General features: G+C 63.6%; 56 protein-coding genes (1 of these 56 only partly in view). 25 read left to right on the top strand and 31 right to left on the bottom strand.

What is annotated here, in order from left to right; translation table 11 throughout:
* Window positions 1-68: 68 nt before the first annotated feature.
* The 3 genes from CK227_RS36650 to CK227_RS06820 form a co-directional block, all read right to left on the bottom strand.
* On the bottom strand, window positions 69-242 hold the full coding sequence (locus CK227_RS36650) for a hypothetical protein (protein ID WP_179295874.1): 174 nt from the start codon (window positions 240-242) through the stop codon (window positions 69-71).
* 112 nt (window positions 243-354) lie between these two features.
* On the bottom strand, window positions 355-1,389 hold the full coding sequence (locus tag CK227_RS06825; protein WP_095772157.1) for a sensor histidine kinase: 1,035 nt from the start codon (window positions 1,387-1,389) through the stop codon (window positions 355-357).
* Window positions 1,390-1,578: 189 nt separating this feature from the next.
* Window positions 1,579-1,743 carry a DUF1328 domain-containing protein gene (locus CK227_RS06820; RefSeq protein ID WP_010911886.1) on the bottom strand — a complete coding sequence of 55 codons (165 nt, stop codon included), beginning with the start codon at window positions 1,741-1,743 and terminating at the stop codon, window positions 1,579-1,581.
* 41 nt (window positions 1,744-1,784) lie between these two features.
* Here CK227_RS06820 and CK227_RS36110 point away from each other — a divergent pair, with 41 nt between their 5' ends.
* Complete coding sequence (locus CK227_RS36110) at window positions 1,785-2,066, top strand: hypothetical protein (protein WP_143750487.1); 282 nt, start codon at window positions 1,785-1,787, stop codon at window positions 2,064-2,066.
* Here CK227_RS36110 and CK227_RS06815 read toward each other — a convergent pair.
* Entirely contained in the window at window positions 2,045-2,839 is a 795-nt protein-coding gene (locus CK227_RS06815; protein ID WP_064990804.1) for a response regulator, read from the bottom strand. The two genes, CK227_RS36110 and CK227_RS06815, sit on opposite strands and share 22 nt — an antisense overlap.
* 219 nt (window positions 2,840-3,058) lie before the next feature.
* On the opposite strand from CK227_RS06815, the gene CK227_RS06810 reads away from it, so the two are divergent.
* A complete protein-coding gene (locus CK227_RS06810; RefSeq protein ID WP_010911884.1) occupies window positions 3,059-3,262 on the top strand; it encodes a NepR family anti-sigma factor in 204 nt (67 codons plus the stop codon).
* 3 nt (window positions 3,263-3,265) lie between these two features.
* A complete protein-coding gene (locus CK227_RS06805) occupies window positions 3,266-3,817 on the top strand; it encodes an RNA polymerase sigma factor (RefSeq protein WP_095772158.1) in 552 nt (183 codons plus the stop codon).
* 32 nt (window positions 3,818-3,849) lie between these two features.
* On the opposite strand, the gene CK227_RS06800 is transcribed toward CK227_RS06805, so the two are convergent.
* Complete coding sequence (locus CK227_RS06800; protein WP_245318090.1) at window positions 3,850-4,230, bottom strand: response regulator; 381 nt, start codon at window positions 4,228-4,230, stop codon at window positions 3,850-3,852.
* Between the two features lie 148 nt (window positions 4,231-4,378).
* Here CK227_RS06800 and CK227_RS06795 point away from each other — a divergent pair, with 148 nt between their 5' ends.
* The 3 genes from CK227_RS06795 to CK227_RS06785 all read left to right on the top strand — a co-directional run bounded on the left by CK227_RS06795 (window position 4,379) and on the right by CK227_RS06785 (window position 6,057).
* Complete coding sequence (locus tag CK227_RS06795; RefSeq protein ID WP_095772159.1) at window positions 4,379-5,140, top strand: Crp/Fnr family transcriptional regulator; 762 nt, start codon at window positions 4,379-4,381, stop codon at window positions 5,138-5,140.
* Window positions 5,141-5,263: 123 nt separating this feature from the next.
* Window positions 5,264-5,590, top strand: a complete 327-nt coding sequence (locus CK227_RS06790) for a DUF883 family protein (RefSeq protein WP_069090305.1) — start codon at window positions 5,264-5,266, stop codon at window positions 5,588-5,590.
* Window positions 5,591-5,598: 8 nt separating this feature from the next.
* Window positions 5,599-6,057, top strand: a complete 459-nt coding sequence (locus CK227_RS06785) for a hypothetical protein (RefSeq protein WP_095772160.1) — start codon at window positions 5,599-5,601, stop codon at window positions 6,055-6,057.
* A gap of 32 nt (window positions 6,058-6,089) precedes the next feature.
* On the opposite strand, the gene CK227_RS06780 is transcribed toward CK227_RS06785, so the two are convergent.
* Window positions 6,090-7,622, bottom strand: coding sequence for an HWE histidine kinase domain-containing protein (locus CK227_RS06780; RefSeq protein ID WP_095772161.1), 1,533 nt, complete (start codon window positions 7,620-7,622; stop codon window positions 6,090-6,092).
* A gap of 154 nt (window positions 7,623-7,776) precedes the next feature.
* On the opposite strand from CK227_RS06780, the gene CK227_RS36645 reads away from it, so the two are divergent.
* Window positions 7,777-7,950 (top strand): hypothetical protein, encoded by a 174-nt coding sequence (locus CK227_RS36645; RefSeq protein ID WP_095772162.1) that lies wholly within the window; start codon window positions 7,777-7,779, stop codon window positions 7,948-7,950.
* Window positions 7,951-7,979: 29 nt separating this feature from the next.
* Here the strand turns inward: CK227_RS36645 and CK227_RS06770 are convergent, their stop codons facing one another.
* Complete coding sequence (locus CK227_RS06770) at window positions 7,980-8,900, bottom strand: diacylglycerol kinase family protein (protein ID WP_095772163.1); 921 nt, start codon at window positions 8,898-8,900, stop codon at window positions 7,980-7,982.
* Window positions 8,901-9,181: 281 nt separating this feature from the next.
* Here CK227_RS06770 and CK227_RS06765 point away from each other — a divergent pair, with 281 nt between their 5' ends.
* A complete protein-coding gene (locus tag CK227_RS06765) occupies window positions 9,182-10,501 on the top strand; it encodes a PRC-barrel domain-containing protein (RefSeq protein ID WP_095772164.1) in 1,320 nt (439 codons plus the stop codon).
* A 44-nt stretch (window positions 10,502-10,545) separates the two neighbouring features.
* Here the strand turns inward: CK227_RS06765 and CK227_RS06760 are convergent, their stop codons facing one another.
* Complete coding sequence (locus tag CK227_RS06760) at window positions 10,546-12,114, bottom strand: alkaline phosphatase family protein (protein WP_095772165.1); 1,569 nt, start codon at window positions 12,112-12,114, stop codon at window positions 10,546-10,548.
* A 226-nt stretch (window positions 12,115-12,340) separates the two neighbouring features.
* Here CK227_RS06760 and CK227_RS06755 point away from each other — a divergent pair, with 226 nt between their 5' ends.
* The 4 genes from CK227_RS06755 (at window position 12,341) to CK227_RS06740 (ending at window position 15,402) form a co-directional block, all read left to right on the top strand.
* A complete protein-coding gene (locus tag CK227_RS06755) occupies window positions 12,341-13,273 on the top strand; it encodes a VOC family protein (protein ID WP_095772352.1) in 933 nt (310 codons plus the stop codon).
* Window positions 13,274-13,276: 3 nt separating this feature from the next.
* Window positions 13,277-13,897 (top strand): alpha/beta hydrolase, encoded by a 621-nt coding sequence (locus CK227_RS06750; RefSeq protein WP_095772166.1) that lies wholly within the window; start codon window positions 13,277-13,279, stop codon window positions 13,895-13,897.
* Between the two features lie 2 nt (window positions 13,898-13,899).
* Window positions 13,900-14,199: a GNAT family N-acetyltransferase gene (locus tag CK227_RS06745; RefSeq protein ID WP_095772167.1), complete on the top strand. Its 300-nt coding sequence runs from the start codon at window positions 13,900-13,902 to the stop codon at window positions 14,197-14,199.
* A gap of 144 nt (window positions 14,200-14,343) precedes the next feature.
* Complete coding sequence (locus CK227_RS06740; protein WP_095772168.1) at window positions 14,344-15,402, top strand: dipeptidase; 1,059 nt, start codon at window positions 14,344-14,346, stop codon at window positions 15,400-15,402.
* 10 nt (window positions 15,403-15,412) lie between these two features.
* On the opposite strand, the gene CK227_RS06735 is transcribed toward CK227_RS06740, so the two are convergent.
* From CK227_RS06735 to CK227_RS06720, 4 genes are read right to left on the bottom strand one after another with little or no spacing between them, the layout of a single operon-like run.
* Entirely contained in the window at window positions 15,413-15,658 is a 246-nt protein-coding gene (locus CK227_RS06735) for a hypothetical protein (protein WP_095772169.1), read from the bottom strand.
* 2 nt (window positions 15,659-15,660) lie between these two features.
* Window positions 15,661-16,920 (bottom strand): aminomethyltransferase family protein, encoded by a 1,260-nt coding sequence (locus CK227_RS06730; protein ID WP_095772170.1) that lies wholly within the window; start codon window positions 16,918-16,920, stop codon window positions 15,661-15,663.
* A gap of 3 nt (window positions 16,921-16,923) precedes the next feature.
* Window positions 16,924-18,579 carry an NAD(P)/FAD-dependent oxidoreductase gene (locus tag CK227_RS06725; protein WP_095772171.1) on the bottom strand — a complete coding sequence of 552 codons (1,656 nt, stop codon included), beginning with the start codon at window positions 18,577-18,579 and terminating at the stop codon, window positions 16,924-16,926.
* On the bottom strand, window positions 18,566-20,185 hold the full coding sequence (locus CK227_RS06720; RefSeq protein ID WP_095772172.1) for an NAD(P)/FAD-dependent oxidoreductase: 1,620 nt from the start codon (window positions 20,183-20,185) through the stop codon (window positions 18,566-18,568). Before CK227_RS06720 ends, CK227_RS06725 begins: the two co-directional genes overlap by 14 nt.
* A 278-nt stretch (window positions 20,186-20,463) precedes the next feature.
* Between CK227_RS06720 and CK227_RS06715 the strand changes: the two genes are divergently transcribed.
* The 5 genes from CK227_RS06715 to CK227_RS06695 all read left to right on the top strand — a co-directional run bounded on the left by CK227_RS06715 (window position 20,464) and on the right by CK227_RS06695 (window position 25,633).
* Entirely contained in the window at window positions 20,464-21,255 is a 792-nt protein-coding gene (locus CK227_RS06715; protein ID WP_095772173.1) for a methyltransferase domain-containing protein, read from the top strand.
* Window positions 21,256-21,282: 27 nt separating this feature from the next.
* Entirely contained in the window at window positions 21,283-21,948 is a 666-nt protein-coding gene (gene betI, locus CK227_RS06710; protein ID WP_245318091.1) for a transcriptional regulator BetI, read from the top strand.
* A gap of 48 nt (window positions 21,949-21,996) precedes the next feature.
* Complete coding sequence (locus tag CK227_RS06705; protein ID WP_095772175.1) at window positions 21,997-23,079, top strand: ABC transporter substrate-binding protein; 1,083 nt, start codon at window positions 21,997-21,999, stop codon at window positions 23,077-23,079.
* Window positions 23,080-23,276: 197 nt separating this feature from the next.
* Complete coding sequence (locus CK227_RS06700) at window positions 23,277-24,353, top strand: extracellular solute-binding protein (protein WP_095772353.1); 1,077 nt, start codon at window positions 23,277-23,279, stop codon at window positions 24,351-24,353.
* A complete protein-coding gene (locus CK227_RS06695; protein ID WP_095772176.1) occupies window positions 24,350-25,633 on the top strand; it encodes a flavin monoamine oxidase family protein in 1,284 nt (427 codons plus the stop codon). The genes CK227_RS06700 and CK227_RS06695 overlap by 4 nt, the downstream gene beginning before the upstream one ends.
* Before the next feature lie 46 nt (window positions 25,634-25,679).
* Here the strand turns inward: CK227_RS06695 and CK227_RS06690 are convergent, their stop codons facing one another.
* From CK227_RS06690 to CK227_RS06680, 3 genes are read right to left on the bottom strand one after another with little or no spacing between them, the layout of a single operon-like run.
* Complete coding sequence (locus CK227_RS06690; RefSeq protein ID WP_095772177.1) at window positions 25,680-26,753, bottom strand: ABC transporter ATP-binding protein; 1,074 nt, start codon at window positions 26,751-26,753, stop codon at window positions 25,680-25,682.
* A 52-nt stretch (window positions 26,754-26,805) separates the two neighbouring features.
* Entirely contained in the window at window positions 26,806-27,627 is an 822-nt protein-coding gene (locus tag CK227_RS06685; RefSeq protein ID WP_095772178.1) for an ABC transporter permease, read from the bottom strand.
* On the bottom strand, window positions 27,624-28,541 hold the full coding sequence (locus CK227_RS06680; protein ID WP_095772179.1) for an ABC transporter permease: 918 nt from the start codon (window positions 28,539-28,541) through the stop codon (window positions 27,624-27,626). The genes CK227_RS06685 and CK227_RS06680 overlap by 4 nt, the downstream gene beginning before the upstream one ends.
* A 334-nt stretch (window positions 28,542-28,875) precedes the next feature.
* Here CK227_RS06680 and CK227_RS06675 point away from each other — a divergent pair, with 334 nt between their 5' ends.
* Window positions 28,876-30,294 (top strand): aminotransferase, encoded by a 1,419-nt coding sequence (locus tag CK227_RS06675; RefSeq protein ID WP_095772180.1) that lies wholly within the window; start codon window positions 28,876-28,878, stop codon window positions 30,292-30,294.
* 37 nt (window positions 30,295-30,331) lie between these two features.
* Here CK227_RS06675 and CK227_RS06670 read toward each other — a convergent pair whose 3' ends face one another.
* Both CK227_RS06670 and CK227_RS36100 read right to left on the bottom strand, forming a co-directional pair.
* The gene (locus CK227_RS06670) at window positions 30,332-31,534 is read right to left on the bottom strand and encodes an aromatic ring-hydroxylating dioxygenase subunit alpha (RefSeq protein WP_095772181.1); all 1,203 of its coding nucleotides are present in this window, start codon (window positions 31,532-31,534) and stop codon (window positions 30,332-30,334) included.
* A 27-nt stretch (window positions 31,535-31,561) separates the two neighbouring features.
* Complete coding sequence (locus CK227_RS36100) at window positions 31,562-32,020, bottom strand: hypothetical protein (RefSeq protein WP_142885682.1); 459 nt, start codon at window positions 32,018-32,020, stop codon at window positions 31,562-31,564.
* Here CK227_RS36100 and CK227_RS06665 point away from each other — a divergent pair.
* On the top strand, window positions 31,995-32,405 hold the full coding sequence (locus CK227_RS06665; RefSeq protein WP_095772182.1) for a hypothetical protein: 411 nt from the start codon (window positions 31,995-31,997) through the stop codon (window positions 32,403-32,405). The two genes, CK227_RS36100 and CK227_RS06665, sit on opposite strands and share 26 nt — an antisense overlap.
* Window positions 32,406-32,646: 241 nt before the next feature.
* Here the strand turns inward: CK227_RS06665 and CK227_RS06660 are convergent, their stop codons facing one another.
* On the bottom strand, window positions 32,647-34,734 hold the full coding sequence (locus tag CK227_RS06660; RefSeq protein WP_179296393.1) for a PAS domain S-box protein: 2,088 nt from the start codon (window positions 34,732-34,734) through the stop codon (window positions 32,647-32,649).
* A 90-nt stretch (window positions 34,735-34,824) separates the two neighbouring features.
* On the bottom strand, window positions 34,825-35,598 hold the full coding sequence (locus CK227_RS06655; protein ID WP_171880411.1) for a response regulator transcription factor: 774 nt from the start codon (window positions 35,596-35,598) through the stop codon (window positions 34,825-34,827).
* A gap of 45 nt (window positions 35,599-35,643) precedes the next feature.
* Here CK227_RS06655 and CK227_RS06650 point away from each other — a divergent pair, with 45 nt between their 5' ends.
* Window positions 35,644-36,345: a response regulator transcription factor gene (locus tag CK227_RS06650; RefSeq protein WP_095772355.1), complete on the top strand. Its 702-nt coding sequence runs from the start codon at window positions 35,644-35,646 to the stop codon at window positions 36,343-36,345.
* 67 nt (window positions 36,346-36,412) lie between these two features.
* Here CK227_RS06650 and CK227_RS06645 read toward each other — a convergent pair whose 3' ends face one another.
* A complete protein-coding gene (locus CK227_RS06645) occupies window positions 36,413-36,580 on the bottom strand; it encodes a hypothetical protein (RefSeq protein ID WP_019861555.1) in 168 nt (55 codons plus the stop codon).
* Window positions 36,581-36,780: 200 nt separating this feature from the next.
* Here CK227_RS06645 and CK227_RS36640 point away from each other — a divergent pair, with 200 nt between their 5' ends.
* Together CK227_RS36640 and CK227_RS06635 are read left to right on the top strand one after the other, a co-directional pair.
* The gene (locus CK227_RS36640) at window positions 36,781-37,089 is read left to right on the top strand and encodes a hypothetical protein (RefSeq protein WP_179296394.1); all 309 of its coding nucleotides are present in this window, start codon (window positions 36,781-36,783) and stop codon (window positions 37,087-37,089) included.
* Window positions 37,090-37,309: 220 nt separating this feature from the next.
* The gene (locus tag CK227_RS06635) at window positions 37,310-37,765 is read left to right on the top strand and encodes a L,D-transpeptidase (RefSeq protein ID WP_069090292.1); all 456 of its coding nucleotides are present in this window, start codon (window positions 37,310-37,312) and stop codon (window positions 37,763-37,765) included.
* 129 nt (window positions 37,766-37,894) lie between these two features.
* On the opposite strand, the gene CK227_RS06630 is transcribed toward CK227_RS06635, so the two are convergent.
* Both CK227_RS06630 and CK227_RS06625 read right to left on the bottom strand, forming a co-directional pair.
* Window positions 37,895-40,978 carry an efflux RND transporter permease subunit gene (locus CK227_RS06630; RefSeq protein WP_095772183.1) on the bottom strand — a complete coding sequence of 1,028 codons (3,084 nt, stop codon included), beginning with the start codon at window positions 40,976-40,978 and terminating at the stop codon, window positions 37,895-37,897.
* Window positions 40,975-42,300 (bottom strand): efflux RND transporter periplasmic adaptor subunit, encoded by a 1,326-nt coding sequence (locus CK227_RS06625; RefSeq protein WP_095772184.1) that lies wholly within the window; start codon window positions 42,298-42,300, stop codon window positions 40,975-40,977. Before CK227_RS06625 ends, CK227_RS06630 begins: the two co-directional genes overlap by 4 nt.
* A 144-nt stretch (window positions 42,301-42,444) precedes the next feature.
* On the opposite strand from CK227_RS06625, the gene CK227_RS06620 reads away from it, so the two are divergent.
* Complete coding sequence (locus tag CK227_RS06620) at window positions 42,445-43,014, top strand: TetR/AcrR family transcriptional regulator (protein WP_095772185.1); 570 nt, start codon at window positions 42,445-42,447, stop codon at window positions 43,012-43,014.
* A 39-nt stretch (window positions 43,015-43,053) separates the two neighbouring features.
* On the opposite strand, the gene ugpC is transcribed toward CK227_RS06620, so the two are convergent.
* From ugpC to CK227_RS06590, 6 genes are all read right to left on the bottom strand, one after another.
* Window positions 43,054-44,127: a sn-glycerol-3-phosphate ABC transporter ATP-binding protein UgpC gene (gene ugpC, locus CK227_RS06615; protein ID WP_095772186.1), complete on the bottom strand. Its 1,074-nt coding sequence runs from the start codon at window positions 44,125-44,127 to the stop codon at window positions 43,054-43,056.
* Window positions 44,114-45,052, bottom strand: a complete 939-nt coding sequence (locus CK227_RS06610; protein ID WP_095772187.1) for a PfkB family carbohydrate kinase — start codon at window positions 45,050-45,052, stop codon at window positions 44,114-44,116. Before CK227_RS06610 ends, ugpC begins: the two co-directional genes overlap by 14 nt.
* The gene (locus CK227_RS06605; RefSeq protein ID WP_095772188.1) at window positions 45,052-46,074 is read right to left on the bottom strand and encodes an SIS domain-containing protein; all 1,023 of its coding nucleotides are present in this window, start codon (window positions 46,072-46,074) and stop codon (window positions 45,052-45,054) included. Before CK227_RS06605 ends, CK227_RS06610 begins: the two co-directional genes overlap by 1 nt.
* Entirely contained in the window at window positions 46,071-46,916 is an 846-nt protein-coding gene (locus CK227_RS06600; RefSeq protein WP_095772189.1) for a carbohydrate ABC transporter permease, read from the bottom strand. Before CK227_RS06600 ends, CK227_RS06605 begins: the two co-directional genes overlap by 4 nt.
* Complete coding sequence (locus CK227_RS06595; protein ID WP_095772190.1) at window positions 46,916-47,800, bottom strand: sugar ABC transporter permease; 885 nt, start codon at window positions 47,798-47,800, stop codon at window positions 46,916-46,918. Before CK227_RS06595 ends, CK227_RS06600 begins: the two co-directional genes overlap by 1 nt.
* Before the next feature lie 185 nt (window positions 47,801-47,985).
* The gene (locus CK227_RS06590) at window positions 47,986-49,224 is read right to left on the bottom strand and encodes an extracellular solute-binding protein (RefSeq protein WP_095772357.1); all 1,239 of its coding nucleotides are present in this window, start codon (window positions 49,222-49,224) and stop codon (window positions 47,986-47,988) included.
* Window positions 49,225-49,444: 220 nt separating this feature from the next.
* Here CK227_RS06590 and CK227_RS06585 point away from each other — a divergent pair, with 220 nt between their 5' ends.
* Together CK227_RS06585 and CK227_RS06580 are read left to right on the top strand one after the other, a co-directional pair.
* On the top strand, window positions 49,445-50,659 hold the full coding sequence (locus tag CK227_RS06585) for an ROK family transcriptional regulator (RefSeq protein WP_095772191.1): 1,215 nt from the start codon (window positions 49,445-49,447) through the stop codon (window positions 50,657-50,659).
* 102 nt (window positions 50,660-50,761) lie between these two features.
* Window positions 50,762-52,372, top strand: coding sequence for an inorganic phosphate transporter (locus CK227_RS06580; RefSeq protein WP_095772192.1), 1,611 nt, complete (start codon window positions 50,762-50,764; stop codon window positions 52,370-52,372).
* A gap of 163 nt (window positions 52,373-52,535) precedes the next feature.
* Here the strand turns inward: CK227_RS06580 and CK227_RS06575 are convergent, their stop codons facing one another.
* The 3 genes from CK227_RS06575 to CK227_RS06565 all read right to left on the bottom strand — a co-directional run.
* Window positions 52,536-53,381 (bottom strand): MFS transporter, encoded by an 846-nt coding sequence (locus tag CK227_RS06575; RefSeq protein ID WP_095772193.1) that lies wholly within the window; start codon window positions 53,379-53,381, stop codon window positions 52,536-52,538.
* 414 nt (window positions 53,382-53,795) lie between these two features.
* A complete protein-coding gene (locus CK227_RS06570; RefSeq protein ID WP_095772194.1) occupies window positions 53,796-54,956 on the bottom strand; it encodes a patatin-like phospholipase family protein in 1,161 nt (386 codons plus the stop codon).
* Window positions 54,949-55,141, bottom strand: partial view of an acetoacetate decarboxylase gene (locus CK227_RS06565; RefSeq protein ID WP_095772195.1) — the 3' end only. It continues 596 nt past the right edge of the window; the window shows 193 of its 789 coding nt (coding positions 597-789); its start codon lies off the right edge, out of view; the stop codon is at window positions 54,949-54,951. The genes CK227_RS06570 and CK227_RS06565 overlap by 8 nt, the downstream gene beginning before the upstream one ends.

Raw genomic sequence — 55,141 nt, 5'->3', positions numbered from 1 at the left:
TGACATGCGAATAGTGCCCGGCGCTGCAAACGGTTAACAGCGCGCACTGTTGCCAGCAGGGGATTCGGTCAGGTCAGCTGGAACATAGCGATGAGGAGAATTGTCGAGGCTGCCGCCAGGACGATGCCCCACAGCAATGTGTGATGCGGCGTAAGCGGCTCCGCGGACGCTTCGGGATCCTGGAATTCGCCCATCGAAACACGGGCAGCCTGTTCCAGTCTGTTCATGTCGGTGACCGTCAAGCATTCCTCCCATACCGTGCCGCAACCCAGCGGATTGCAGCGGCATCTGGGTAAAACAGCATCCGCCCTTATGGTGAACAGCCGGTTAAGGATCGTTGATTGCGCCGGCCGTTCAGTGCGTCTCGAAATTGCTGTGTGGGACGACAAGACGGTATTCAAGGCGGCCGTCCGCGATGTCGAGCCTTGCGGTTCCGCTCAGGGATGCCGGCACCACCCGCTCCAGCGCGATGCTGCCGAATCGCTTTTGACTCCCCCGGCCGCCATTGGTTCCGATGGCTTCGGCCCATGTCAGCGAGAGTGTAACCTCGCCAGGGGTGATGATGTCGAGATTGGCGGTCACTTCGACGAATCCATCCGGCCGGGAGAGAGCGCCGTAGCTGACCGAGTTTACGGCAAGCTCATGCATCGCCAGGCCGATATGCAGCGCGGCATTGGGATTGAGATAGGGGTTGGCACCCCGGAGGCGAAGGCTGTGCGATGTGTTCGTCCCATAGCGCCCGACCTGGCTCGTCACCAGTTCATGAAGGGCCGCGCCTCGCCAGTTGGAGGATGTCACCAGATCCTGGGAGGAGGAGAGCGACTGCAGCCGGCCGCGAAAGCGCGTGAGGAAGTCGCCGATGCCGTCGGAATAGCGACCGGTCTGCGTCGCGATGCTCTGGATAATCGCCAGCAGGTTCTTCGAGCGATGGCTGACCTCGCGCAGCAGCGTCGTCAGCGTCTGTTCACGCCGCTTCTGCTCGGTCGTCTCGACCATGGTGGTGACGACACCTTGCACGTCGCCGACGTCGCCCCGGTCGGCATCGACCCAAACCTGAAACCAGCGTACGCCGTTTTCGACCGGGACACTGATCTCAAGGCGCTCCGGGTTGCCGGTGGCGACCACGTCGCGCTTGGCGGTGCTGATGCGGTCGGCCTGCGCCATCGGCAGGATGCCATTGCCGTCGGAGCTGTCCGAAATCCAGGGCGCGCGCATATTGCGAGCCCAGACGGTTTTCATGTCGCGGTCCTGATAGAGGACGGAAATGCCGGCATTGTGTAGCGCGTGGAGAAGCGCCCGGCCAAGCTGCATGCCACTTTCGGCCGGATGCATGGCGATGACTTCGTCGCTCCGTGCGCCTTCCGTCTTATCTTCACTCCTGGAACGCATCGGCCGATCTGTCCACTCAACTCACGCTGAACGGCTCACTATGAAATGGGTTCCCAAATGAAGTTTCCGAGAAACCATCCCCCTAAAAACGGTCCGCCGGACGGTCTCCTTTGAAGGATACCGCCCGGCGGTGGCTGGAAACCGTTTGAGGGGTGCGGCTTCCAGTGTTCGCTCGGAGAAGCGTTCGCCTCACGCCCGTCTGAACAGGCCGGCCAGGAGCGAGATGACCAAGAAGGCGAGAAAGATGAAGAACAATATCTGCGCTATGCCGGCGGATGTACCGGCGATGCCGCCGAAACCAAGCGCGCCGGCGATAATCGCCACAACGAGAAATACGAGCGCCCAGTAAAGCATGGTTCATCTCCTTCCGAATGCTGCATGGAAAACGTGGGTGGGTGCGGTTTGTTCCACCCTTTGCCGAAAAAGGCGATGCTTGCAAACCGTTAGAGCAATTCCAGGAAAAATGTGAGCGCTTTCCCTTGGGAATTGCGCCAAAACAACAACTTAGAGCAGCTCGCCGTTTCCGTGAAACGGGTGAACCGCTCGAGGCAAAGCGCCGCGAAATTCGCGACGGATGGGTCCGGTTTGCCAAAAAAGGCCGCCCGACGTATCGCATCGGGCGGCCTTTGGGTTTGGCTTCCCGGCTGGAAGCGACCTATGCGGCGGCCTTCGCCTGACGGTCGAAGAACAGCGCCTGGCTGATCAGTGCCTTGACCATGTCGGGATTGAACGGCTTGGTCACCAGGAAGGCCGGTTCGGGGCGCTCGCCGGTCAGGAGGCGTTCGGGAAAGGCAGTGATGAAGATCACCGGCACAGAGGTTGACGACAGGATCTCGTTGACCGCCTCGATGCCCGAACTGCCGTCGGCGAGCTGGATGTCGGCCAGCACCATTTTCGGCCGCGTCTTGCCGAACATCGTCACCGCTTCGGCGTGCGTGCGCGCGGTTCCGACAACACGATGACCGAGGCTCTCGACCATCTCCTCTATGTCCATGGCGATCAGCGGTTCGTCCTCGATGATGAGCACATCGGTCGCCACCTGGCGGGAAATCTCGTTGCTTGCCTGGGCAAGCAACTCGGAGAATTGCTGGTCGCCGACGTCAAGGATCTCGGCTGCCTCGTCCTCGCTGAAACCCTCAACGGCAACCAGCAGGAAGGCCTGGCGCGGAAGGGGCGCGATGGCGTTGAGATTGGCGGCGGCGCGCTGTTCCCACGCTGATTGGGCCTGCTCCTGCGGCACGCGGATGGCGACGGACGTGAAAAGTTTTGCGAAGACCTTGTAAAGAGCAATACGGTCGCTCGATGCTTCGGGGAAGATGTCGACATCGGCGATGATGGCCTCAAGCATCGCAGCGACCAGCGCGTCGCCGCTCTCTTGCGATCCCGAGACGGCGCGCGAGAAGCGGCGCAGGAACGGCAGGTGCGGTGCGATGGTGGCGGATAAACTCATGATAAGACGTCTCCCTCAGTATGACGCGATTGCCCGAAATGCAGGCCAAGCTGATCGCAAGCCCCACTAATACAACGCGGGCTTTCTCAAAAAGTTCCGGCCGGTATGGAACGAAAAGCCGGGAACGGCGTTTGGGGTCGGGATGGGCAACCAGACGAGGGTGCCGCTTGTGTTGAGTTTGAGTATGGGGCGGCCTAGTGCTGGGAATATAAGGGCGAAATGAAGGATATGACGAAAGATATTTTGGCTGGCGCCGAGGGCAGGCGCCGGAACGGTGTCGGCGACCCGCTCGGGCCCAACTCCGAAATCGGACGCAAACTCAAACAATATTATGACGAGCTGGTCTCCGACGATGTGCCGGATCGCTTTGCCCAGTTGCTCAGCCAGCTGGAACAAGCCGAACCCGCACAGAAGAAGGACTGAGGCATGGCAGCGGTCTCCCAAGGCTTCAAGACCGATCTGCTTGGGGCAATCCCGAGCTTGCGGGCCTTTGCCGTGTCGCTGACGCAGAATGCGGACAAGGCCGACGACCTCGTTCAGGAAACGCTGGTCAAGGCCTGGGACAAGCATGAGAGCTTCCAGCCCGGCACCAACCTCAAGGCATGGCTTTTCACCATCCTGCGCAATGAATTCTATTCGCAGATGCGCAAACGCGGCCGCGAAGTGCAGGACAGCGACGGCATCATGACGGCCAGGCTCGCGGTGCATCCGGCCCAGCACGGCCAACTCGATCTCAAGGATTTTCGCAGCGCTCTGGAGCAGTTGCCGGAGGACCAGCGCGAGGCCATCATTCTCATTGGCGCATCCGGCTTTTCCTATGAGGAGGCCGCTGAAATCTGCGGTTGCGCGGTCGGAACGATCAAGAGCCGGGTCAGCAGGGCGCGCACGCGCCTGCAGGAGATTCTCAAGATTTCCGGCGAGGACGAATACGGTCCCGATGCGATCTCGGCCCAGGTCACGGGGACTGCGGCGCATTGAGGTGGATCCGGGTCGCGGAACCCGGATCTATCTCACCCTGGAGAGCCGCGCCCATAGGCCAGCGCCACCGCTTCGACGAGATCTTCGCCTGAATAGGGCTTGGTGACCAGCTTCACCCCTGGAAAGGATGCCTTGACCTCGTCCGCATCGGAATAGCCGGTGGCAAACACGAAAGGCACGCCTGTTTCACGCAGGCCGGCGGCGAATTCGAGCGTCGATGTGCCGCCCAGCATCAGATCGACGATGGCCGCGTCGAATTGCGTCGCGACCTTTCGGCCATTGAGCTCGGCCAGGTCGCGGGCAACCACCACCTCGCCGGCGCCGTGGTCGCGGCAGAGCTGCTCGACATCCATGGCGATGAGGAATTCATCCTCCAGGACAAGAATTCGCAATCCGTCAAGCAAGTGGGGCACGGGTAATTCGCTCCTTGAAACGCTGGGGAGTCATGATCGCAATTCGGCGCGCTGTCATTTAAAAAAGACATGCCCTTTCGCGGAACTCCGATTCAGGCAAAACGTTTAGGCACACCTGCTGACCGGCAGGCTTTCGAAGAGGGTCGAAATGCCAGGCCAGAATGGGCGTAACTTATCCAGTCGGCAGTATCCTTGCGAGAATTGTCCTTTGCGGCCATTGCCGGTTTTCCGCGAGTTCGAAAAGCAGGAACTGGCCTTCATCAGCAGCTTCAAGAAGGGCGAACTGGCGGTCGACAAGGGCGCCACGGTCCTCGTGGAAGGAAGCCACAGCGCCCATCTCTACACGGTGCTGTCCGGCTGGGCGTTCCGCTACAAGCTGTTGCCGGACGGTCGCCGACAGATCCTCAACTATCTCATGCCCGGCGATCTCATCGGCCTGCAAGGCAGCGTCATGGGGGAAATGCAGCATTCCGTCGAGGCCCTGTCGCCAATGCTGCTTTGCGTCTTCGAGCGCGACAGCCTGCATGAACTCTACCGCAACCATCCGGGTCTCGCCTACGACATCACCTGGATCGCGTCGCGCGAAGAACGCATGCTGGACGAGAACCTGCTCAGTGTCGGCCGCCGCAGCGCGATCGAGCGCGCCGCCTATCTGATTGCCTTCATCGGCAGCCGTGCCAAGGTCGTGGGGCTGAACGGCAAGCAATCCATCCAGATTCCGATCACCCAACAACATATCGCCGACACGCTTGGCCTTTCGCTGGTTCATACCAACAAGACGATCCGAAAACTGATGGATCGCAAGCTGATCCTCTGGCGCGATGGCGGTTGCGAGGTGGTCGATGCGGAAAGGCTCAAGCAGCTCGCCGGCTGGGAAGGGCTGGGCGAGGGGCGTCGCCCCCTGATCTGAGACGCTTCTGGCCATGGATCGACGATTGGTGCGTATGCGCGTGTTTTCGGCTAGTTTGCCACGATGCCGGAACCATGAGACGCAAGGCGCGTTTGAAATCGAGCAATCACAAGGAGTTAAGCAATGGCAACCGCCGCAGGGAAGACCGCCAACGAGGCGCGGGCGAATTCGGACCTCGAAGCCGACATCAGGCAGTTGAAGGCCGATATCGACAAGCTCACCAAGCAGTTGGCCAAGACTGGCGAACACGGCTATGGCACTGCCCGCCGCGCGGCCACCGAGGGCGTCGAGCAATTGCGCGCGCAGGGCGAAGCCGCCTTCGACAGCCTGCGCGGCAGTGCCAAGGACATCGAGGCGCAGTTGCTGGCAAATGTCCGCGAAAAGCCGGTGACGTCGCTGGCGATCGCCGCCGGTGTCGGCTTCCTTTTCGCGCTGCTCGCACGTCGCTAGCTCCCCAAATGGGACTTCTGGCATCCCTGCTCTCGGGTTTCGCCTCGGGCGAAACCGTGGCCGCCATGCGTCGCGTACGTACGGCGGCCATCGTCTATGCGCTCGCCGCTTTGGCGGCTTTGTGCGGTCTCGGCTTTCTGATCGGGGCAGCCTATATCTGGGCCGCCGCCCGCTATGGATCGTTCGCCGCGGCGCTTGACTTCGGTGTCGGCTTTCTGGTGATCGCCGGTCTCGTTCTCCTGGTCCATCGTTTGACGTCGGGCGCCCGTGCCCGCCGCGAGGCAAGGCGGCGCAGCGCCGACATGAAGGCGATCGGCATCACCGCCGCACTCGCCGTGCTGCCGACCTTGCTCAAGGGAAAAGGCGGCTTCGGGGTCATTCTAGGCCCGGCCTTGGCGCTCGCCGCCTATGCCATCTACCGCGAGAATGTGACGCCCGACGATCCGGATGCCGGCGAGGGGAAATAGCGCCGGCACCCCGGCCTGAGATCAAAGATCCCTCACTTGGACAGATCCTCCAGCGGCATCGATATTTCGGCGAATACACCTTCCGGCCGGAATTCATGGGTCACTTCGCTTGAGATGACCTTGGCCAGGCTGCGGCGGATGAGGATCGAGCCGAAGCCGTGGCGCTCGGGCGGGGCGACTTCAGGGCCGCCGCTTTCGCGCCAGGTCAGCACAAGGCGGCGCTTGCCCTTCCTGCCTTGCGTCTTCCAGTCGAGGGCGACCTTGCCCGATGCAATCGACAGCGATCCATGTTGCAGCGCGTTGCTGGCCAGTTCATGCAGGATAAGCCCGAGCCCGACGGCCTGGTCCGGCGACAGCAAGAGATCGGCGCCGGAGATCGCGATGCGCGGCTGGTCGGCGGTGTCAAACGGCCTGATCTCGATCTGGACGAGTTCGCGGATGCCGATGCCGCGCCACTCGCGGTCGGACAAAAGGTTGTGGGCGATGCCCAGCGCCTGAAGCCGGGCGCCGAAGGCTTCGAGGAATTCGCTTGGCTGGCGGGCATGACGCACGGTCTGCGTCGCCAGCGCCTGGACGGTCGCCAGCGTGTTCTTGACGCGGTGGTTGAGCTCGCGCAGCAGAAGCCGCTGCCGCTCGTCGCCGAGCTTGCGTTCGGAGATGTCGTAGTTGACGCCGAAGATCAGCGTCGGCTTGCCGTCGCCGTCGCGCTCGATGACGCGGCCGCGCGTGGCCACCCAGCGCGGCGGATGAAAGCCTTTCACCCGGTATTCGCCGAAATAGTCATCGCTGCCGGACAGGGCATCGCGAAAGCGGGTTTCGGTCTGGTAGACATCGCGCGGATCGATGGCGGTCAGGATGTCGCGCGCCCGCAGCCGGGTGGAGCGCGGCAGGTTGAACAGTTCCGACAGCCGGACATCGCATTCGATCATGTCGGTGCGGATATCCCATGCCCAGCTGGCGAGCGAAGCGGCATCGAGCGCGATGGCGCGCCGCTTTTCCTCGCGCGCCAGGGCTGCCTCGGCTATGGCGCCGCTGCGGGTGGCGTCCTTCAAGGTGAACAGGCTGGCGGCGAGGCCGGCCAGCGCCTTCAACTGGTCGAGCTTGGCCCGGGAGGGATAGGCATGGGGTTTGCGGTCGAGCACGCACAGCGTGCCGATCCTGGCGCCTGCCACCACCATCGGCGCGCCGGCATAGAAGCGCACATGATGTTTGCCGGTGACCAGCGGGCTGGTTCTGAAACGCGGGTCCGTCGCTGCGTCCGTCACCACCATGGGCTCGTCGCCGGCGGCGATGGTATGGGCGCAGAAAGAGATGCCGGTCGCGCTTTCGGTTTCGTCGAGACCAAAGCACGACTTGAACCATTGCCGCTCGACATCGACGAGCGTGACAAGGGCGGTGGGCGCCCGCATCACGGCCGCGGCAAGGCCGGTGATGCGGTCGAAATCCGGGTCAGCCGCCGTATCGAGCATGTCCAGCCCGTGCAGCACGTCCAGCCGGTCTTCGGCATTGACCGCGAGCGCCACCTCAGCCGGCAGGCTCGCTCGTATTTCTACCTGGTTATCCACCCCAAACCCCAAATGCCCATGCCGGTCTTCGCCGTCCTGCCGACGCACCGGCCCGTGACAAGCTAGCCTCCCGGAACCATCCTAGCGAGGAACCGTTACCCGACCGTGATTTGCCGAGTGCGCCAACGGGCGCAAAACGAAACAAGGACCGGCCATGCCCAAGATCATTCCCGAGGACAAAGCGCGGCAGGGGCGGTGGGGCTGGCACGGCCTGCGCATCCTGATCGCCGCGTTGCTTCTGGCCTTTGCGGCCTGGGGCATCGCCGAAATCTATGGCGAGGTGGCCAAGACACCGGCGACGCAGCAAGGAAGTGCGCCGAGCGGCTAGATTTTCGGCCGTCACGGTTGGAGATTTCATCAGGCGGCCTTTGCCGCGGCAATGCTGGCCGGCACCAGGACATTCAGCGCGCCGGGCTGGATTTCGATCGTCGTCTCAGGCTCGAGCCTGACCAGTTCGCCATCCATGACGGCGCGGAACTTTCTGCTGCCGGAATGGATTTTCAGGACGGCGCGGTCAGCCTGGTGGATCTCGACATGTTCATTGTCGCGCCATTTTCCGCGCGCCACGTTGAATAGGAATTTCATCAGTTCGGCGCGCTGTTGCGCCACCGTGACGTAGATGCCGAGCACGCCGCCCGAAGGATTGTCCGCATAGGGCAGATGGCCTTCACCGAACAGATTGTTGGTGACGCCGATGCCTGAGATGCGCGCCGTCATCTCGGCCTTGCCGATAGCGAGCGTGACGTTCATCGCCGGCGGGTTCTTGATTGTCGCCCATGCCGCCTTGGCCGAAGCGCCGATCTTGCCCAGGCGCGAGCCGAATTCCATTCCCTGACGCAGTTGCACCATCTTCGCATGCATGCCGATCGAGAATTGATGAACGAAGGGACGGCCATTGGCGGTGGCCATGTCGACGGCGATGATCTCACCGTCGGCGAAGGATTTCAGCGCGGCATCGAGCGACTGTGGAATGCCGAGGCCACGCGCGAACAGGTTCATGGTGCCGGCCGGCAAGATGGCGAGCGCCTTTTTCTTGCCCATCAGCCTCGCGGCCGCCGCTGAAATGGTTCCGTCACCGCCACCCGCCAGCACGACATCGACGGTGCCGCGCGAGGCGGCGCTGTCGAGGCTCTCCACGACGTCCTTGCCGGCAACCACGTCGATGCTCAGCGAATGGCCTGCCGTTTCCAGCGTCTGGCGCATCCGGTCGGAGAAGGCGGCGAGGTCGGTGGCGCGCAAGGTGCCGCCATCCCGGTTCAGCACCGCTGCAAATTTCATGCCCCGCTCCGTTATGTCAAAACGGGCCAGGACGAACCCAGCCGCAGGCTGAAACGTGGCGATACCGGAAAGGTTCCGCTGGAAACGGCGCAATTCAGCGCGTGTTCATCAGCGCCCGCGCAACTGCTGCGTGTTTTTCCGGCGCGAAATCCACGCCAGTTTTGTCGGAACAACGGCATGGTCACGACGTTGTGAACCCGTGGAGATGCCGCGCCCGATCTTCCCAGCGACGGTTCAATCGGGCGCGGCGTGCATGAAGTCAGGCACCAGGAGAGACTACCATGATACGCACCCTTTTTACCACGACCGCACTCGCAACGTTGATCGCGACCGGCGCGTTCGCGCAGAGCACGACGACCCCCGCACCTGCCGCACCGTCCGTTCAGGAGCCGGCCGCGGCCGCTCCGGTGGCGCGCGCCGAAGGCAGCATCGTCACCAACATCATTGGAGAATCCGTCTATAACGGCACCAGCGACGACGCCGAGAACATCGGCAAGGTCACCGATGTCGTCTTCGACAAAGACGGCATGGCCAAATCCGTCGTCATCGGCGTCGGCGGCTTTCTGGGCGTCGGGGCGAAGAATGTCGCCTTCGACTATGACAAGCTGCAATGGGCCGAAAAGAACGGCGACCGCTGGCTGGTGGCCCAGACAAGCAAGGACGAACTGAAGGCGCATGCGGAGTTCGACAGCAAGCCCTACGGGCCTGCGCCGGCTCCTGCCACTTCCACCGACGCGGCAGCACCGAAAGCGCCTGCGACGACGGATACCGCACAGGCTCCCGCAGCCGCTCCGGCCGAGCCGGTGAAGCGCGCCGACGGCAACCTAGCCACCAACATCATTGGTGAGACTGTCTACAACGGCACCGGCGACGACGCGCAGAAGATTGGCAGCGTCAACGACATCGTGCTGTCCAAGGAAGGCAAGGCCGAATCGCTGGTGATCGGCGTGGGCGGCTTCCTTGGCCTCGGCGCCAAGAATGTCACCTATGATTTCAACAAGGCCCAGTGGGCGGAGAAGAACGGCGACCGCTGGCTGGTGGCGCAGACCACCAAGGAAGAGCTGCAGGCGCAGCCGGATTTCAACCGCAAGGCCTATGATCCGGCACCGGCAACGACGGCATCGAATGAGCCGGCGCCAACAGCTCCGGCCGCGACCACCGCTCCCGCCGCCGCCCCAGCGGACAAGACGGCCGCAGCACCGGCGGCTACGACCCCTGATGCCACCGCTCCTGACCAGACGCAGACCGCCGCCATCGACAAGTCCAAACTGACCGCGATGCCGGTCGGCGAAATCAAGGCCGACGATCTGAAGGGCACCACGGTCTACGGCGCCAATGACGCCAAGGTCGGCGAGATCGGCGATGTTGTGCTGACGCCCGACAAGAAGACGGATGCGGTGATCGTCAACGTCGGCGGCTTCCTCGGCATCGGCGAGAAAGAGGTGGCGGTCGGCCTGGATAATCTGAAGTTCATGACCGACAAGAACGGCAAGAAGTACCTCTACACGACCTTCACCAAGGAACAGCTCGAGGCGCAGCCTGCCTATGACAAGGGCAGCTATGCCGAGAAGCGCGACCAGCAGCGGTTGATTGTGAAGTAGGCAGTAGGGCAGTAGGCAGTGGGGCAGTAGGCAGTAGGCGCGCCCTATTGCCTACTGCCTATTCCCTTGCTCACATGTCCCACCACGCCATTTTCCGTCAGCTCCGCCAGCGCCAGCGACTGGTCGAGATGTTCGGCGCGCCAGGCGAGAAGCCGCTCGGCGAATTGCAGACGGGTGGACAGATGCGCAGGGCTGGTGGCGAGGTTGGTCAGTTCGCCAGGGTCTGCCTCGACGTTGAAAAGCAAAGGCGGCAAACCGCCGCCAAAATGCACGTATTTGAATTTTTTGGTGCGGATGACCGCCAGGTTGCACTGGCGCGAGGCAATGCCGAAATGCGCTTCGGCGTCGCCGTCCGCGATCGAGCGAAAATCGAACTCCCAATGCGCGGCGTCGCGCCAGGTGGCGGGGCTTCCGCCGCTCAGGAATGGTTTCAGCGAGCATCCGTCGAGATGCGGTTCAGGGGGCTCGCCAAGTAGGTCCATAAGCGTGGGCAAGATGTCTACCGCTTCGGTGAAGCGATCGACCGTGCTGCCGGCCGCCTTGCGATGCCGCGGGTCGCGAATGATCAGCGGGATGTGGTAGCTGCCGTCGAAGTAGCCGCCCTTGCCCAGCATGAAATGGTCACCCATCATCTCGGCATGGTCCGAGGTGAGAACGATGATGGTGTCGTCCCACGCGCCTGAAAGCTTGAGCGCCTGCCATATCAGGCCAAGCTGGGTGTCGACCTCCGAGATCATGCCGTAATAGATCGCCCGGATGCGGCGGAAATCATCCTCGCTCCAGTCGTGCACCTTGCCAGCGGCGCCGGGGCGGAAATTCGCGCGATACCGCCGGCTGAGATCATAGGCGAGATAGGGATGGCCCTGCGCTTCGGCCCGCCAGCTTTCCGCACGGTGGAAGGCCGGGCCGTCGGCCGGATCGTATAGCGTGTTGTAGGGCTCTGGCACGATGAAGGGCGGGTGCGGGCTGATGAAGGACAGATGCGCGAACCAGGGCGTGGCCTGTTCCTGCTCGCCGAGCCAGCGGATGAACTCACCGGCAAGGAAAGCCGCCGGCGTATGGTCCTTCGAATAGATTGGCGGCGCCTCGGTCACGCTGTCATCGTCTTCCTCGCCGGCAGGACGGTGGATGTCGGGAGAACCGGCGCTGGCATCGATGCCCTGCTGCTTCAGCCAGGAGAGCCACTGCTTTTGATGCTCCGGCAGCAGCTGGCGCACCGTGAATCCGGGCAGCACGCCTTCATAGGTTTTCAGCCTCGGATCACCTGAAGCCAGCAGGCGCGGGTCGAGCGACACGTCGGTGTAGCCGAACAGCGTTGGATCGTAGCCGATGCCGCGCGCGTGCTGCGCGATGTTGCCATGACGGGCGTCGAGCGGTGAGCCGTTGCGGCAGACGCGGTTGTTCATCTGGTAGAGGCCGGTGTAGAGGCAGGCACGCGCCGGCGAGCAAGGGGCCGCGCCGCCATAGTGCTGCTTGAACAGCACGCCCTCGGCGGCCAGCGCGTCGGCATTCGGCGTCTTCACCACGGGATGGCCGGCGGCCGACACGCAGTCACCGCGCCATTGGTCGCAAGTGATCAGGAGAACGTTCGGGCGCCTGGCTTTTCCTGTCACTCGCGATACCTTTCGCTGCATGGTCGAATGCCATTCATGGAACCGATTTCCGCCAAGGGCGCAAGACCGCCCGTGTTAGTCGATTGGTGAACAAAATTCTTTCCATCGTTCACTTTTACAGCACAGTCCATTCTGTGTTTGGTGCCTTTGCCGCAAGCGGCCGCGTCCTCATATTGGCGTGGACAGCGGCGAGGGCCGCACAAACAACAAGGGAAGGAGCAAGACAATGCTCGACCAGATCAAGGGTCTCCATCACGTCACCTCGATGGCCAGGGATGCCCGGCAGAACAATGATTTCTTCACCCACAAGCTCGGCCTGCGCCGCGTCAAGAAGACGGTCAATTTCGACGCGCCCGACGTCTACCATCTTTATTATGGCGACGAGGTTGGCACGCCCGGTTCGGTGATGACCTATTTTCCGTTTCCCAACATCGGCAAGGGCCGTCCCGGCGTCGGCGAAGTCGGCACCACGGTCTACTCAGTGCCGGAAGGCACGCTCGCCTATTGGGAAAGGCGCTTCGCCGACGAAGGCGTGAGCGGTGTTTCCCGCGAGGAGAGTTTTGGTGAGAAGCGCCTCAGATTCGCCGGCCCCGATGGCGACGGTTTCGCGCTTGTCGAGGACAAGGCCGATAGCAGAGCGCCGTGGGCCAAAGGCGGCATCGCGACCGACGAGGCGATCCGCGGCTTTCACTCGGTTTCGCTCAGGCTGAAGGATGGCGGCGCCACCGAGGAGCTGTTGAAATTCATGGGCTACGAGGAAGTCGACAAATCGGGCAATGTCAGACGGCTTGCCGTGAAGAACGGCAACGGCGCCGATGTCGTCGATATCGAATCGCTGCCGACCGCGGCCTTCGCCGACCTTGGCGCCGGCTCGGTGCATCACGTCGCCTTCGCCGTCGAGAACCGCGCCAAGCAGCTCGAAGTGCGCAAGGCGTTGATGGATACGGGCTACGGGGTGACGCCGGTGATCGACCGCGACTATTTCTGGGCGATCTACTTCCGCACGCCGGGCGGCGTGCTGTTCGAAGTCGCCACCAACGAGCCGGGTTTCGACAGGGATGAAGACACCGCGCATCTGGGTGAAGCGCTGAAGCTGCCGACGCAGCATCAGCATTTGCGGCCCTATCTCGAACAGCATCTGCAGAAGCTGGAAGGCTGAGCCATGAGCAAGGACACTTACATCCACAAGGTGCTGCCCGGTTCGCCGGGCGGTCCCATGCTTTTCGTCTTCCACGGCACCGGAGGTGACGAGAGCCAGCTTCTGTCGCCGGGGCGCGATCTCGTGCCCCAGGCCACCATCATCTCGCCGCGCGGCGATGTCTCCGAATACGGTGCGGCGCGCTTCTTTCGTCGCACCGGCGAGGGCGTCTACGACATGAGCGACCTTGCGCGGGCAACGGACAAGATGGCGGCCTTCGTGAGGGCGCATGTCGAGGCTGCGAAGCCCACGGCGGTGCTCGGCCTCGGCTATTCCAACGGCGCCAACATACTGGCGTCCGTGGTGTTCGCCGAGCCCGAACTGTTCGACGCCACCGTGCTGATGCATCCGCTGATCCCGTTCGAACCGCGGGTCAAGGGCAGCCTCGCTGGCCGCCACATGCTGCTGACCGCCGGCAAGCGCGATCCGATCTGCCCGCCGAACCTGACGACGCGGCTCGAGGCCTATTTGCGTGCCGACGGTGCCGATGTCACAGTGGAATGGCACGAAGGCGGGCACGAGGTGCGGCCAAATGAAATCGAAGCGGCCCGGCGGCTCTTTGCCGGTGTCGCTCAAGGAGTTTAGACATGCCCGACCAACTGCCTGAAATCGAACTGGAAGACCGCGGCTCCAAAGGGCGCTATGTGCTGCGTGGCCCCGGCGGCGCCGAGGCCGAGATGACCTTCACCAAGATCGGTGAACACCAGATCATCATCGACCACACCGAAGTGCCGGACGCGTTTCGCGGCCAGGGCGCCGGGCTTCGGCTCGTCACCCGCGCCGTCGAGGATGCGCGCGCGGCGGGCAAGAAGATCATCCCGCTGTGCCCGTTCGCCAACGCCCAGTTCCGCCGCCACGCGGAATGGGCCGACGTGCTGAAACAGTAGGGGAGCGCAGCACGTCATCGATAGGCTGCAGCGGGGATAAGGGGCAGTCCCCGCTGCCGGTTGGCTTTGTCATTTGCCGCGACCGGATATCTTGCCTAGATATGATGTCTCGCCGTGCCGACAAACGAACTGAATGATCCCCCGATGACCGAAACCGACCTCGTCCCCGTCTTCGACGGCCACAACGATACGCTGCTCAGGCTGTATCAATCGAAGGACAGGGACGTCGAAAAGCTGTTCGTCGAAGGCAAGTCGGGCGGCCATATCGACCTGCCGCGCGCCAAGGCGGGCGGCTTCGCCGGCGGCATGTTCGCGATCTTTCCGCCGCCGGTCGAGAAAGCCAGGCGCAGCGCCGTACCCTTGGCGCCGAGCGACAGCGAGCCGCTGCCGCCGGAGGTGCCGCGCGCCGATGCGCTCAACTCGACAATCGCGATGGCCTCGATCCTGTTTCGGCTGGAGCGGGCTGGGGCTCTGGCCGTCTGCCGTACAGCCGGCGACATACACAACGCCATGGCCAAGGGCACGATCGCCGCGGTGTTCCATATCGAGGGCGTCGAGGCGATCGATCCCGAACTGACCATGCTCGACGTGTTGCATGCCGCCGGCCTGCGCTCGCTCGGCATCGTCTGGAGCCGGCCGAATGCTTTCGGTCACGGCGTGCCGTTCCGCTTTCCATCCTCGCCGGATACCGGCCCGGGGCTGACCGATGCCGGCAAGGCGCTGGTCAAGGCCTGCAACGAACTGAAGATCATGATCGATCTTTCGCATCTCAACGAGAAAGGTTTTCGCGATGTCGCTGGTCTCAGCGACGCGCCGCTGGTCGCCACCCACTCCAACGTGCATGCGCTCTGCACCCATTCACGCAACCTCACCGACTGGCAGCTCGGCGCCATACGCGAGTCCGGCGGCATGGTCGGGCTGAACTTCGCCACCGGCTTCCTGCGCGAGGACGGCCGCATGAATGCCGACACCAGCCTCGACATAATGGTGCGTCATGTCGATTCCCTGCTGCAGGCGCTGGGTGAGGACGGCGTCGGCCTGGGCTCCGATTTCGACGGCGCCATGATCCCGGCGGTCATCGGCGACGTCGCCGGACTGCCGAAGCTGATCGACGCCTTGGCCGCGCGTGGTTTTGGCCGTGCCCTGATCGAGAAGATCGCTTACCGCAACTGGCTGAGCATGCTCGAAAGAACCATTGGGTAGCGCGCTGGCGCTACTCGAAACCGATCCTTTTGAGCCAATCCTTGCCGACGCCGCGGTCGCGGATGATCGGCAGCGGATTCTCCTTATCGAGCCGCGCGCAGATGCGGTAGACCTCGAGCGTCTCGGCGCTCATCTCGCCGCGCTTGTAGAAGAACATGGCGGCGGCATAGCGCGTGCGGCCCGACCATTTTTCGCCGAGCGGCGTGTTGACCAGCTCCCACTGCTCGGCCGCCTCCAGCTCCGCTTCGTCGGTCATGGTCAGAAATCCGCCGGCGGATTGGCGGTGCGGCGGTTGAGCTTGATGAAGGGCCGCGCCACCACCTTGGCCCGTTTCATCAGCTTCTGATACTGCAGCTCGCGCATGGCGTAGATCTCGACCCAAAGGTCTTCCACGACAGTATCACCATAGGGCCGCGCCAGCGAGGCGATGGCGATGTTGCGCTTGGCCATTGGCGACCACATGGCGGCGCTGACCAGTCCGACCTCCTGATGCTTCCTGTGATAGACGATGGCGTGTTCGGCCGGGATGTTGCCCTCGATCTCCAGCCCGACCAGCACATGGCGCAGCCTGCGTTTGGCGCGCGCCTCGAGGATGGCGCGGCGGCCGTTGAAATGGGCTTTCCGCGGATCGATCATGAAGCCGAGACCGATCTCGTCGGGCCCGCGCAAGCGATCGGCGCGGATGGCGTGCTCGGCGGTGGTGAAGTCGGCATTGGCAACGATCAGCCCGGCCTCGAGTCGCGCGCGATTGAGGGCGGTGTAGCCGATGGCGCGGATCCCGCGCAGCTCGCCCGCCGCCATCACCCGGTCCCAGAGGCCCAGCGCCCTGTCGGCCGGCACGAACAGTTCGTAGCCGAGATCGCCGGTGAATCCGGTGCGCGAGATGGTGACGGATGTGTCGTCGTGCGGGAAATCCGCAAGGTCGAAAACCCTGAGCTTCTCGACACCAGCGAAGCCGGCATCGCGCAGCACGGCGAAGGAGGTTGGCCCCTGCAATGCCAGCCCGGCGACGGCCTCGGTTTCTTCCTCGACGATGACGTCGAAACCAATGGCGCTGTCGAGCAGCCAGGGCAGATGCCGCTCCTGCGAACACAGGCGGAAACGCGTCGGCGACAGGCGAAACAGCGTGCCGTCGTCGAGGACAAACCCCTCGTCGTCACACCATGCCGTGTAGTGGACACGGCCGGGCCTGAGTTTTGTCACATCGCGCAGCGTGACGCGGTCGAGGAAGGCTTCGGCATCCGGCCCCTCGATCCGGTATTTGGTCGTCGGCGAGATGTCGAACAGCGCCGCCTGGCTGCGGATCGCGAAATATTCGAGTTCCTCGTCCCACAGCGAATGCGGCGCGCGGTAGCCGGCCCAATTGTACCAGTCCTGGGTCTTGGCCAATGCGTCGAGGCGGGGCTGGAACGGCGTGCCGAGGCGCAGCGTGCGGAAATGCGATTGCGCGGCGATGCGGGCGGAGACAGCCGCATCGGCCGTCTTTGCAACGGACTTCTTCCTGGTTGCCTGGGCCATGACCTACCCCTTCATCGCAATGATGCGCCGCGCCGCGTTGAGGCCTGGGGCGCCGGAGACGCCGCCACCGGGATGCGAGCCGGCGCCGGCCAGGAACAGCCCTTCGAGCGGCGTGTCGTAGCCCGACCAGCCGGAGACGGGCCGCGAGATCAGCATCTGGTCGGCCTGCAACTCGCCATGGTGCCAGTGACCGCCGGGCATGCGGTAGCGCATCTCGATATCGGCCGGTGTCAGAAGCTCGGCGTGAACGACGCTCTTGCCGATGCCGGGCGCGTAAGCCTCGAGCTGCGCCATGATCGCCTCGAGGAATTTCGGCTTGCCGGCAACCCAGCCTTCCTTCAACGCGTAGGGCGCGTATTGCACCACTGCCGACAGCACACAGGCGCCGTCGGGCGCGAGCGACGGATCGGCGAGGCTGGGCAGCGTGATTTCCAGCACCGGCTCAGGCGAGAATTCGCCATACTTGCATGGGTTGAAGGCGCGCTCGACGTGATCGGGCGAGGGCGCGATGACCAGGCGGCCCTTTTGAGCGGCGGCATCGGCACCGGTGAATTGCGGCGGCCGGTCGAGCGCCAGATGAAGCTTGGCGGCGTCGCCCTTCATGCGGATGCTTTTCATCTTGCGCACGAAACCGGTGTCGATCTCGCGCGGCCCGACAAGGTCGAGGAAGGTCGTTGCCGGATTGATCGCCGAGACAACAGTCCTGGCGCGCAGTTCCTCGCCACTGTCGAGCGCGACGCCGACGGCATGGCCCTTCTCGACGGTGATTCTTGCCACGGCAACCGACGTGCGGATGGCGACGCCGGCCTTCTCCCCCGCGGCGCGAATGGCGGCGACGACGGCGCCCATTCCGCCTTGCGGCAGCACCTGCGCACCGGCCGCTCCGCCGGTCTCGCCGGCCAGGCGATAGTAGAGGCCGAGCAACGAGGTTGGCGAGCGCGGGCCGAGATGGCTGCCGAGGGTGGCGTCGAAGGCGAGCAGGCCTTTCAGCCTGATATCTTCAAGTTGCTCGTCGAGCAGGTCGGCGACGTTCATCAAGAGCACGCGCAAGAAGTCGCGCATGTCTTCCTTGCCGAGTTTTTTCAGCGCCAACGCGGTCTGGCCAAGCCCTGCGGTCTCCATCAACGACATGCCGGCGAGATCGGGCGGCCGGCGGGAGAGGAAGGGCTTGAGGATGCCGGCATAACGCAGCAGTTGCGCGCGCAAGTCCTTCCAGGCGGACTGTTCGGAGGAACTGGCGCCGGTCAGCACCTCGCCATAGGCGCCATGCAGCATCAGCGCCGGACCGTCCATCGCTAGCGCCACAGACGGCAGGAAGTCGGCGCGGGCGAATTGCAGCACCTCGCCATAGGCGCCATGCAGCATCAGCGCCGGACCGTCCATCGCTAGCGCCACAGACGGCAGGAAGTCGGCGCGGGCGAATTGCAGCCCATGCGTCTCCAGTTCCAGCGTCTTCACCACGTCGGGGTGCAGCCGATTCAGCAGGTGAGCGATCGACGAGACGCGAAAGCCCGAGGCGAATTCCTCGGTGCGCGCGGCGCCGCCGACTTCGCTGCCTGCCTCCAGCACCAGCACCTTGCGGCCGGCCTTGGCCAGCGTGGCGGCGGCGACGAGGCCGTTGTGGCCGCCGCCGATGACGATTGCATCAAATGACGTCATGGGCCGGGCTCATATGCGAGGTGGATTTGGCGAGATCGCGCAGGATTTCGGCTGCCGCATTGCGGCCGGGCGCGCCCATGACACCGCCGCCCGGGTGGGTCGAGGAGCCGCATATATAGAGCCCGCCGACCGGCGAGCGGTATTGCGCGTAGCCCGGCACCGGGCGGTTGAACAGAAGCTGGTCGAAAGTCAGTTCGCCCTGGAAGATATTGCCTTCGGTGAGGCCGACCTCGGCCTCGATTTCGCGCGGCGTGCGCACCTCCATATGGACGATGCGGTCGCGGAAGCCGGGCGAGTACTCGGCGATCTGCGCGATCACGCTTTCGGCGAAACCGTCACGGTCGGCATCGGTCCAGTCGCGGCCGTTCACCTTGGGCGGCGCGTATTGCACGAAGCAGCTCATGAAGTGCTTGCCCGGCGGCGCCATGGTCGGGTCGAGCGTCGTCGGGATGACCATGTCGAGGAAGGGATCGGCCGACCAGCGCCCGGCCTTCCAGTCGTCATAGGCGCGCTCCATGCGCTCCATCGAATCGGTGAAATGCATGTCGCCGCGATAGACCGGCGAATCCTTCGGCAGCGCCGGGAATTCCGGCAGCGAATCCAGCGCGATGTTGACCTTGCCGGAGGAGCCGCGGATCTTGAAGTTCTTCACCCGGCGCAGGAAAATGTCGGGCAGTTCCTTTTCCTCGACGAGCTTCAGGAAGGTGCGCTTCACGTCGGCATTGGAGACGACGAGCTTGCCGTAAACCTCCTCGCCGCCGGCCAGCACCACGCCCCTGGCCTTGCCTCGGCTCACCAGCACTTGGTCGACCTCGGCGCTGGTGCGGATGGTGCCGCCCGAGGCCTTGAACGATGCGGCCAATGCCTTGGTGACCGCGCCCATGCCGCCGCGCGCATAGCCCCAGGCGCCGACCGAGCCGTCGACCTCGCCCATATAGTGATGCAAGAGCACGTAGGCCGTGCCGGGCGACATCGGTCCGAGCGCGGTGCCGATGATCCCCGACAAAGCGAAGTTCGCCTTGATGACATCGGTCTCGAAATACTCATCGAGGAAGTCCGAGATCGACATCGTCCAGAAGCGCAGCGTCAGCGCCATTTCTTCCGCCGACAGGCCGGCGAATTTCTTGCCGAGATAGAGCAGTTCGCCAAGGTCGCGCGGCTTGAAACTGGTCGGGTCGGGCGCGGTGCGCATCAGCAGCGGCTGGATGAAGCGGCATTGCCGCGTCACGTCGCGAGCGTAGCGGTCATAGGCCTCGGCGTCGCGCCTGGAGAAGCGGGCGAATTCGCGGCGGTGCGCATCATGGTCGCGGTAGTTGGCGAGATAGTCACCATCCCTCGTGAACACCGCGCCGCCCTCATAGGAAATGACCTGCAGGCCGAAGCGCGGCAGTTCGAGGTCGCGCATGATTTCCGGGCGAAACAGCGAGCAGACATAGGAGCAATTGGAATAGAGGAAGCCCGGCGTCAGCTCGCGGCTGGTGGCCGCACCCCCGACCCAGCCGTTCTTCTCCACCACCAGCACGTCGAGCCCGGCGCGCTGCAGGTAGCAGGCATTGACCAGGCCATTGTGTCCGCCGCCGATGACGATCGCGTCCCAAGCTTTCATTGTGGCCCGGCCTGTTTGTTTCCAAGCAGTTCCCCAAGGAAAGCGCTACGCGCTTTTCCCGGGAAAACCGCTCGCACCTTTCCTGGAATTGCCCTGTGCGACCCGCTGTTCATTTTTGCGTGATCTGTTCCCGAATACGCGGAATTTGGCATGGTATCGGCCATTCTGTCCAGTCATTCTGAATGAATGTTCAACAAATGATATTGCGTTTTCCCCGGTATGCGCTACGCTTTGCCGGCGTTCGAAACGAGCATTCATCGATTGGGGATCGAGGGCTGATGATCGAAACGGCAGATGCCGAGTATGACGATACCGCCATCCGCTTCCTCGAGGCGCTATGGGGCGATGGCTACCTGTCGCCGGGTGGACCTGAAGAAGTCGACCGGGTTGTCGAAGGGCTCTCGCTCAAGGGCAAGACGATTCTCGATATTGGCTGCGGCTCCGGCGGCATCACGCTGCATCTGGTCGAGCGCCATGGCGTCGCCCACGCCACCGGCTTTGATGTCGAACAGCCGGTGATCGAGGCGGCCAGGCGGCGAGCCGCCGCGCGTGGCACCGAGCGTGCCAGCTTCATTCAGGCGCCGCCCGGGCCGCTGCCTTTCGCCGATCGCTGTTTCGACGTCGTCTTCTCCAAGGACGCGCTGCTGCATGTGCCTGACAAGGACGGCCTGTTCGCCGAGATCTTCCGCGTGCTGAAACCGGGCGGCGTCTTTGCCGCCTCCAACTGGATGATCGGTCATGACGGCGAACCGTCGCCCCAGATGAAGGCCTATATCGCGGCGGAAGGGCTGTCCTTCGCCATGGCCTCGCCGGTGCGCTATGCGCAAGCGATGCGGCACGCCGGCTTTGCCAATGTCACCGTCAGGGACCGCAATCCCTGGTACCGCGAGGTGGCGCGTGGCGAGCTGGAAAGGCTGAAAGGACCGCTCTATGCGCCGGTCGCCGCCGTGGTCGGCGCTGCCTATGTCGACAAGAACATCAGAACCTGGGAGGCCATGCAGAAGGTCCTTGACAGTGGCGAGCACCGTCCCACTCATCTTCGCGGGTGGAAGCCGGATGCGATTGGATAGCCGGCGATGCTGGAGACGATCACACCCATGAAAACGGCAGACGCCAAGGATGCCCTCCTTGAACCGGCGGGGAAAGCCGAGACCGAGAAGCGGGGACGCAAGGCTTCGAAGGAGGTCCGTCAGCTGCAGCTGATCGAGGCGACGATCGATTCGCTGGCCAAGCGCGGCTATGCCGAGACGACGATGGCCGATGTCGCCGATGGCGCGGGCCTGTCGCGCGGCATCGTCAACTTCCATTTCGAGAGCAAGGAAAAGCTGCTGATCGCGACGCTGCAGCACATGTATGACGAGTATTCGGCGCATTGGCGCGCCGCCCTGCAGAAGGCAGGCGACGATCCGGCGCGGCAGCTGCAACAGCTGGTGTGGGCCGACTTCGACCGCTCGATCTGCAACAAGCGCAAGCTCGCCGCCTGGCTGGCCTTCTGGGGCGAGGCCAAGTCGCGGCCGACCTATCAGGCGCTGAGCAGCTCGCGCGACGCCTATTACCAGCAGGTCTTCGTCGATCTCTGCACGACGCTCAAGCACAGCGGCCCGTATGCCTATGAGCCGCAGGTGATGGCGCTGGCGCTGTCGGCCATGCTGGAGGGGCTGTGGCTGCGGCTGATGATGGGTACCGAGGACACAACGCGCGAAACTGCCTTGCAGGCCGCCAACGCTTTTTTGGCCGCTGCCTTCCCGAAGCATTACGGTTAGCAACAGCCGGCCGCCAAGACCGGCAAGACCAAAAGAGGATGGAACAGCATGAAGAAGCTTAGCCGACGTCTGACATTGACATTGGCGCTGGGTGGCGCGCTTGCGGCTTCGGCGGCAGCGCTTGCCGTTGCCGCCGACAAGGACCTGATCGTGTTCGACTGGTCCGGCTACGAGGATGCGAGCTTCCATCCGAAATATGTCGAGAAGAACGGCGATTCGCCGACCTTCGCCTTCTTCGGCGACGAGGACGAGGCGTTCGAGAAGGTGCGCTCGGGCTTCAAGGCCGATCTCGGCCACCCCTGCTCGCAGAGCGTGACGAAGTGGCGCGAGGCGGGTCTCCTGCAGCCGCTCGACACCTCGAAGATCACGGGCTGGAAGGACCTCAATCCCGGCATCATGGCGATGAAAAATCTCGCCACCACCGATGACGGCAAGGCGTGGTTCATGCCTTGGGATTGGGGCAACACGCAGCTCACCTACAACTCCTCCAAGATCGACGCCAAGGACGTGCAGTCGCTGAAGGCGCTTGCCGATCCGAAGTTCAAGGGCCGGGTGTCGATCGGCGACAATGTCGACGACGCCTATGCGCTGGCGAGCCTCGCCATCGGCCTCAAGGACTGGACCAAGATGACGGACGACCAGTTCAAGCAGGCTTCCGACTTCCTGCGCCAGGTGCACAAGAACATCCGCTCCTACTGGACCGACACCACCGATATCGTGCAGTTGTTGAGCGGCGGCGAGGTCGACCTTGCCTGGGCCTGGAACGATGCCACGGTGCAGTCCGTCAAGGCAGGCGTGCCGATCAAGTCGATAAAGGATACGAATGAAGGCATCTCGACCTGGGTCTGTGGTTATGTGCTGTTCAAGGGTGCGCCCGGCAACATCGACAAGGCCTATGATTATCTGAACGCCATCAACGATCCGGAGACCGCCAAGGTGCTGGTCAAGGACTGGGGCTATGGCCAGGCCAACGCCAAGGGCATGGCCGGCGTCGATCAGTCGATCCTCAAGGAAAAGGGCTATGACGACGTGCAGAAATTCGTCGACAAGACGCTGTTCCAGTCGCCGCTGCCGTCCGATCTCAAGCTGAAGATGATCGCCGAATTCGAGAAGATCAAGGCTGGGTACTGAGCATGATCCCGAAAAGCGGAGGCCGGTTTTCTCGGACAAACGGGAGCGCGTTTTGTCCAGAGATCGTGCTCAAACAAGGAATGTAAGCTCTCGTCCCGGCTGCCCGCACGCTGCCGGCACGACGGCGGACGGGCCTCGCCAAAGCGGATGATTTCTCCTAACCTCGCAGAAGCTTTTTCGCGATGGGGGAGTTTGCCATGACGCCGATGCTACGCCGCCTGGCGCTTGCCGCCGCCTGCACGATCGGCGCCGGCGCGGCCTATGCCTGGGCGCAAGGCGGCGGCGATCTCGTGGTGTTCGATTGGTCCGGTTACGAGGACCCGCTGCTGCATCCCGCCTATACCGCCAGACACGGCGCCGAGCCGACCTTCGCCTTCTTCGGCGACGAGGACGAAGCCTTCGAGAAGATGCGGGCGGGCTTCAAGACCGATATCGCGCATCCCTGTTCGCAAAGCGTGGCGAAGTGGCGCGACGCGGGCCTGCTGCAGCCGCTCGACACGTCAAGGATCACGGGCTGGAAAGACCTCAATCCCGGCATCATGGCGATGAAGAACCTCGCCACCACGCCCGACGGCAAGGCCTGGTTCATGCCGTTCGACTGGGGCAACACGGCATTGCTCTACCGCACCGACAATGTAACGGCTGACGAGGCGCAGTCGCTGCGGATCCTGGCCGACCCGAAATTCAAGGGCCGCGTCACCATCGGCGACAATGTCGACGATGCCTACGCGCTGGCGAGCCTGGTCATTGGCCTGAAGGACTGGACCAAGATGACCGACGCGCAGTTCAAGGAGGCGTCTGATTTCCTGCGCCAGGTGCACAAGAACGTGCGTCTCTACTGGACCGACTCGAGCGACATCGACCAGGCTTTTTCCGGCAATGAGGTCGACCTTGCCTGGGGTTGGGGCCAGACACTGATCGCGATGAGCGGGCAAGGTGTTCCCATCGCCATGAACCGCGACACCAGGGAAGGCATGTCCACCTGGGTGTGCGGCTACGTGCTGTTGAAGGACGCGCCGGGCAAGCTTGACCAGGCCTATGATTTCCTGAACGCGGTCAATGCGCCCGACATTTCGAAATACATGGTCACGACATTCGGCTACGGCCATGGCAACAGCGCCGGCATGGCCGCGATCGACCACAAGGTGCTGGCCGAGCGCGGTTTCGACGATATCGACAAGTTCCTCGACAAGACGCTGTTCCAGCAACCGATCGCGCCCGAACTGAAGAAGCGCATGGTCGACGAATTTGAGAAGATCAAGGCCGGCTATTGACGGACGAACTGGAAAGAACCGACGTCGTCATCGTCGGTGCCGGCTTCACCGGCCTGTCGGCGGCGCTTGAGCTGAAGCAGGCCGGCATCGATTTCGTGCTGATCGAGGCGCGCGATCGTGTCGGCGGGCGGGTGGAAGCCGTTCGGAATGGACTTGGCGAGCGCATCGACAGCGGCGGCCAATTCCTGTGCGAGGACATGCCCGAAGTGATGGCGCTGGCGAAGGCGCGCGGCAAGACATTCGTCGAAACCTATGTCGAGGGCGACTTCACCACACATCCGTCGATGCGGCCCAAGGACGCCAAGCAGACCTATCACGGCGCGATGGCGATCCGCGAGCGCATGAACGGCGTCGAGCCGGACGACCCGTCGATCGCCGGCATGAGCGTCGCGACCTGGCTGGAACAGCAGCCTGATCCCATCGATGCCAAGACGGCTTTCCGCTCGATGATCGAAGGCCTTTGGTGCCTGCCAATGGACAAGGTGCCGCTCTGGCACCTGATCGACAATGACCGGCGCATCACCAACGAGGTGCCCGAGCTGCAGTATTCTCTGCGCGAGACCATGCAATCGCTAGCCGAGGATCTGGCTGGCGATCTCGGCGACCGGGTGCGGCTTGGCGAACCGGTCACGCGTGTCGAGCACTGGTCGCAAGGCGTTCGTGTCGTCACTGGCAATGGCGTGATCCAAGCGCGCCAGGTGCTGGTCGCCCTGCCGCCGGCGACGGCCGCGAAGCTCGCTTTCGCGCCGGCCTTGCCGGCGACACTCGCGAAGGCACTTGGCGTCTGGGAGAGCGGCGCGGTGATCAAGATCCTGGTGCGCTATCCCAAGCCATTCTGGCGCGAGCAGGGTTTGAGCGGCATGGTGATGTGGCGCGACCTGCCGGGGCTGTTTGCCTGCGACGCCAGCAGGGACGCGGAGCATGCCGCGCTCGTCGTCTTTGTCGGCGGACCGCTAGCGTTTCGATGGCGTGCACTCAGCGATGCGGCGTTGCGCGCGGAAGTGACGGCAAGGCTGGTGGCTGCTCTTGGTCCGGGCGCGGCCGATAGTGAAGATTTCAGCCAGCGCGACTGGATTCATGACCGCTGGAGCGGCGGCGCTTACAGTGACCTCATCGTCGATGCGACGGCCAGGGATGCCGAGCGGACGATTCTCGCGGGTGCTCCCCCGGTGCATTTCGCCGCTTCGGAACTGTCGCCGTCATTCCCCGGCTATGTCGAAGGCGCGATCGTCGCCGGGCGCATCGCAGCGAGAAACATAGTCGCCGAGCTTGTTAGCTGAGCATGATCTTTTCCCAAAACCGGTTTCCACTTTTGGGGATCATGCTTCAATCCCCCATCGCCACCAGCGCCTCGGGATCGTAGGCAAGGCGGATCGGCGTGCCGACCGGAATGTCGTCGGCGCCGAAATCGTTGGTCTCGGTCACCGACAGTGGCTTTTCCAGCCCCGGTATCTCGACGATCAGATGGGTGATCTCGCCGAAATAGTGGCGTTCGACCACCTTGCCGGCAACCTCGAATTTAGCCGTCGCATTGTCCCACAGCACGCGCAGACGCTCGGGGCGGATCCCCAGCGTGGCCGCACCGCCATTGCGCACGAAGGCCTTCGGCTTGTCGGTTTTCACACGGCCGAATCCCAGCGTGTCGACGATCAGCGAGGCGCCGTTCTCCTCGACGATCTCGGCCTTGACGAAGTTCATGCCGCCGAGGAAGTCGGCGACTTGGCGGTTGACCGGGCGCTGGTAGATTTCCTTGGGCGAGGCGACCTGCGCGATCCTGCCGCCGAACATCACCGCGATGCGGTCGGACATTGCGAGCGCCTCATACTGGTCGTGGGTGACCAGCACGAAGGTGATGCCGACGGCCTGCTGCAGGCGGCGCAGCTCGACCTGCATCTGCTCGCGCAATTTCTTGTCGAGCGCCGACAGTGGCTCGTCGAGCAGCAGCACCTTCGGCCGCATGACCAGCGCTCGGGCGAGTGCCACGCGCTGGCGCTGGCCGCCGGACAGTTCGGTGGCCAGCCGCTTGCCAAGCCCGGTCAGCGAGACCTGCGCCAGAGCCTCCTCGACGCGGCGTTTCTCCTCTCCGCCCTGCAGCCTCAGCCGCTTCAGCCCATAGGCGACGTTCTGCTCGACATTGAGGTGCGGGAAGATCGCATAGCTCTGGAACACCATATTGGTCGGCCGGCGGTTGGCCGGAATGCCTTCCATCGGCTGGCCGCCGACCGCGATCGAACCGCTGGTCGGGTTGTCGAAGCCGGCGATCATGCGCAAAAGCGTGGTCTTACCGCAGCCGGACGGGCCGAGCAGCGAAAAGAATTCGCCTTCCTTGATGGTCAGGGACGCGTCGTCGAGCGCCTTGAACGACCCATAGCTGCGGGTGACGTTTCGGATCTCGATCATCGACCGATCAGATTGGGCTGGATCGGATTGGGGGCGCTCGATCGGCGGCTGTTCAGGCATAGAGGCCTCCCTCGTTCTGGATGCGTCTGGCCGCGCGGCGACGCAGGATTTCGGCGACGGTCATCAAAACGAAAGAGGCAACCAGAAGCAGTGTGCCCAGCGCCAGCACGCCGGGCAGTTTCGAGGCGAAGCGCAACTGGCCCCAGATGTAGATCGGCAGCGTCGCTTCGGTGCCGGTCAGGAAGAAGGCGATGATGAACTCGTCGAGCGAGATGGTGAAGCAGACGAGCAGGCTGGAGATGATGGCCGGCGCCACCATCGGCAGCGTCACGCGGCGGAAGGTGCCGAAGGCGCTCTCGCCGAGATCGGCGGAGGCTTCCTCCAGGCTGCGGTCGAAGCCCTCGAAGCCGGAGGTCAGCACCGTCATCGAATAGGGAATGCAGATCAGGACATGGCCGAGCACGACGGTGAACAGGGAGAGGCTCAAGCCCAGCTGCAGCATCACCAGCAGCATCGAGATGGCGACGATCACCTCGGGCAGCACCAGCGGCGCCATGATCAGGCCGTTGATGGCGCGGCGGCCGGGATAGCGGTAGCGGGTGATCGAGCGGGCGGCGAGGATGCCGAGCACGGTGGCGAGAACCGACGCGCAGACCCCGACCTTCAGGCTGTTCCAGGCGGCGTCGAGCAGCGCCGGCGTGTGCGGCAGGTCCGCATACCATTGCAGGGTGAAGCCGGTGAGCGGGAATTTCGGCGTCGGCGCCGTGTTGATCGAGAAGATCGGCAGGAAGATGACGGGCAGATAGAGGAAGACGATATAGAGAAACGCATAGACCGACAGCCAGCCGCCCGACAGGAGGCGCCGCGCCCTCATCGTGCCAGCCTCTGCAGTGCGCGGATGATCAGCACCGTGGCGCCGGCCATCAGGGTGACGATCAGCATGGTGGTGACGGAAAGGGCGGCCCCCAGCGGCCAGTTGGCCGCCTTGCCGAACTGCGCCTGAATGGCGTTGGCGATCATCACGCCGTCCTTGCCGCCGACCAGCTTCGGCGTGACATAGTCGCCGACGGTCGGGATCATGACGATCAGCGCCGCCGAGATGACGCCCGGCGCCGACAGCGGCAAGGTCACGCGAAGGAATGAACGCAAGGGACCATCGCCGAGATCGGTGGCTGCCTCGACCAGCGTGCGGTCGACCTTTTCCAGCGAGACGAAGATCGGCAGGATGGCGAAGGCCGCCCAGGCATGGGTGAGGGTAATGATGACGGCGCTCGAATTGTAGAGCAGCGCCGTCGACGGCTCGTCGATGATGCCGAGACCCATCAGGCCGGAATTGAGCACGCCATTATAACCGAGGATGACCTTCCACGACATGACGCGCAAGAGATAGCTGGTCCAGAACGGGATGGTGATGAGGAACAGCCACAGGCTCTTGTGACGGCCGCCATGGAAGGAAATGAAGTAGGCGATCGGGTAGGCGAGGATGACGGTAAACAGGCTCACCGTCAGCGAGATGTAGAGCGAGCGCCACAACAGATCGCGGTAGATCGGCTCGGTCAGCGCCACGCGGTAGTTTTCCAGCGTGAAGGTGCGGTCGATTGTCAGGTAGTGCTGCGTCCAGAAGGAGTGGGCGATGACCACCAGGATCGGCAGGACCAGCAGGACGAGGGCGTAGAGAAAGGTCGGGCTGATCAGGGCAAAGCCCTGGACGGGTTCGGATTGCAGAAGGGCATTTCGTCTGGCCCGCGTCATGCGCAACGGGGGCGACCCTTCCACGGTCGCCGTCATTGCCAGACTCCGGGGGGCAGGGCTCCGGGCGTGATCGCGGTTGCTGGCCTGGACTGTTCCGCCATGCGCATCCCATTGTGCTGATACCGGCTGTTTGTTCCCACTTATCCTTGGAACGCGATCGAAAACAAAACCGGTGACCACTTTTGCTGGTCGCGTTCCTGGCTTGCCGGCTTTCTTTCATCATGCGCGCATCCGTGGATTGAAATCAAGCGCTATTTCTGAGATATTGATTGAACGGACATTCAAAATTAGGTGAAGAAAGCCGCCATTTCCGGCCTTTGCCGCCGAATTTTAAGCTCAAGAAAAAATCGATAGAGATGTGGAGGCGACAATGGCTGCGGTGAGGGACCTGAAGGCGACCGAAATGGCGGCGTCCGGCGGTGACGATGCCATTGAACTGGGCAAGCGCCATCTCATCCAGCCCTGGCCTTATGCCGGTTCCGTCGGTGCCGAAGCCCGCGCGCTGATCGGCGAGGGCGACGGCATCTACATCACCGACAGCACCGGCAAGCGGCTGATCGACGGGCCTGCCGGCATGTGGTGCGTCAATGTCGGCCACCGCCGCGAGGAACTCGCCAGGGTGATGTACGAGCAGGCGATGGCGCTGTCCTACAACACGCCCTGGTACACGATGAACGCGCCGTCGGCCGAACTTGCCATGCGCGTCGCCGGCCATGCGCCGGGTGATCTCAGCCATGTCTTCTACACCACCGGCGGCTCTTCCGCCGTGGAGACGGCGCTGCGCTTCATGCAGTTCTACAACAATGTGCGCGGCCGACCGGAAAAGAAGCTGATCCTGTCGCGCGGCGGCGCCTATCACGGCTCGACCTATCTGTCGGCCTCGCTCAACGGCCGCCCGCGCGACCGCGACTGGATGGACGGCGCCGACGAGCTGGTGATCAAGCTGTCCTCACCCGATCCGTTCCGCCGCCCGCAAGGCATGGGCCTTGCCGCCTTCACAGACTTTCTCGTCGACCAGTTCCGCGACACGGTCGCCCGTGTCGGCGCCGACAAAATCGGTGCTTTCGTCGGCGAGCCGGTGCAGGCATCGGGGGGCGTCGTGATCCCGCCCGACGGCTATCTCAAGCGCATCCGCGAGATCTGCCGCGACAACGACATCCTCTATGTCTCCGACGAGGTGGTGACGGGCTTCGGTCGGCTCGGCCATGTCTTCGCCTCGGGCGACGTGTTCGGCATCGATCCCGACATGATCACCTTCGCCAAGGGCGTCACCTCGGGCTATTTCCCGCTCGGCGGCGTCATCGTCTCGGAACGGCTGCTGCAGGAGTTGCGCCGTTCGAACCATCCCGACGCGATGTTCGGCCATGGCCTGACCTATACCAGCCACCCCATCGGCTGCGCCGTGGCGTTGAAAAACCTCGACCTGCTGGAAGAGGGCGTGCTTGCTCACACGCGCGCGGTCGCGCCCTATTTCCAGGCGCGGCTGAAGACGCTGGAAGAGCTGCCGCTGGTCGGCGAGGTGCGCGGCGCCGGGCTGATGGGCTGCGTCGAATGCGTCGCCGACCGTGAAAGCAAGAACCCGCTGCAGCTCGACAAGGATGTCGGCAAACGCATCGACGCCCACTGCCATGAGCTCGGCCTGCTGGTGCGGCCGCTGATCAACATGTGCGTGATGTCGCCGCCGCTGATCATCACGCGCGAGCAGATCGACGACATGGTCGGCATCCTGCGCGAGGGCATTTCGCGGACCATGGATGATCTGAGGAAAGAGGGAGTGTGGCGGGGGTAAAGTATCTTCCTTCTCCCGTAGGACAGAGAGAAGGAAGCTACGGCCGCGACCTCAGCGCGTCGTTCAAATTCCACATGTCCTTCTCCTCGGGCGCCGTTTCCAGGCCCAGCACCGGCAGCATCTTGCGCAGATGATCGTGGTGGGTGCGCACGCCATATTCGAGGTCGGAGAGATAAAAGCCTTCGAAGGCTTCGGACAGCATGGATTCGTTCGACCACACCGACAGCTGGACATCTTCCGACATGGTGTCGCGGTCGATGCGGAAGGAGAGGTAGCGGGCGGCGGCCTGCTCGCGGCTTTCGTCGCGGTAGCGGTAGATGGCGCCGCGCAGCAGGGTCTCGCCCGTCGACAGCGGAAACTCCTGATAGAACTGCACGGATTCCGGCATCACCGAAATGACCGCGTTGGGGAAGATGCCGTAATAGACCCAGGCCTTTTTCAGATAGTCCGGCAGATGCGCCGGCTCCGGCGCGATCTTGACGTAGTTCTTGACGCTCCAGCGGCGGCCGGCATGCGGATTGTAGGTGGCGAAGGAGCGCGATACGCCATTGATGAAGGGCTCATCGAAATAGGTCGCGCCATAAAGATCCTGCAGGGCAGGATGCGCCATGGCGACGTGATAGCCCTCATTGTCGACATCGCGCACCGACTTCCAGTTGACCGGCGTCTTCTGGGTCCAGATGCCCCAGGACGGCACCATGTCGGCGGCGTTGTAATGCGCGAATTCGGGCTCGATCGGCTTCATCAGCTCGGCGACCGAAGGCTGCGGTCCGCCATTGCGAAAGCGGATGAAGATAAAACCCATCCAGACTTCGAGGTCGAGCTGCATCAGGCCGAACTCGGTCTTGTCGAGATCGGGGAAGGAGCGCGGGCGCGCGGCGCCGCGCAGCGTGCCGTCGAGATTGTAGACCCAGCCATGGAACGGGCACACTAGCGCGTTCTTGCAATTGCCCTGGCTGTCGGCGACGACACGGCTGCCGCGGTGGCGGCACATATTGTTGAAGCCGCGCACGACGCCGTCCTTGCCGCGCACGATCAAGGCGCGTTCGCCGACCACATCCATGGTCAGATAGTCGCCGGCGTTCGGGATGTCGCTGACATGGCCGACGATCTGCCAATGGTTGCGGAAGACTTGCTCCTTCTCGAGCTCGAGAAGGGCATCGGAATGGTAGCTCCAGCCCGGCAGTCCCCGCCGGTCCCAATCATTGGGGATCGCCACGTCACGGAGGTGCGGGTTCATAAAACGTCTCTTCTTTTTGTTGAATAATCATTCAATAAAATCATATTTTGCATTGAAATGCAATGGTTTGCGAAAATTCGAATGATTTCGACGCGGCGACTGCCCGGGAAAATCGCGGAGAATCCGGATGTTAGCCCCGGTTCCGAAATGCCGTTGCCACGTCGTTTCACAAGCGCGGAAGCAGACGAACAAGACGCCTTGCCGGTTGCAAAAAGCGCTCGCTGCGCCGCGGTCGATCTGCCGTCCGGCAGGCGTTGGGGTGGCGCTGCCTGGCTGAAGGCGACCTGGGATTACCTTGCCTCGGCGAAGTGTGAGCCGGAATGACCGATTCTGCCCGGTTTTGCCCGATACCGCTGTTTCAATTCCGTTACATTGCCAGAGCCACACCAATTTTGTGCTGTTACAAAGTGCGATTAAGTTCGTTTCATCATCAAAAAGAAACGCAGCGAAGGGGAAGGCAATGCATGCGAAAGTCGAGATCGTCACCAGCGAACACCGCCTCCAGGCTCCAGAGCGCGCTGACCGCCGTCCGAAACTGGCGCTGCGCCAACGCGCCAGCGACCACCCCATGGCCATGTTCATGGGGCTGGCTGCTTGCGCCATCATCGGCATGGCGCTCACGCCGACAGTCGGGCCGGCCTTCGCCTCGCTAAATCCGCCGGCCAATGTGGTCGACGGGGCGCCGACGACAGTCAAGACTGCTCGGCTGCCGATGCCGGCGCTCGACTTTGCCTGCAAGGGGCAGGCATGGGGCGCCGAGAGCGTCGATTGCCTGCGCGCCATCGCCGAACAGTCCGGGATGCACAAGGCCCGCGCGATCCGGATGATCGCCAATGCCGCGCCGCTGACCACCACGCCAAACATTTTCTGATTTCCGTCGAAGCGTGATCCCGGAACCGTTCCCTTTCGGGGTCCTGCTCTGACCTCCCCGAGCGCTCCTCCAGCGCTCCATTCAGCTCCCGCCGCACAGTCGGCCGGGAGCTTTTTTTTAGCAATTCCAGCAAGAGCGCGAGCGGTTTTCCCGGGAAAAGCGCGTAGCGCTTTCCCTTTGGAATTGCGTCAGAACAAAGGGTTAGAGCCGGTTCGCCATTTCCATGAAACGGTGAACCGCTCTAGCCCTTCAACACGGTCTGCTCGGCAATGGTTGAAAGCACGCTGCGCACATCCAGCGTGCTGAACGGCTTTTCCAGGATCTGCGGCCGCTGCTGCGCCGGCAAGGCCTCTATTTCCGCCTTGGCGCCGATCAGATCGCCGGTGACCAGCACGAAACGCCGTGCCAGTTCGGGCCGCTCGGCAAGCAGCTCGCGGTAGATGGCCATGCCCGACGTGCCGGGCATGCGCAGGTCCGAAAAGACGATGTCGGGCGGCATGTGGCCGCTCAAGGTGGCGGTGCCCGATTCCCAGACTGGCGCGATGCGCGACTTGATGCCCATCAATTCGAGAATGTCGGACAAGGAGCCCGCGACATCAGGCTCGTCGTCGATGATCAAGGCATGGCGCAGGCCGCTCGAGCGTGGCTGGCTCTCGCCGGCAGCAGCGATGCCCCCCGAAATGGCTGGCAACTGGACGACGAAACGCGCGCCTCGGGGCTGCACTTCCTCGAACCAGACATTGCCATTGTGCCGCTCGATGATCGATTTCGAGATCGACAGGCCGATGCCGGTGCCGACACCGACCGGCTTGGTGGTGAAGTAGGATTCGAAGATGCGGTTGCGGATCGCTTCGGGAATGCCGGGCCCGTTGTCCTCGACCGAGAAGCCGGGATTGCCGCGATCGCCGCGGAAGGTCCGTACCTTGATCAGCCGGTCGCCGGCAATGCCGGCCAGGGCGTGCTGGCTGTTGATGAGGAAATTGGCCGCCACCTGCGTCACGTGGTCGGCGTCCGCCATGGCCAGCAGCGGACCCGGCGCGAAATCGGTGTCGATGATGATGCCGCTCGAGCGTGCGCCATAGGCGGTCACCTCGAGGGCAGCGCGGATCACCTGGTTGAGATCGGTTTCGGCCTGGGCCGCGGGGTGAAGCCGGACCATCGACAGGAAGCTCTTGACGATGCGGCCGCAGCGCTCGGCCGCGGCGCGCACCTTCTCGGCGCGGACCTTGGTCTGCGGGTCGGAGGCGAATTCGTGCAACAGCGTCGATTGCGCGACCACCACCGCCAACGGATTGTTGAGCTCGTGCGAAACGCCGGCCAGCAGCGAGCCCATCGCCGCCATCTTCTCGTTCTGGTGCAGCTTCTCGCGCTGCCGGTTGATCTCTTCCTCGGCACGCAGCCTGTCGCGCAGGTCGCGGATGGAGCCGAAGATCAGGCGGCGGTCGGCGACCCGCATCTCGGTCGCCGTCAGCTCGATCGGAAACACCTCGCCGGCGGCATTCTGCGTCACGGTCTCGAGTCGCTGGCCGACCATCGGCGCGCCGCGGCCCGACATGTAGTCGGCGCCCGAGGAATAGCCCTTGCGGTAGTATTCCGGCACGACGGTGTCGAGCAGATCCTTGCCGAGGATGTCGCTGCGCTGGAAGCCGAACATCTTTTCGGCGGCGGGATTGAATTCGATGATCGATCCAGCCTCGTCGATGACGATGATGGCGTCGAGCGAAGCCTGCAGCATGGTGCGGCGGATCACTTCGCTGGCATGGGCGTCGGAGGGCGAGTGCTCGATGGCGTCGCCGATGGCGAGCGCGATGATGTGCAGCGTCGCCTCCTCCTCGTCGGTCCACTCGCGCTCGTCGACGCAGTCATTGACGGCGAGCGTGCCCCACAGATGGCCATGGGCGAAGACCGACACCGACAGGAACGACTTGATGTTCTGCTTTTCGAAATCGGTTCTCAGGAATCCTTCGAGATTGCGCGTGTGCCCGGCAAAGATCTTGCCCTGCCGTTCGTCCTCGGCGACGCGCTCCAGCAGAGGGTCCGAATTGACGATCGACTGCATGATCACGGTCGGCGAGGCCAGTTCGCCGCCAAAGTCGGGGTCGATCCAGTAGGCGGCAACCGACTGGGCAAAACCCTGACCCGGCAGTTCGCGCAAGCGGAACAGGATGCCACGCTGGCATTCGATGGCCCGGCAAAGGGTTTCCAGTATGCCGTCCATCTCGCGCTGCCAGTCGCCGGCCTCGCGCAGCCGGCGAACGACGCGCACGGCCGCCATCGCAGCACCTTGCCTGAAACCCTGCATATCCCTGCTTGTTGCTTCGCCCGTCATTTTCAGCCGTTATTCCAAAGTATGCCAATCCGGTCGGCCATTCGATCGGCGAGCAACGGCTGTGAACCCGAGACCCTGTGGGCCTGGCGCTCAGTTGCTGTCGCCGGTCGGCAGCGAGAAGATATAGCCTTCGCCGCGCACCGTGCGCAGGAATTTCGGGTTGGCCGGATCCGCCTCGATCTTCTTGCGCAGGCGCATGATGCGGATGTCGACGGCGCGCGATGATTCCGGATCCTCGGTGAAGCCGATCGCCTCGGAGATCGCGGCGCGGGTCAGCAGCCGGTTGGCGCGGGTCAGGAAAACCTCCAGCACATCGAATTCGCTCTTGGCCATGTCGATCACGGTACCGTTGGCGCCGGTGACCAGCCTGCCGTCGAGATCGGCCTGGAACGGGCCGAAGGCGACGGAACGGCGGTCCGTCCTGGTCTTCCTGTCGAGCAGCTCCGTCGGCTGCGGAACGCGACGCAGCACGCTGCGCACCCTCGCCAGCACTTCGCGCAGTTCGTATGGCTTGACGATATAGTCGTCGGCGCCGAGCTCCAGCCCGACGATGCGGTCGAGCGCCGTGCCGGCGGCGGTCGCGTAGATGATGCCGATCGGCATTCTCGAGCGCAGCCAGCGGCCCAACGACAGCCCGTCCTCGCCGGGCATGGCGATGTCGAGAATGGCCAGATGAAAGGCTTGGGTCTCGATCAGGCTGCGCGCGGCGGCGGCGGTTTCAGCGGTCGCCACATCATAGCCGGCGGCGCCGAGATACTCGGCAACCGCGTCCCTCAGGTCGGGCTCGTCCTCGACGATCACTATTCTTGCCCGCACGATGCTCTCGCTCCCACTTTCAGTGGAAAGTAGATTGGGTATAAACATCATGTCCAGCACTCATATCCGGTTGCAAGGGAACGGTTGGAAAACATGGCTGCACGAGCCGTCATTGCACTTGTTTGCGTCGCCGACGTGGTCGCGACCGAACTTGCCGACCATCTCGAGCGGCGTGGCCATGATGTGCGCCAGGCGCGACAGCCCTGGGAGGCGGAATCGCTGCTGGCGGGCGGAGTCATCGATGTCGTCGTCGTTGGTGACAGTCTCAGCCAGGCGGAAGGGCGGGATCTGCTCAGGCGTCATGGCGGCCAAGGCGAGGGCGGCCGGGACGGGCCAGATTTCATCCTGATCTGCCGGCCGGCCGATCTCGTCGACAAGGTGCTGGCGCTCGAACTGGGTGCGGCCGACGTCGTCGAAAGCCCGCTCAATGTCAGGGAGCTTGCCGCCAGGGTCGGCGGCCTGCTGTCGCGTCGTGGCAGGGGCACGCAGGAACTGATCGTGCTGGAGAACGCGACCGTCGATTTGAGATCCGCCATCGTCATGCACCGGTCCGGTACGGAGGAACAGCTTTCGCCCGGCCAGGTGGCGCTGCTCAGGCTGTTCCTGGCGAGCCCCCGCAAGGTGCTGACGCGTGACGACATCATCGCCGCGGCACCGGCCGAGAACGCCGACGCGTTCGATCGTTCGATCGATTCGCGCATCGTGCGGCTGCGCCGCAAGCTCGACACAGAGACCATCACCACCATACGCGGCGCGGGCTACCGGTTCGATCCGCCGCAGCAATTCACCGACTGACGGCGGCGTATCCGGGCTATCTTTCTGGCTGAGCATCGGATTTTCCTCCTGCCGAGGCTCCCGCGGTTCAGCGCACCACCAGCAGCGACGGACCCGATGGCATGTCGCTGCTCACGACGAGTCCGTTTGCGTGGGCACGCTCCTTGAGGAGCACGGTGGCCAGGGCGGCAAAGCCGAGCAGGCCCTGCGCATAGAGCAGTGCGGAAAGCACAGAGGCGGCGAATTTCGTCTTCATCGTTGCAACTCCCCAGAATGCCAATTCTTCAAAAATGAGTATGCCGCGGGTCGCTTCAGGAAACTCCCGAAGTGCCCGCGCCGCTCACGGAGCCCCCCGCTGCGGCGCGGGCCTTCGGTCCTCTCGGCAGCAAGTTGCCGGAGGGGCCGCGCAATGCCAGCAACCGAAGGCCAACCCGCCAGAGGGCCTTGAGCCGGGTGATGCGCAGGCTGGAAACAATCCAGACCGAGGCGGAAAACAGGGCGACGTGCAGGGTAGAGATCTCGCTCGAACTCATCGCCGCCAGCCTTGCCACAGGCCCGCCGGCAACCGTGCCGACACCGCCTATGACTGCTGCCGCGATGCTGATCCTGAAGAGCCAGGACCGCGTGTTCGTTTTCGTTCCCATGGTCGTTGCCGTCTGCTTTCGTTGCGTCAACCTTGCGTTCGGCCCGTATCCGGATCATGCCGCCCGAAGCCGCGCTTTGTTGCAGGTTGGTTTCGAGTTTGCCTATAGATCTTTCATATAGAGGCAATTCGAACTTTCGTTTTGCGAGGAATACCTATGTGCTGCACATCGCCGCCATCGTCGGGGTGCGATCGTCGTCGCTGTGGCCGCTTGGCCTGTTAACCAGAGGAAACAGATTCGAAACACAAACGAGGATTTCGCGAAATCGCCCCGAAACATGCCGCAACGATAAGCCGCTCATCGAATTGGAGCCGGCCTGACCGGCAGAGAGAGGGGACATCATGCACACCACCATTTCCGCCAAGCTCATCAACATCACCGCCGCCGCGCTCACGGGTGCAGCACTTCTGTTCGGCGCCAATGCAGCCCATGCCGCCAACAAGATCGTGGCGCGGGTCTCGCTTTCGCAGCAGATCATGGAGGTTTCGGTCGATGGCCGGCCGACCTTCGCCTGGAAGGTTTCCACCGGTGACAGAGCGCATGTGACGCCGACCGGTTCGTTCAAGCCGACGCGCATGCATGAGATGTGGTACTCGAAAAAGTACGACAATGCGCCGATGCCGCACTCGGTGTTCTTCAGCGGCGGTTACGCGGTGCACGCCACCTATGCCATCAAGCGCCTCGGCCAGCCGGCTTCGCATGGTTGCGTGCGGCTGCATCCGGACAATGCGGCCGATTTCTATCAGCTGGTCGAGACCTTCGGGCCGGCCAACACCAGCATCGTCATCGTCAAGTAGCAGGCTGTGAGCAGGCCGGCGGATCGCCGCGCCTGTTCAGGACTCCTGCCGGAACATTCCGGCGGTCTCGAGCGCAGCCAAAAAAAGAGGCCGGATTTTTCCGGCCTCTTTTTTGTTCTTCGGCTTCCATCAGTCCGGCAATGCCGGCATCAGCCTTGGATCCGGCTTTTCCGCAAGATGCGGCAGATCCTTGCTGGCGATGAAGGTGTAGAACATGGGCACGACGAAGAGCGTGAACATGGTGCCGACCAGGATGCCTGTGAAGATGACCAGGCCCATCGAGTAACGGGCAGCAGCACCGGCGCCGCTCGACGTGATCAGCGGTACGACGCCTAGCGCCATAGCCGCCGTCGTCATCAGGATCGGCCGCAGGCGCACCTTGGCCGAGGCGATGATGGCGTCGCGCCGCCGCAGGCCATGCGCCTCGCGCTGCTGGTTGGCGAATTCGACCAGCAGGATGCCGTGCTTGGTGATCAGGCCGATCAGCGTGATCAGACCCACCTGCGTGTAGATGTTGAGCGTGCCGAGGCCGAGATTGAGCGGCACGATCGCGCCGAAGATCGACAGCGGCACCGCCATCATGATGATCAGCGGGTCGCGGAAGCTTTCAAACTGCGCCGCCAGCACCAGATAGATGACGATGACAGCCGCTGCGAAAGCGATCAGGATGGTGTTGCCCTGTTCCTTCTCCTGCCGGGACTGGCCGGAATAGTCGATGAAGAAGGTGTCGGGCAGGCTCTCCCTGGCAATATCCTCGAGGACCTTCAACCCGTCGCCCGTGGTGACGCCGGGCAGCGGCAGTGCCGAGATGGTCGACGAATTCAGCTGGTTGAACTGTTCGATCGCCGCCGGCGAGGCATTGTTCGAAATCTTCACCACGGCCGACAGCGGCACCATCTCGCCCGTCACGCTGCGCACGAAATACTCGCCGAGCTTTTCGGGGTTGTCGCGGAATTGCTGCGGCACCTGGGGGATGATGTCATAGCTGTTGGAGTCGCGGTCGAACTGCGCCACTTCGGCGCCGCCGACCAGCAGCGTCAACGTCCGGCCGATATCGGCGATCGGCAAGTTCAGCGCGGCGGCTCGGTCGCGGTCGATGGTGACCGTCACCTGCGGCGAATCGTAGGACATCGAGTTCTGCACGACGATGAAACGGCCGGAGGCCTGTGCCTTGTTCTTGATCTGCTCGGCGGCCTTGTACACTTCCGCGGTATCGCCGGTCGAGCGCACGACCAGGGCGATCGGCAGGCCGCCACCGGAGCCCGGCAGCGTCGGCGGGGCGAAGACGAAGGCCTGCACGCCCGCCACCTTGGCGATACGAGCCGTGATGTCGGCCTGCAGTTCCTTCGAATTGCGCTTGCGCTCCGCCCAATCCTTGAAGGCAAAGCCGACGAAGGCGCTGTTTGTCGTGCCGCCGAAGGCGACCGCCGAGAACTGCGCCCGCGTTTCCGGAATATCCCTCACCAGGCCGAGCATCTGGTTCACATAGGTTTCGGTGTAATCCGATGTCGCATAGGTCGGTCCGGTCACGAGCGAGAGCAGGAAGCCCTGATCCTCTTCCGGCGCCAGCTCGCTCGAGGTCTTGGTGAACATGAAGCCGGTCACGCTGACGAGCGCGAGCACGATGATCAGCGTCAAAGGACGATAGTTCAGCGAACCGGTGACGGCACGCTCATAGACGTGCTCGACCCGCGCGAAAATGCCGTCGACAATGCGCTGGAAACGGCCCGGTGTGCCGGCCTTCAGGAGGCGCGCCGACATCATCGGGGTGATGGTCACGGCGATGACGCCCGACAGCACCACCGAGCCGGCGAGCGTCACCGCAAATTCGCGGAACAGCGCGCCGGTCAGGCCGCCGGTGAAGGCCAGCGGCGCGAACACGGCGGCCAGCGTCATGGTCATGGCGACGATGGCCGAGGCGATCTCGCGCATGCCGCTGAACGCGGCCTGCATGGGCGTCATGTGGTCTTCTTCCATGTGGCGGTGGATGTTCTCCACCACCACGATGGCGTCATCGACCACAAGACCGATCGCCAGCACCATGGCCAGCAGCGACAGAAGGTTGATCGAATAGCCCACCGCAAACAACAGGAAGCAGACGCCGATCAGCGACAACGGAATGGTGATGATCGGCATCATCACCGAACGGAATGAGCCGAGGAACAGAAGGATGACCAGGACGACGATGGCAACAGCCTCGCCGATGGTCTTGAACACCTCCTCGATCGAGGCGCTGATCTGCCCGGTCGCGTCGTAGACGACCTCGATGGTCATGCCTTTCGGCAGCGTTTCCTGGATCTGCGGCACGAGCTTGGTGAGCGCCGCCGCGGTGGTCAGCGGGTTGGCCGCGGGGGTCGGGAAGATGGCGAGGAAGGTGCCGGGCTTGCCGTTGAAGGAGACCCTGGTGTCGGTATTTTCCGCGCCGAGTTCGACGCGGGCGACGTCGCGCAGCCGCACCACATTGCCGTCGGTCGAGCGCAAGGGCAGTTCGGCGAAGGCTTCCGGCGTCTGCAGCGTCGAGCGCACGGTGATCGACGAGACGACATATTCGTTCTGGGTGTTGCCGGGCGCCGACAGGAAGTTGGAATTGTTGATCGCCGTCAGCACTTCCGCCGCCGTCACACCGCGTGCGGCAAGCCGGACGGGGTCGATCCAGACGCGCATCGAGTATTGCTGGGCGCCGAAGATCTGGACGTCGGCGACGCCTTCGACCGTCGACATGCGGGGCCGGATGACGCGCTCGATATACTCCGTCAGCTGCTCCTTCGTCATGTTCGGATTCTGCATCGAGATGTACATCATCGCGAACTGCTGGCCGGTGCCCTTGACGATGACAGGGTCCTTGGATGCATCCGGCAAGGTGCCGCGCACGCCCTGGACCTTGGACAGCACTTCGGTCAGCGCCACGTCGGGGTTGGAGCCGAGCTTCATCTGCACCGTCACGGTGCTGGAGGACGGACGGCTGGACGAAGTGACGTAGTCGATGTTCTCGGTCGAGGCGACGGCGCGCGCGATCGGGGCGGAAATGAAGCCCTGGATCAGGTCGGCGCTGGCGCCCGGATAGGCCGTCGTGATCGTGATCGCGGTTTCGTCAACCTTCGGATACTGGCGGATCGACAGGTTGAAGATGCCCTGGAAACCCAGGAGCAGGATCATGCAGGCAAGGACCGTCGACAGGACGGGCCGGCGAATGAAGAGATCGGAAAAGCTCATTGCTGGTCGGCCTGCTTGTTCGCCGATTTGGTCGGGTCGATGGTGTTGTCGACATTGACGGACATGCCGTTGAAGAGGCGGTTCTGACCTGCGGTGACGACCTCGTCGCCGGCCTTCAGCCCTTCGACGATCTCGACCATGCCCTGATTGCGGCGGCCGGGCTTGACGAAGACCTGCGACAGCACCAGCGCGGGCTTGTCGCCCTCCGCCGCCGGGTTGGCCGGGTCGGTGGCCGGTTTGGTGGCATCGGAAGCGGTCTTGTCCGCCGGCTTTGTGGCATCGGCGGCAGGCTTCATGGCATCGGCTGGCTTGGCATCCGCCGGCTTGTCGGTAGCCGCCGCGGCTGGCTTTTCTTCCGGCTTGGCGGGCTGCGCCGGGGCCGTGCCGGCGGGCTTGGCCGGCTGCACCACGAAGATGTAGTCGCCATAAAGGCTGGTGGTCAGCGCCGTCTGCGGCAGCGTCAGCACGTTCTGCTCCTCGGGCAGTTCGACACGCACCTGGACGAACTGGCCAGGGGTCAGCTTGCCGTCGGGATTGGCGACTTCCGCCCGGATGTTCACCAGCCGGCTGGACGGGTCGATCTTGGGGTCGATGCCCCGGATTTCGCCGGCAAACGGCATGTCCGCGCCGCTCAAGCCCAGCCGAACCGTCTGGCCGATCTTGAGCAGCGGCAGCTGCTGTTCGGGGATCGAGAAATCGACCCGCATCGTGTCAAGATCCTGCAGTGTCACCACGGCGGTGCCGGGCGCCATATACTGCCCGACATCGATCTTCGGAATGCCGACCGTGCCGCCGAAAGGCGCCGTCAGCTGCTTCTGGTCGAGCACGGCCTGCAGCTTGGTGACCTGGGAGGCCGAAGCCGAGGCCGCCGCACGTGCCGTGTCCAGCGTCGAATCGGAACCGACGCCACGCCTGGTCAGTTCGATCGCGCGGGCCAGCGATGTCTGATCGAGCGCGGCCTGCGCCTTCTGTGCGTCGAGATCGGCGCGCTCGACGGCATCGTCGAGCTGCAGCAGCACCGCATTGGCCGCCACTTTCTGGTTGGCATGGAAAAGGATGTCCTTGACGATGCCGGTGGTCTCGACCGTCAGGTCGACGCCGCGCACGGCTCGCACCGTACCGATCGCCTCGACGCCCGGCGTCCAGCTCGACGGCTTGGCGATGGTCGTTGAAACGGTCGCCGCCGGCGGCTTCATCGTGGCGAAAAACTGCTTGATGCCGTTGTCGCGCAGGAAGTTGAACCCGACGATGCCGCCGACCACAACGACCAGAACGGCCAGAACGAGAATGATGACGAAGAAACGGAGTATGCGCTTGAACAAGGAAGTCCCCTCAGTCGAAATCCGGCGCGAAGCGCGGACACCGGGACACATATCGACTGCGGTCCCGATTTCAAATGGTGGCGGCTTTACTGTACCGTCTGGACGGTCTTGTCAATTGGGCCTAAGCTTGCGAAGGGAGGCGCCATGAGAGCCCAACGACGGAACTCGCGCGAGAAGATACTCGCGGCGGCGGCTGATGTTGCCCGGGAATCCGGACCCGGCAGCCTGTCGCTGGATGCCGTCGCCAGCCGCGCCGGCGTGTCGAAGGGTGGGTTGCTCTACAATTTCCCAACCAAGGCCAAATTGATGCAGGGGCTGGTCGAAGGCTATCTGCGTGATTTCGAGCAGGCGCTGGAGACCGCCAACAGCAACGACGATGGTAAAAATCCGCTCGCCGTCTACATCAGGCTGTCGGCCGATGATTGCGAGGAAAAGCGACCCTCGGCCTCATGGATCTTTTCGGCGATCGCCGAGGATCCCGATTTCATGACGCCGATAAAGACATTCAAGCGGCAGCTTTTCGAACGGCTGAAGGGCGAAACATCAGACCTCAAATCGCTGCTGGTCTGTTACCTCGCCATCGAGGGGCTGCGCAGCATGAACCTTTTCGATTCCGATGTGCTGTCGAAGGACGAACGGGAACTGCTGGTGGCGTCGCTGCTGGAGATCGCCAGTTCGCCCGATGCCCACCAAGCTTCCGGGACGCAATCTTGACGGCTTTCCGCCGGCAGGCACCGGGTTTCCGTCGCAGACTCAAAGAGCCTTGCCGGTGTCAGGATCGAAGAGCCGCAGCGCGTTCTCGCTGAAGGCGAAGCTTGCCGCCTGACCTTTCGCGACGCGGGACGCCGGTGGCAGGCAGGCCGTCAGCCGCTGTGTGCCGATCCGAGCGGTGGTGACCAGTTCGGGACCGGTCAACTCGACGACTTCTATTTCCACCGGCAGTGACGGCGCGGTCGCATCCGCGGCGACCCGCAATGCTTCGGGCCTGATGCCGACCACAACCCGCGCTCCGTCCAACACCGTGTCGCGGAAATGGGCGGGCAAGGGCAGGCTCGCCTTGGCGCCATCGATGGCCAGCATGGTCCCTTGAACCGTCGCCTGCAGCATATTCATCGACGGCGCGCCGACAAAGCCGGCGACATAGAGCGTTGCCGGCTCGTTGTAGATCTCCTCGGGCGTGCCGAGTTGCTCGATCCTGCCGTCGCGCATCACCGCGATGCGGCTCGCCAGCGTCATTGCCTCGATCTGGTCGTGGGTGACGTAGACGACGGTTGTCTGCAGCATCTGGTGCAGGCGCTTCAGCTCGGTGCGCATCTCCAGGCGCAGCTTGGCGTCGAGATTGGACAAAGGCTCGTCGAAGAGGAAGACCTGCGGCTTGCGCACCAGTGCCCTGCCGATGGCGACGCGCTGGCGCTGGCCGCCGGAAAGCTGGCTCGGCTTGCGGTCGAGCAGGGCTTCGATCTGCAGCAGTCTTGCCGCCTCGGCCACCGCCTTTTCGCGCTCATCGGCGGCGACGCCGCGCATTTCCAGACCAAAGCCGATATTACGGCGCACGGTCAGGTTCGGATACAGCGCGTAGGACTGGAAGACCATGGCGATGTCGCGGTTCTTGGGGTGAACGCCAAGGATCGAGCGGCCGCCGATCAGCACGTCGCCGCTCGTCGCTTCGGCGAGGCCGGCGATGATGTTGAGAAGCGTTGACTTTCCGCAACCCGACGAGCCGAGCAGCACCAGGAATTCGCCGCTCTGCAGCGCGATGTCGATGCCTTTGAGCGTTTCGACGCTGCCGTAATTCTTGCAGACGTTGCGGATTTCAAGCGCGCTCATGCGTGGCTTCCCTTGGATGCACCGGTTCGCCGTAGTTACGGGGCAAGGTTGATATGGCGCGCGACGCCACCTGCGTCGCGGCTGCAAGCGAGGCGGTCAGCGTCTGGTCCTGTGCCAGTGCGGCCAGGAAGGCCGCATTGAAAACATCGCCGGCGCCGATCGTGTCGATGACCTTGACGTCCGGCGCGGTCGCCGTGACCAGCGCTCCGCCCGGCCCGATGGCGACCGCCCCTTCGGGGCCGCGCTTGGCGACGGCGGTCGCGCCCTTCTTCATGCTGGACTGGATTTGCCGCGCGGCCTCGACCGGATCGGGCAGGCCGGCCAGGGTCACGGTCTCCACCTCGTTGAACAAAGCAAGGTCGCAACGCGCGAGCCAGGTGCGGGCCGCCTTGCAGTTCGCCGGGGTCCAGCCCTCAATCGGCCAGCCGGTGTCCAGCGCCACAGCTATGTCGTGCCCGCTCGCCCAGTCGAAGAACGCTTCGTAGTCGCGGGTCAGATCATCGGTGAGGAAGGAGCCGCACAGCAACGCATAGCCGCCGGTGAGGCGCTTGCCGTCGAGCACCGAAAATACGTCGGCAAGGCTGAAGCGAGGCAGGTGGCCACGCGTGGTGAAAAACGTCCTTTCGCCGTCGGGATGGGTCATGCCCACCGAAAGCGTCGTGCTCTCCGGGCGCACCGGCCATTTGTCGGCGCGGGCGCCGAACGCCTCACGCAGCCAGCGGCCGAACTGGTCGTCGCCGACATTGGCGGCGATCTCGAAATCAATGCCCAGCGCCTGCCAGGCGAGCCCGGTGTTGCCGGCCTGTCCACCAACGCGCAGATCGTCGTGATCGACGACGGTTTCCGTGCCTGCCTTCGGCCATGGCGCGACCGGGCCGACAATCAGGTCGACATTGACATTGCCGATCACCGCGAGCGGACGCATCACTCGCTCCTGGTGATCTTGGTCGAGCGCACGGGCGTGCCGGCATTGTCGACGCGGCTGTCGGCGAAGGCGATCATCAGGCGCTGTGCCACCGGCAGCATGGCGAAGATCGCGGCGAGACCCGAAGCCGGCTTGAACGAGAGCGTGACAGCGCCCGCGACCGGCGATTGTCCGGAGGCGTCGAAGATGATCAGCGGCGCGCCGGCGTCGGCCACGGAAAGGGCCATCGCCGTCACCAGTTCCGCCGTCGGATCGTTGCCGCGAAACAGGATGACGCCGATTTTTGGGCCGAGCATCTCCATCGGTCCGTGCCGCAACTGGCCGCCTTCGAGCGAGAAGCAGGGCAGCCGCGACAGTTCGGTGAGGCCGAGCGCCAGCGCCTCGGCCACGCCTTGCAGGCGGCGGCCGGAGGTGACGATGGTCGTCACCTCCTCCAGCGCTGCGAGCGCTTGCGTGATGTCATTGTCCTGCTTCTGATCCAGTGCGACAAGAGCGGCACTTGGGTCCTCACCCAACGCGGCCAGGATGGCCAGATGCAAGGCGAAGGTCACGGTCAGGCTGCGGGTGGCGGCGAAGGCCAGTTCGGTGCCGCCGGCGCCGACCAGGCAAGGCGCGGTGCGGGCGAGAAAGGAGCCGCCCTCGAGCGTCAGACCGAAAATATCAGCAGTGCTTCCAGCTTCCGCAAACCACCTGACGACCTCCGCGCTCTCGCCGGACTGCGAGGTGACGAGCACCGTCCTGTCGTCCAGCGGCACCGGCTGGCCGAGCTGTTCCGAGAGCGGCAGTGCCAGCGCATCGATGCCGAGCGCGCGATAAAGCGGTTCGACGGCGCGCCCGACGGCATGCGAGCCGCCCATGCCGAGCAGCAGCAGCCGGCCGGTCTTCCCGATCGAGGCTGCGACCTGAGCCGCCATCGCAGCGTTGTTCTCGAACGAAGCACGCGCATCCGCATGCTGGCGCGCCATTTCGCGGTCGATGGCGACCAGTCCGGCCGGTCGAATTCTTGTTGCAGTCATCGTCATCCTTTCACACCGCCGCTGGTCAGGCCCGAGATCAGCGCCCGCTGCATGACGAGGCCGATCAGCACCGGCGGCAAAGCGGCCAGCACGCCGGCGGTGGCAATCAGCCCGTAGTCGGAAACACGGCCGCCGGCCAAATCGGCGATGGCGACAGTCAAGGTCTTGGCGCGCTGGTCGGAGGTGAACAGCAGCGCATAGAAGAATTCGTCCCAGGCGAGCAGCACGGCAAACAGCGCCGATGTCGCCATCACTGGTGCCGCCAGCGGCAGCGTGATGATGCGTAGCGTCTGGAACAGGCCGGCGCCGTCGATCATCGCCGCCGCCTCGATCTCGCGCGGGATGGAGTCAAAGCCGGATTTCATCAGCCAGGTGGTGAAGGGCGCCAATATGGTCAAATAGACCAGCGCCAGTCCGAAGACATTGTTGAGCAGGCCGAGATGCGACAGGCCCATATAGAGCGGCACGGCGAGCGCCACTGGCGGCAGCATGTAGGTGGCGATGACCATCGACAGCGACCAGCCGATCGCCGGCGTGCGCGAGACCGCCCAGCCGGCGGGGATGGCCAAGGCGAGCGCGGCCAGCGTCGCCATGCCGGCGATCTCCAGGCTGTTGCGCAGCGACGAGGTGAAGGCGGCGCCGGCGCTGTTTTCGGCGGTCGACAGCAACGTCTGGTAGCGCGAGAAGTCGGCAGCCTGCGGCCACCAGCGCAGCGGCTTGGCGGCGAGATCGGCGGCCGGCGAAATGCTCATGATGAACAGCCAGGCGATCGGCGCCAGGATGATGGCGGCGAGCAGCAGCGCGCAGGCATAGATGAACATGGTGAAGGCGGAGCTTCTGCGTTCCATCAGACGGCACTCCCGGCGGTCTTCTTCACCAATGCCGCATAGGCGACGGCGAGCACGGTGACGAGCAAGGTGACGATCAGCGCCAACGACGCGCCGGAGCCGGCGCGCTGGAAAGAGAAGGCTTCCTGGTAAACGAGGATCGACAGCGTGCGCGTGCTGTTTGCCGGGCCGCCGCGGGTCATCACCCAGATGATGTCGAAGACCTTGAAGGCCTCGATGGTGCGCAGCACCAGCGCCACCATCAGCGGGCCGGCGAGATAGGGCAGGATGACGAAGCGGAAGCGGTTGAACGGTCCCGCGCCATCGACAAGCGAGGCGGCGGTGATGTCGCGCGGCACCGCCTGCAAAGCGGCGAGCGCGATCAGCGCCACCAGCGGAAAGTTCTTCCAGCAGTCGGCGACGATCAGCGCCGTCAGCGCCGTTCCCGGCTCACCCAGCCAGGAGCGGTAGGCGTCGATGAGATTGAGTTGCGTCAGCGCGGCGTTCAGCGCGCCATATTCGGGATTGTAAATCAGCCGCCACAGCGTGGCGTTGACCACGGTCGGCAATGCCCAGGGCAGGATCATCAAGGCGCGCAGGACGGCGCGGCCGTGGAACTGCTGATTGAGCAGCAAGGCGGCGAGAACGCCGATCACCATTTCGGCGGCCACCGAAATGACGGCGAACAGCGTCGTGGTGACCAGCGTGCGCGAGAAATTCGAGCTCGACAGCATGTTGGCGTAATTGTCGAAGCCGACGTAATTGCCGCCGGTGCCGACCAGCTTGGCGTCGGTGAAGGAAAGACCGACCGTATCGACCAGCGGCCAGCCGATGACGGCGACCATGACCACGAGCAGCGGCAGCATCAGCAACCAGGCACGGGTCGTCATCCAGGTGCTCGACATCAGAGCAGCCTCTCTTCATTCATGGTGATTTCAGACATAGCACGGGCGGCACTCGCGCATGACCCCGGAAGTCGGAACCGACTTCCGGAAAGGATCATGCGCAAGATCAGAAGCGCTACAGCGTCCTTTGCGCGTCCAAGGGACGGGCGGCCCTGTAGTGCCGCCCGCAACTGGAGAACAATGCCTCAGAGGCCACTGTTTTGCGCGGCGGTCTTCAGGGCGTCTTCCGGCGACGATTGGCCAAGCAGCGATTCCTGGATGGCCTGCTGCAGCGCGGTCGACAGTTCCTGGTATTTCGGCGTGGTCGGACGCGGATACATGGCGGCGAGGCCGAGCTTGGCGGCGGCGATCAGCTCTTCCTGGCCCTTGGTGACGGCCGGGTCGTCATAGGACGAGGCCCAGATCGGCAGCGACAGCTTGGCGTACTGGTTCTGCGTCGCCTGCGAGGTCATGTATTCGATGTATTTCCAGGCTTCGTCCGGATGCTTCGAGACCGCGGTGACGCCGAGGCCCATCGACCCGTTGACGGCCGACACCTCGCTGATGCCGGTGACACCCGGCGCCGGCACCACGCCGACCTTGCCCGCGACCTTCGAGTCCTTCGGATCGTTGGCCATGTTGTACATGTAGGTCCAGTTGAGCGCGAAGGCGGCGTCGCCGTTTTCGAAGACCTTGCGCACGTCCTCTTCCAGGAATTCCTTGGAATTCGGGTTGGTGAGGCCGGACTTGTAGCTGTCGACCATGTATTTCAGCGCCGAGAGGCCGCCGCCATTCTGGAAGTCCGGCTTGCCGTCCTTGAGGAAGTCGCCGCCATAGGCGCTGACCAGCGTGGTGTAGTCGCAGATCGCGGCCTCGGCCTGCGACCAGCTCCAGGCGATCGGCGTCTTCAGCAGGCCCTTGTCCTGGATGATCTTGGCCTGCGCGCCAAGCTCTTCCCAGGTCTTCGGCGGCGTCTTGATGCCGGCCTTTTCCAGGATGTCCTTGTTGTAGAACAGGTATTTGGTGTCGAGAATCCACGGCATGCCATAGTATTTGCCGTCGTACTGGACCGTGGTCCAGGCGCCGGGCAGCACGCCCTTCTTCATGTCGTCGGTGATCTTCGACGAAACGTCGACCAGCACCTTGTTGGTGGCGTATTCGGCCGGCCAGATGACGTCGAACAGCACGACGTCGTAGCCGCCGCCCGAACCCTGGGCCAGCACGGTCTTGTCGTGCAGGCCTTCGTAGGGAACGAATTCGAGATTGACCTTGACGTCAGGATTGGCCTTGGTGAAGGCGTCCGTCATGGCGCGCACATCGGCCTCGCTGTAGGCGGCCTGCGCCATGAACAGCGCATTGAGCGTCGTTTCGGCGAAAGCGTGAGGGACGAGCAGTCCTCCGGCGAAGACCGCGCCGACCAGTGTCTTGGTGATTGTCTTAAGCATCTTCTTCTCCCATTTCCGGCGTTGACGGGCCGGCGATGCGGGCGTTTCGCTTCGCCTTCCCGGATCCATGTCGCGTGACCTGATGCTTACCCGGCTGACCGGTGGCGACAGGCGGAAGCCCTTGGCCATCTTGTTCTGGGACATTCAGTTTGCATTAAGTCAACTCGCTTGACTTAATTAGTCGATCAATATTCTAATGGAGTCAAGAGGGGAAAAGCCGGTGGATGACATCAGCCCGATCCGCGCCAAAAGCGGCACCAACCAGGAAGGCACCAGCGCACACAACCGCCGGGTCATGATCGAGGCGCTGCGTCTCAATGGCGCCCTGTCGCGGGCCGACCTGGCGCGGGCGACGCAGCTCACCAAGCAGGCGGTCTCCAACATCATCGAAGATCTCGAAAGCGACGGCCTGGTCGTCGCGCTCGACGCGGTGCGCAAGGGCAGGGGGCAGCCGTCGACGCCCTACAGGCTGGTGCCTGAAGGCGCCTTCGCCATCGGCTTGCATATAGACCGCCATCTGACGCGCGCCGTGGCCGTCGACCTGATGGGCAGCGTGCTGGCGCGGGCCGAGGCGAACCTGCCTTTCGATGAGCCGTCGAAGGGTGTCGAGATCATCCTGAAGCTGATCGCCGGTGTGCGCCGTGACCTGGCCGGCATTTCGGTCCAGTCGGAAAAACGGCTGGTCGGTCTCGGTGTTGCCATGCCCGGTCCTTTCGGACTGAAGGATTCGGACGACAAGTGGATGATGCCGGCCTGGCAGAAGTTTCCGCTGCTGGCGGCGCTGGCCAAAGGCACGGGGCTGAATGTCGGCCTGCAGAACGATGCCGCCGCCTGCGCCACTGCCGAACGTATCGTCGGCGCGGCACATGGCGTCGACCACGCGGTCTGTCTCTATGTCGGCTACGGCATCGGCGCCGGGCTGATCCTCAATGGCGAACTCTACAGCGGCGGCCATGGCAATGCCGGCGAAATCGGCATGGCGCTGCTGGCGCCGGCCGGACCGGGCTCGACGCCGCTCGAGCACCGCGCCTCGCTGGCCTCGCTCTACCAGCATCTAGGCCTCAATCCGGCGGACAGTGATATCTACGAACAGATGAACGCCCTGGTGCTGGCCGAGGATGCCAAGATGATGGCCTGGATCGACGGGGCAGCGCATGATCTGCGCTGGAGCGTGCATCTCATCGAGACGATCTTCGATCCGCAGACCGTGATCCTGACCAGTGGCGCGCCGGAAGCGCTGGCGCGCCGGCTTGTCGAGGCAATGCACCCGCTGCTGCCGTCGATCGCCGACCGGCCCGCAAGAATGTTGCCTCGCCTGCAACTCGGCACCACCGACCCCTGGTCGATCGCGCTCGGTGCGGCCGCGGCGCCGATCAGCCGCGCCTTCGATCCGCTGTTCTCGGCGATCCTGAAGACGCGTTCCGCTCCGGCATAGGAGCTCCCAAGGCGGAGACCCTTATTTCGGCGTCACACAGGGTTCATCGTGCGGACATAGCGTCTTTCCCAGTTCTTTGCTGCAATGCAATAGGAGTGGGACATGGTGGACATAGTGTCTAGTGAGGCGGGCATTCCGAGACCGGATCATCCGCTGGACAGTTCGGGCGGCGCGAAGTGGTTCCTGCCGGCCTTCGGCGTGCTGGTTCTGGTCGGCGTGGTCTATGTCGGCTACGCGCTGAGCCAGGACCTGGCGGTGGCCAAGACCGTGCCGTGGATCCTGCTCGGCATCGCCTTGCTGATCGCGCTCGGCTTCGAATTCGTCAACGGCTTCCACGATACCGCCAATGCGGTGGCGACCGTCATCTACACGCGCTCCCTGCCGGCCGAATTCGCCGTCATGTGGTCGGGCGTCTTCAACTTCCTCGGCGTTCTCACCTCCAGCGGCGCGGTGGCCTTCGGCATCCTGTCGCTGCTGCCGGTCGAGCTGATCCTGCAAGTCGGCTCCTCCTCCGGCTTTGCCATGGTGTTCGCGCTGCTCGTCGCCGCGATCCTGTGGAACCTCGGCACCTGGTTCCTCGGCCTGCCGGCATCGAGCTCGCACACGATGGTCGGCTCGATCATCGGCGTAGGCCTCGCCAACCAGTTCATGGCGCCGTCCGGCAGCGCCACCAGCGGCGTCGACTGGTCACAGGCGACCAATGTCGGCGTGACCTTGCTGGTGTCGCCGATCATCGGTTTCTTCGCCGCCGCGATCCTGCTCTATGCGATGAAGCTTCTGGTTCGCAATCCGGCCCTCTACGAAGCCCCGAAAGGCAATGCTCCGCCGCCTTGGTGGATCCGCGGCCTGCTGATCTTCACCTGCACCGGCGTCAGCTTCGCGCATGGCTCCAATGACGGGCAGAAGGGCATGGGCCTGATCATGCTGATCCTGATCGGCGTGGTGCCGACGGCCTATGCGCTGAACCGCACGCCCGACATCAACTATCTCGAAGCCTACAAGTCGGCTTCAGCCAATGTCGAAACGGCGCTGGGCAAATATGCGAAGCCCGGCGTCACCGTCACGGATGCCAAGGATGCCAAGGCAGCCGTCCAGGATGCCGTGCGCACCCGCAGCTGGAGCGACAAGACAACGGTCGCGCTGCAGACCTACATCCACAACACGACGGCGGGACTGCAGCCCTATGCGTCGGTCGACAACGTGCCGACCGATCTGGTCAGCAACGCCCGCAACGACATCTATCTGATCGGCGAGGCGCTCAAGCTGATCGACAAGAAGCAGCTGTTGCCGATGCAGGGCGCCGATCTCAAGGCGGTGACCGACTACCACAAGGCCGTCGACAATGCGACGAAGTTCATCCCTCTCTGGGTGAAGATCGCGGTGGCGCTGGCGCTGGGTCTCGGCACCATGGTCGGCTGGAAACGCATCGTCGTCACGGTCGGCGAGAAGATCGGCAAGAGCCACCTGACCTATGGCCAGGGCGCGGCGGCCGAACTCGTCGCCATGGTGACCATCGGCATGGCCGACCGGCTCGGCCTGCCGGTTTCGACCACCCATGTGCTGTCGTCGGGCGTCGCCGGAACGATGGCCGCCAATGGCTCAGGCCTGCAATGGTCGACGGTGCGCAACCTGCTGCTGGCCTGGGTGTTGACCCTGCCGTGCTCGATCGCGCTTGCCTTCGTGCTGTTCATCGTCTTCCGCCAGGTGTTCTGAGCGTCAGACCCTCAAGAGAACGGCGCCACCTGCGGCGCCGTTCTCTTTCTCGGCCTATCCTGCGAAGACCAATGAAGAGTCAGAGCGTGCGTCTTCCCAAGCGGGCGCGCCGCTTCGAACGGTTCAGCTTTCGATGGAATGGTTGGCCGGCTCCAGCCGAGGCTCACCGCCGCACAACGTCCGCCCTGTTACGGCGGCGCAGCTGGCGTAGCGACAACATGTGCAGCAGGATCGAGCTTGGCACCACGAATGCAGGGGTCAGCACACCCGGATAATCGCCTGCGCCGATGCTCTGCACATCCGGGACAATCAACTGCCATGGGCCGGGCGAGGTGATCATGCCCATGGTGATCGCGACAGCGAAGTCGGCGAGCCCGAGGATGTTCCAGAGAGTTGCCGCCCTCCGGCCTTTGTCTGTGCCGGTCGCCACTGCGATCGCAGCTGGCAACGCGAACAATCCGGTCAGCATGTCGCCGATGCCTGCCGGCGCTGCGAAAACGCCAGGCAGCGTGCCACGCAGCCAGGCCGCGATAGCCCAGGTGCCGAACACGCGGTAGAGCTGAAGCATCACGAGCCAGCGCGCTGGCATCGCATCGAGCACCAGCCCGATCCGCTTCGAGAGCAGCAGGAGCGGCGCCCCGATGATCACCGGCAGGAAGATCGCCGATGGCAATACCGGAAAAGACGCGGTGTCCGCGTGGAAGAAGCCGTTGATCGCGGCGCTCCAGGCGAAGGCGAGCCACAGCGTGTCCGGGATCATGATCGCCAGCCAGGTCGTGCGGCGTTGAGCTGGCGTCAGGCTCGTGTGTTCGAGGCCGAGCCACAATCCCAGCGCGATGAGCCCGTGGGCCGCGAGCTGGTGGGCCGTGGTCGGAATGCCGGTGGCCGGGATCGCCGGCCATCTGTAGATCACCAGGAGCCAAAGCAAAGTGAGCGGCGCAAACCAGAGCAGGCCGCGCCAGGCGTCACGTGATGAAACGATAGCGGGGGAAACAGCTTCGACGGTCATCGGCGGCACTCCATTAAGCCCAGGGCAATTCCAGGAAAAGTGTGAGCGGTTTTCCGTCTGGAATTGCGTCAAAACAAAGAGTTAGAGCGGTTCGCCGTTTCCATGAAACGGTGAAACGCGCTAGCGCATTTGCCTGCTCAAATGTACGCCCGCTTTCAGCGAGCCAATATCCGCGACAATCTTGATAGGCTGTGAAGAAGAACTTCACAGTCTGGCTGGGCTTGCTCGAAGGCGTGCCTACGCGGTCGCACCGTAGTTTCGCCGACCTGCCGCGGAACTCATGGTGACGGCCAGGCGGATCGCATCCTTGTCCCGCATGCCTGGCAGCGCTCCTGATAGGCACGATACGCCGCGCCGCTTGATCAACCGGCGAAGGATTCCGTAAGATTGCTCCGCTTGTCCTGGACGCAAATGTCAGGTCGGGTCTTCGCGGTGCAGATCGTGGATGGTGACGCCGTCGGCATTGGTCGGCAGTGTCAGCCATTTGCGATGGCGCAAGGTGCGTTGCGTGTCTTCCAGGCCCGTGTCCCAATGCTCGCGCATCGAGGTGCCGGAGAACTCGTAGTCCTTAGCGTGACCTTCATAGCCCTTGTGCTGGTAGATCAGGTGCACGATGTTGACCAGGCCGGCATCCGAATAGTCCGCGATCAGCGCTTCTTCCGCCGGCGTCAGCTGCTCCTTGGGCACGCGCTTCAGCGCCTCGAGCAGGCGCATCTTCAGGCCATGGATGCGCTTGAAATTGTCGGTGTTCTGGCGCGTGCGGCTGGAATACATGATGTCCTTGTGGCGCGACAGCACGTCCGGCATGCTGCGCGGCAGCACGCCGCGCGCGCTGAACAGGTCGACCTGGAACACCAGCGACGAACGGTCCTCTTCCTGGTCGAGCAGATATTGCAGCGGCGTGTTGGAGACGATGCCGCCGTCCCAATAGTACTCGCCTTCTATGCGGACCGACGGAAAGGCCGGCGGCAGCGCGCCGCTGGCCATGATGTGCTCGGGCCCGATGCGGACCTTGTCGGTATCGAAATAGACGAAGTTGCCGGTCCGCACATTGACCGCGCCGACGCTCAGCCGTTTCTTGCCGTCGTTGAGGATGTCGAAATCGATCAGGCTCTCCAGCGTGTCCTTCAGCTCGGCGGTGTCGTAGAAGCTGGTGGCGCCCTCGGCGCCGGGATGCTCGAACCAGGGGTTGGGATTGCGCGGCTTGAAGAAGCCGGGCTGGCCCATGGTCATGGTCATCCACGACGAGGTACGGTTGCGGATGTCGCGGTAGATGTCGCCTTCCGGCGTATAGGCCCAGATCTTGCGGCCCGAGATGGTCTGCCAGAACTGTTCGAGCCGCTGCAGGCGGCGGCTGGACTCGTTGCCGGCGATGATCGAGGCGTTGATGGCGCCGATCGACACGCCCGACAGCCAGCTCGGCTCGCAGCCGGCATCGGCCAGCGCCTGATAGACGCCGGCCTGGTAGGCGCCGAGCGCGCCGCCGCCCTGGAACACCAAAGCGATGCGGTCATATTGCGCCGAGATCTCCGCGATCGTGGCGGCGGCTTCCTTGTTTCGATAGCGTTCAAGCACGAATTTTCTCCGGCTGGGTTGTGCTGGTTGCGAGCCGGCTGTGATCGGCAAGATAGTCGTGGACAACCTCGCCCAACCCAAGCGTCAAATCGGCCTTGAAGTGGACGGCGGAGACGATGTCGAGCACCGGCAGCTTGGCCACGTCGGCCATGACGTGGGGCCTGAGATCAAGCGCCGCCGGCGCC

The sequence above is a fragment of the Mesorhizobium sp. WSM4308 genome, from assembly GCF_002294905.1.
In the GTDB taxonomy this organism is placed as follows: domain Bacteria; phylum Pseudomonadota; class Alphaproteobacteria; order Rhizobiales; family Rhizobiaceae; genus Mesorhizobium.
Note: the sequence above shows the minus strand (reverse complement) of the source record. Positions and strands in the feature narration are given on the sequence as shown.

What these genes read in the sequence shown, in the direction of transcription:
- CK227_RS06825 (WP_095772157.1), bottom strand. Translation starts at nt 1,389, where the DNA reads ATGCGTTCCAGGAGTGAAGATAAGACGGAAGGCGCACGGAGCGACGAA.
- CK227_RS06820 (WP_010911886.1), bottom strand. Translation starts at nt 1,743, where the DNA reads ATGCTTTACTGGGCGCTCGTATTTCTCGTTGTGGCGATTATCGCCGGC.
- CK227_RS06815 (WP_064990804.1), bottom strand. Translation starts at nt 2,839, where the DNA reads ATGAGTTTATCCGCCACCATCGCACCGCACCTGCCGTTCCTGCGCCGC.
- CK227_RS06810 (WP_010911884.1), top strand. Translation starts at nt 3,059, where the DNA reads ATGAAGGATATGACGAAAGATATTTTGGCTGGCGCCGAGGGCAGGCGC.
- CK227_RS06805 (WP_095772158.1), top strand. Translation starts at nt 3,266, where the DNA reads ATGGCAGCGGTCTCCCAAGGCTTCAAGACCGATCTGCTTGGGGCAATC.
- CK227_RS06795 (WP_095772159.1), top strand. Translation starts at nt 4,379, where the DNA reads ATGCCAGGCCAGAATGGGCGTAACTTATCCAGTCGGCAGTATCCTTGC.
- CK227_RS06790 (WP_069090305.1), top strand. Translation starts at nt 5,264, where the DNA reads ATGGCAACCGCCGCAGGGAAGACCGCCAACGAGGCGCGGGCGAATTCG.
- CK227_RS06785 (WP_095772160.1), top strand. Translation starts at nt 5,599, where the DNA reads ATGGGACTTCTGGCATCCCTGCTCTCGGGTTTCGCCTCGGGCGAAACC.
- CK227_RS36645 (WP_095772162.1), top strand. Translation starts at nt 7,777, where the DNA reads ATGCCCAAGATCATTCCCGAGGACAAAGCGCGGCAGGGGCGGTGGGGC.
- CK227_RS06770 (WP_095772163.1), bottom strand. Translation starts at nt 8,900, where the DNA reads ATGAAATTTGCAGCGGTGCTGAACCGGGATGGCGGCACCTTGCGCGCC.
- CK227_RS06765 (WP_095772164.1), top strand. Translation starts at nt 9,182, where the DNA reads ATGATACGCACCCTTTTTACCACGACCGCACTCGCAACGTTGATCGCG.
- CK227_RS06755 (WP_095772352.1), top strand. Translation starts at nt 12,341, where the DNA reads ATGCTCGACCAGATCAAGGGTCTCCATCACGTCACCTCGATGGCCAGG.
- CK227_RS06750 (WP_095772166.1), top strand. Translation starts at nt 13,277, where the DNA reads ATGAGCAAGGACACTTACATCCACAAGGTGCTGCCCGGTTCGCCGGGC.
- CK227_RS06745 (WP_095772167.1), top strand. Translation starts at nt 13,900, where the DNA reads ATGCCCGACCAACTGCCTGAAATCGAACTGGAAGACCGCGGCTCCAAA.
- CK227_RS06740 (WP_095772168.1), top strand. Translation starts at nt 14,344, where the DNA reads ATGACCGAAACCGACCTCGTCCCCGTCTTCGACGGCCACAACGATACG.
- CK227_RS06735 (WP_095772169.1), bottom strand. Translation starts at nt 15,658, where the DNA reads ATGACCGACGAAGCGGAGCTGGAGGCGGCCGAGCAGTGGGAGCTGGTC.
- CK227_RS06730 (WP_095772170.1), bottom strand. Translation starts at nt 16,920, where the DNA reads ATGGCCCAGGCAACCAGGAAGAAGTCCGTTGCAAAGACGGCCGATGCG.
- CK227_RS06725 (WP_095772171.1), bottom strand. Translation starts at nt 18,579, where the DNA reads ATGACGTCATTTGATGCAATCGTCATCGGCGGCGGCCACAACGGCCTC.
- CK227_RS06720 (WP_095772172.1), bottom strand. Translation starts at nt 20,185, where the DNA reads ATGAAAGCTTGGGACGCGATCGTCATCGGCGGCGGACACAATGGCCTG.
- CK227_RS06715 (WP_095772173.1), top strand. Translation starts at nt 20,464, where the DNA reads ATGATCGAAACGGCAGATGCCGAGTATGACGATACCGCCATCCGCTTC.
- betI (WP_245318091.1), top strand. Translation starts at nt 21,283, where the DNA reads ATGAAAACGGCAGACGCCAAGGATGCCCTCCTTGAACCGGCGGGGAAA.
- CK227_RS06705 (WP_095772175.1), top strand. Translation starts at nt 21,997, where the DNA reads ATGAAGAAGCTTAGCCGACGTCTGACATTGACATTGGCGCTGGGTGGC.
- CK227_RS06700 (WP_095772353.1), top strand. Translation starts at nt 23,277, where the DNA reads ATGACGCCGATGCTACGCCGCCTGGCGCTTGCCGCCGCCTGCACGATC.
- CK227_RS06690 (WP_095772177.1), bottom strand. Translation starts at nt 26,753, where the DNA reads ATGATCGAGATCCGAAACGTCACCCGCAGCTATGGGTCGTTCAAGGCG.
- CK227_RS06685 (WP_095772178.1), bottom strand. Translation starts at nt 27,627, where the DNA reads ATGAGGGCGCGGCGCCTCCTGTCGGGCGGCTGGCTGTCGGTCTATGCG.
- CK227_RS06680 (WP_095772179.1), bottom strand. Translation starts at nt 28,541, where the DNA reads ATGACGGCGACCGTGGAAGGGTCGCCCCCGTTGCGCATGACGCGGGCC.
- CK227_RS06675 (WP_095772180.1), top strand. Translation starts at nt 28,876, where the DNA reads ATGGCTGCGGTGAGGGACCTGAAGGCGACCGAAATGGCGGCGTCCGGC.
- CK227_RS06670 (WP_095772181.1), bottom strand. Translation starts at nt 31,534, where the DNA reads ATGAACCCGCACCTCCGTGACGTGGCGATCCCCAATGATTGGGACCGG.
- CK227_RS06665 (WP_095772182.1), top strand. Translation starts at nt 31,995, where the DNA reads ATGCATGCGAAAGTCGAGATCGTCACCAGCGAACACCGCCTCCAGGCT.
- CK227_RS06660 (WP_179296393.1), bottom strand. Translation starts at nt 34,734, where the DNA reads ATGACGGGCGAAGCAACAAGCAGGGATATGCAGGGTTTCAGGCAAGGT.
- CK227_RS06655 (WP_171880411.1), bottom strand. Translation starts at nt 35,598, where the DNA reads ATGTTTATACCCAATCTACTTTCCACTGAAAGTGGGAGCGAGAGCATC.
- CK227_RS06650 (WP_095772355.1), top strand. Translation starts at nt 35,644, where the DNA reads ATGGCTGCACGAGCCGTCATTGCACTTGTTTGCGTCGCCGACGTGGTC.
- CK227_RS06645 (WP_019861555.1), bottom strand. Translation starts at nt 36,580, where the DNA reads ATGAAGACGAAATTCGCCGCCTCTGTGCTTTCCGCACTGCTCTATGCG.
- CK227_RS36640 (WP_179296394.1), top strand. Translation starts at nt 36,781, where the DNA reads ATGCGCAGGCTGGAAACAATCCAGACCGAGGCGGAAAACAGGGCGACG.
- CK227_RS06635 (WP_069090292.1), top strand. Translation starts at nt 37,310, where the DNA reads ATGCACACCACCATTTCCGCCAAGCTCATCAACATCACCGCCGCCGCG.
- CK227_RS06630 (WP_095772183.1), bottom strand. Translation starts at nt 40,978, where the DNA reads ATGAGCTTTTCCGATCTCTTCATTCGCCGGCCCGTCCTGTCGACGGTC.
- CK227_RS06620 (WP_095772185.1), top strand. Translation starts at nt 42,445, where the DNA reads ATGAGAGCCCAACGACGGAACTCGCGCGAGAAGATACTCGCGGCGGCG.
- ugpC (WP_095772186.1), bottom strand. Translation starts at nt 44,127, where the DNA reads ATGAGCGCGCTTGAAATCCGCAACGTCTGCAAGAATTACGGCAGCGTC.
- CK227_RS06610 (WP_095772187.1), bottom strand. Translation starts at nt 45,052, where the DNA reads ATGCGTCCGCTCGCGGTGATCGGCAATGTCAATGTCGACCTGATTGTC.
- CK227_RS06605 (WP_095772188.1), bottom strand. Translation starts at nt 46,074, where the DNA reads ATGACGATGACTGCAACAAGAATTCGACCGGCCGGACTGGTCGCCATC.
- CK227_RS06600 (WP_095772189.1), bottom strand. Translation starts at nt 46,916, where the DNA reads ATGGAACGCAGAAGCTCCGCCTTCACCATGTTCATCTATGCCTGCGCG.
- CK227_RS06595 (WP_095772190.1), bottom strand. Translation starts at nt 47,800, where the DNA reads ATGTCGAGCACCTGGATGACGACCCGTGCCTGGTTGCTGATGCTGCCG.
- CK227_RS06590 (WP_095772357.1), bottom strand. Translation starts at nt 49,224, where the DNA reads ATGCTTAAGACAATCACCAAGACACTGGTCGGCGCGGTCTTCGCCGGA.
- CK227_RS06580 (WP_095772192.1), top strand. Translation starts at nt 50,762, where the DNA reads ATGGTGGACATAGTGTCTAGTGAGGCGGGCATTCCGAGACCGGATCAT.
- CK227_RS06575 (WP_095772193.1), bottom strand. Translation starts at nt 53,381, where the DNA reads ATGACCGTCGAAGCTGTTTCCCCCGCTATCGTTTCATCACGTGACGCC.